We start from the raw sequence: 57,671 nt of genomic DNA on the forward strand, positions 1-57,671 counted from the left end.
AATCAGAAAGCCTCGGTTCATACCGGGGCTTTTTTATGGCTGCCAGACTCTCACCAGGGACTGTGTCCCAGGTTATTCGGCAAGCCTCACCCCTTCGGGGCCGCGTCGACAGCGCCTCAGGCTATCTCGCGCAACCAGACCAACAGATCGGCCTGCGGGCTGCCGGGCAGCAAGGGTTGCGGCGACAGCAGGCAGTAGCGCGAGCCGTCTTCGACGAACCCCAGCGGCGCGACCAATACGCCGCTGTCCAGATCGTCACGCACCAAGTGCCAGGGGCCGATAGCCACGCCCAGGCCGGCTACTGCCGCCTGCAGACTGAAGTAAAAATGATCGAAGATTTGCCCCGGCGCCTCGGGGACGCCCCGACCTGCCGCCAAGGCCCAGTCCTGCCAGGCGGACGGCCGTGTGCGGGAGTGGAGGCAAGGCGCACCGGCCGGCAACGCAGCGCCATCATGCTCCAGGCGAAGCCAGATCGCCGCCTTGTCCGGGCGACAGACCGGGCCAACCCGCTCTACGAACAATGGCTCGGCATGGTAACTGCCAGGCCAGAGGAAATCGTCACGACGGATCGCCAGGTCGATCCCGTCCGCGAAGGAGAACGGCCCGCCGCCAGCAACCAGATGCACCTCCATCGCCGGGTGTCTGGCCTGGAAATCGGGCCAGCGAGGAATCAGCCATCGCATTAACAACGTGGGTTCGCACGACACCACCCAGCGCCGCGCCTGGCGACCACTGGCGCGCAGTTCGCCGACAGCCTGCCGCATCAGGTCAAAGCCCCCGCTCACCGCCCGCGCCAGGGTACGCCCAGCCTCGGTCAGAAACACGCGACGGCCACGCCGCTCGAACAGCGCCACGCCCAGTTCATCTTCGAGCAGACGCACAGCGCGACTGACCGCCCCATGGGTCAGATGCAACTCATCGGCCGCGCGACTGAAATTCTCCAGACGAGCCGCGGCTTCGAAGCAACGCAGCGCCAGCAACGACGGCAAGCGCCGATCGACGGCTAGTGAGCCTGACTCACTATGACTGTCAGAAAACATCGTTATTCATCCGGAAAGCGCCTGGTTAGCATCCATTTTTCTGCCTACCGACAGGATACGCGATGACTGAATTGATAGCCGTAGTCACAATCACGGTGTTCGCGGTGATCAGCCCGGGACCGGACTTCGCAATGGTCACACGCAACAGCCTGACGCTGTCGCGCCGCGCCGGCGTGCTGACGGCCCTGGGTATCGGCCTGGGTGTGCTGGTCCACGTCACCTACACCCTTCTGGGTGTCGGCCTGCTGATTAAGCAGTCGCTTTGGCTATTCAATGCCATCAAGCTGGTCGGCGCCGCCTACCTGATCTATCTCGGCGTGACGATGCTGCGCGCGAAGCCGAGTGGCGCACCGGCCGACGGCGCCGCACCACCACCGTCAGACTGGGGTGCATTGCGCACCGGTTTTCTGACCAATGCGCTGAACCCGAAGACCACCGTGTTCATCGTCAGCCTGTTCATTCAGGTGGTGCGTCCCGATACGCCACTGGCGGTGCAGATCGGCTATGGCGCTTTCATCTCGATGGCGCACATGGCTTGGTTCGGATTGGTCGCGCTGTGCTTTTCAGCCGGCGTCGTGCGTGAGCGTCTTCTGGCCGTCCGCCATTGGATAGACCGTTTGTTCGGCGGGCTGCTGGTCGCTTTCGGGGTGCTGCTGGCAGCCGCTCGCGGGACGTACTGACCGCGCACGCCGCCCGCGTCGACGGTGTGTGCGAGACCAAGGCTGTCGGCCAGAAACAAAAACGCCCCGCATGAGCGGGGCGTTTCGATACTACAGAGCGATTACTGCTTGGCAGGCTCTTCGGCAGCTTCTTCAGCAGCCTCAGGCTCGGCTTCAGCAGCCGGAGCCGCTTCGTTTTCTTCGCCCTTGATGCCCAACAGCTCCAGGTCAAAGACCAGAACCGAGTTGGCGGGGATCAGCGGGCTTGGGCTCTGCTCGCCATAGGCCAGCTCACTCGGGATGTACAGCTTGTATTTCTCGCCGACGTGCATCAGCTGCAGGCCTTCGACCCAACCCGGAATCACACCGCCGACCGGCAGATCGATCGGGGTGCCGCGCTTGATCGAGCTATCGAAGACGGTGCCATCGGTCAGGCTGCCTTCATAGTGGACGGTAACGACATCGTCCGGACCCGGTTGCGGGCCGTCAGCCGACTTGACCACCTCATACTGCAGACCAGACTCGGTGGTCTTCACGCCGTCACGCTTGGCGTTGTCTTCGAGGAATTTCTTGCCCTTCGCCGCGGCTTCCTTATTCATCTCGACCAAGCGCTCTTCGGCGCGCGCCTGCAGAGCGGAGAAGGCCTCCATCAGCTGTTCGTCGGTCAGCTTCTGCTCTTTCTTGCCAATGGCATCGTCGATACCCTGCGCAACCGCATTCGAATCGAGATCAGCCATGCCTTCCTGAGCCAGGCTCTTGCCCATGTTCAGTCCGATACCGTAGGACGCTTTTTGAGCCGGAGTATCCAGCTTGACGCTGGTTTCTGAATCACAGCCCGCCAGGACCAGGCCAATCAGGGCTATCGCAGACGCCAAACGTTGATGTCTCATTCTGTTTCCTTAAATACGCTTGAAGGGGTGAAGCAAATCGATTGCCGGAGCTTAACAGTCACCCCCAGCAGTGGCTACCGAGCGGACCGAGGTAATAGGTAAAGACAATGCAAAGTACGGAAGTGCCGCACGAAACGTGCAAACAGGAAGAAACTCAAATTGAAGGCGAAAAAAAAAGCGACCTTAAGGTCGCTTTTTTCGAGCTATCAAGGCGTTCAGTGGTCCTTGATGGCGAATATGGCGCAGCGGACGGGACTCGAACCCGCGACCCCCGGCGTGACAGGCCGGTATTCTAACCGACTGAACTACCGCTGCGCTAAACCTCGAGTGGTGGGTGATGACGGGATCGAACCGCCGACCCTCTGCTTGTAAGGCAGATGCTCTCCCAGCTGAGCTAATCACCCGTTTGCTCTCGAAGTGGGGCGCATTCTAGAGAGGGTTCCTGACCTTGGCAAGCCCCTTTTGAAAAAAAAATTGAAGAACTTACAAAGACTTAGGAACCCCTCTGTTTATTGGCCGTTTTTGCGGTTTCCATCGGCATTGCGGCTCGGCAGGGTTGGCCTGGCTTGCCGGGACGGGAATAATGCGCCCTTTGCTTTTACCGGAGTTTCAAATCGCCATGTGGTTTCGTAATCTGCTCGTCTACCGTCTCACCCAGAACGTGCCTTTCGATGTCGAGACACTTGAAGCCGCATTGGCCGCCAAGCCCGCCCGCCCCTGCGCCAGTCAGGAACTGAGCACCTACGGATTCGTTGCGCCTTTCGGCAAGGGCGAAGATGCCCCGCTGGTGCATGCCAGCCAGGGCTTTCTGCTGATTTCCACGCGCAAGGAAGAGCGCATTCTGCCCGGCAGCGTGGTCAAGGACGCTCTGAAGGAAAAGGTCGACGAGATCGAAAACGAGCAGATGCGTAAGGTCTACAAGAAAGAACGTGACCAGCTCAAGGACGACATCATTCAGGCCTTCCTGCCCCGCGCCTTCATCCGTAAGTCCGGTACCTTCGCCGCCATCGCGCCCGAACAGGGGCTGATCCTGGTCGACTCGTCCAGTCCCAAGCGCGCCGAAGACTTGCTGTCGACGCTGCGTGAAGCCATCGGCTCGCTGCCAGTGCGTCCGCTGACGGTGAAAATCGCTCCATCGGCCACGATGACCGACTGGGTCAAGACGCAGAAAGCGGCAGATGACTTCTTCGTCCTCGACGAGTGCGAGCTGCGCGATACCCATGAAGATGGCGGTGTGGTGCGCTGCAAGCGCCAGGACCTGACCAGCGACGAGATCCAGCAGCATCTGGAAGTCGGCAAGCAGGTCACTCAGCTGTCGCTGGGCTGGCAGGACAAGCTGTCCTTCGTGCTCGACGACAAGCTGGTGATCAAGCGCCTGCGTTTCGAAGAGCTGCTGCAGGACCAGGCCGAGCAGGACGGCGGCGACGACGACCTCGGCCAGCAGGACGCCAGCTTCCTGCTGATGATGCTGACCTTCAAGGAGTTCCTGCCCGCGCTATTCGAAGCCCTGGGTGGTGAGGAGATCCCACAGGGCATCTAAACTGCCCTGGCCGTCAGCCCCGGCTGACGGCACCCACTCCATAACTACAAGGTAAGCCCGATGCGTGCCCTCGCCGCCCTCAGCCGCTTTGTCGGCAACACCTTCGCCCTCTGGGTCCTGCTGTTCGCCATTCTCGCCTTCTTCCAGCCCAGCTGGTTCCTTCCCGCCACCGCCTGGATCGTCCCGCTGCTGGGGCTGATCATGTTCGGCATGGGTCTGACGCTTAAAACGGCTGATTTCGCCGAGGTTGCGCGTCGGCCGCTGTGGGTGGCATTGGGTGTCGGGGCGCAATTTCTGATCATGCCCGCCCTCGCCTGGCTACTCTGCCAACTGCTGGGGTTGCCGGCGGAAATTGCGGTTGGCGTGATCCTGGTGGGCTGTTGCCCGGGCGGTACCGCGTCCAACGTGATCGCCTGGTTCTCGCGGGGTGACGTCGCGCTCTCGGTGGCGATCACCGCCGTCACCACCCTGCTCGCCCCGCTGGTCACGCCCGCATTGATCTGGCTGCTGGCTTCGGCCTGGCTACCGGTCAATTTCGGCGCCCTGTTCATGTCCATCGTACAGATCGTGCTGGTGCCGATCGCCCTCGGCCTGATCGCCCGCCGCCTACTGGGCAATCGGGTGCATCAGGTGGTCGATATCCTGCCGCTGGTTTCGGTGGTGAGCATCGTGATCATCGTGGCCGCCGTGGTCGCGGCCAGCCAGGCAAAGATCGCCGAATCCGGCTTGCTGATCATGGCCGTGGTGATATTGCATAACAGCCTGGGGCTCGGCATCGGCTACCTCGTCGGGCGCCTGTTCGGCCTACCGCTGGCGCAGCGCAAGACACTGTCGATCGAAGTCGGCATGCAGAACTCGGGGCTCGGCGCAGCCCTGGCCAGTGCGCATTTCTCGCCGTTGGCGGCCGTGCCAAGCGCGTTGTTCAGCGTCTGGCACAATCTGTCCGGTGCGCTGCTGGCGACGGTCTATCGGCGGATGAAGGATAAAGGCTCCGACGCGTCCTGATACGCGTCTACCGGTCCGGGCCTCTTGCCCGGACTGTCTCGTTGTGCAAAATAGCGCCTGCTGAGGACGACCTCAGGCGGCATCAACTCACCGGGGACGGCCCCACCCAATTTACCGTCCTATCGAGGTGCGCATGTCCTGGATCATCCTGTTTTTTGCCGGCCTGTTCGAAATCGGCTGGGCCGTCGGACTGAAGTTCACCGATGGCTTCAGTCGCCCGCTTCCCACCCTGCTTACCGTTGCTGCGATGGCTGCCAGCCTTGGCCTGCTAGGGCTGGCCATGAAGGAGTTGCCGCTGGGCACCGCCTACGCCGTCTGGACCGGGGTAGGTGCCGTGGGGACTGTGATCGCCGGAATCATATTGTTCGGCGAATCGATGAGCCTGTTTCGTCTGGGCAGTGTGCTGCTGATCTGCATCGGTTTGCTTGGTCTGAAGCTCAGCCACTGAAGTCGCCGCGGCAGCCGGTCGAGCGCCAGCTGCCGTGGTGCCGTCAGCCAAACAGCGCCGGCTCTCGATAACGCCGAGCACAGGCCTGACCATCTGCGCGGAACAGGTGGCACTTGTCGGCCAACAGGCCTGTCGCGTAGACCTGACCCACCGCAACACGACGATTGCCATCGCTGGCGACCGCGACCATTTCGTCCACGCCTTCGAAGTTCAGATGCAGGAGGTTGTGGTCACCGAGTCGCTCGGCGACCGCAATCTCGCCATTGAAGACGAAGTCAGCCCTATCGGCATCGACGAAATGCTCAGGACGAATGCCTAGGGTCACGGCATCGCCAGGGCTGACCTGGCTGCCATCCACCGGCAATCGCAACGCGCTGCCACCCGGCATCGTCACCTCCACCGAATCGGCGTCCGCTCGCAGCACGCTCACCGGCAGAAAATTCATTTGTGGCGAGCCGATGAAGCCGGCCACGAACTGGTTGCTCGGGTAGTGATACAGCTCCAGCGGCGGCCCGACCTGGGCGATGCGCCCAGCATTGAGCACGACGATCTTGTCGGCCAGAGTCATGGCCTCGACCTGATCATGGGTCACGTAGATCATGGTCGCCTTGAGGCGCTGATGCAGGCGCGAGATTTCGATGCGCATCTGCACGCGGAGAAAGGCATCGAGGTTCGACAATGGCTCGTCGAAGAGAAACACCTTGGGTTCGCGCACCATGGTCCGGCCGATCGCCACGCGCTGGCGCTGCCCACCGGAGAGATCCTTGGGCTTGCGGTCGAGCATTTGGTCGAGCTGCAGGATCTTCGCCACCGAGTCCACTCGGCGACGAATCTCGCCTTTGTCGATCTTCGCCAGTTTCAGGCCGAACGCCATGTTTTCCGCGACACTCATGTGCGGATAAAGCGCGTAGGACTGAAACACCATCCCCACCGAGCGATCCATCGGCGGCAGTTCGTTGACCCGTTCGCCGTCGATCTGCAGCTCGCCGTCAGTGATGTCCTCGAGGCCAGCAATCAGCCGCAGCAGGGTCGACTTGCCGCAGCCGGACGGGCCGACGAACACCACGAACTCACCATCAGCGATATCCAGATTGATACCGCAGGTGATGGGCACCTCGTCGTAGCTCTTGCAGATATTCCGCAGGGTTACGCTGGCCATTATTGTTGTTCTCCTTCAAAACAGTCGCTGCGATGCATCGCAGCGAGCGAAGCGGGCGACAGCCGGACAAAACGAAACCTTAGCCTCGTCTCGATCCGGACAGCTCAGCCGAGCCGGCGGGCAAATCCGAATCCGTGCGCAGGCAAGTGTACGCCGTGGCCGTCGAAGACTGCCGATGCCGAGGGCACGTCGAGCCCTTCGACCGGAGCCGACAGGTCAAAGTGCCGTCCACTGTCACCCATGTTGAACAGACACACCCATACCTCGTCACCCAGGCGGCGTTCGTACACCAGCAACGCGTCGTCGTGGTAAACGGTGCGCATGCTGCCTTCGATCAACAGACGCTGATCCTGGCGCCAGGCGAGGAAGCGGCGATAGATGTTGAGCATCGAGCTCGGCTCCGGCTCCTGAGCGGCCACCGACAGGGGCAGGTGCTTGTCGGCCAGCGGCAACCAGGGTTGCTCCCGGCTGAAACCACCGTGCGGGTCCTGATCATGCCAAGGCATCGGCGTACGGCAGCCGTCGCGGCCTTTGAACTCCGGCCAGAAGCGGATGCCGTAAGGGTCCACCAGTTGCTCGAACTGCAGCTCGGCTTCGTCCAGGCCCAACTCCTCGCCCTGATAAAGGCACACGCTACCGCGCATGCTCAACAGCATCGCCATGAACATCCGCCCGCGCGCATGATCCGGCTGGTTGGCCAGCGCCCAGCGACTCATCACGCGCACCACATCGTGGTTACCGATCGACCAGCAGGGCCAGCCATCGACCAGCTCGCGCTCCACACAATCGATGGTGTGCCGCAGGAAGCCTGGGCTGCACTGCTCGGTGAGCAGGTCGAAAGAATAGGCCATATGCAGCGTGTCGCTGCCGCCGGTGTAGGCGGCCATGGTCCGCAGCGAGTGATCGCAGCCGATCTCGGCCACCGTGGCGCTGCCCGGATAGCGCTCGAGCAGCTGGCGAATACGCCGCAGGAAGTCGAGGTTTTCCGGCTGAGTCTTGTCGTAGATGTGCTTCTGGAACGCGTAGGGGTTGTCGGCGCGCACGCCGATGCTGCCTTCGCGAATGTCGTGGTTTGGCGGATTGTCGCGCAGCTCGCGGTCGTGAAAATAGAAGTTCGCCGCGTCCAGGCGAAAGCCGTCGACGCCCAGTTTCAGCCAGAACTCCATGTCGTCGAGCAACTGCTGCTGCACCGCTTCGCAATGAAAGTTGAGGTCCGGCTGGCTGGAAAGAAAGTTGTGCAGGTAGTACTGCTTGCGGCGACTATCCCAGGTCCAGGCCGGACCACCGAACACCGAGAGCCAGTTGTTGGGCACGGTGCCGTCATCCTTCGGGTCAGCCCAGACGTACCAGTCGGCCTTGGCGTTGTCGCGGCTGGAGCGGCTTTCCATGAACCAGGCGTGCTGATCGGATGAATGATTGAGGACCTGATCGATGAGGATGCGAATGCCACGCGCATGGGCGACCTCGACGACCCGTTTGAAATCCTCCAGCGTGCCGAACAGCGGATCCACACCGCGATAGTCGGACACGTCATAACCGAAGTCCTTCATCGGCGAGGTGAAGAACGGCGATAGCCAGATGGCGTCGACATTGAGGCTGGCGATGTAGTCGATCTTCTCGACTACACCGAGCAGATCGCCAACCCCGTCGCCGTTGCTGTCATAGAAGCTGCGCGGGTAAACCTGATAAATGACGCCGCCGCGCCACCAGTCGTTGCGATTCATACAACCAACCTTCGATGTTTGGGGGAACACGCCGCCACTTTAGGTGCGGCAACCCGTCGCAACATCCTCCCGCCCCTGCATTAGCGAGGCGTATGAAGCGGGCGTAGAGACGGACCGATCAGGGGGCGTAGTGCATCTACCCAAGGCTGGGCCCGACGCCGCAGCGTCGCGATTGGCACACTCATGCGGATCGCCATAAAACCGTCAACCAGCAAGCGAGTCGACACTTATTTGTCACGAGCAACTTCTAGGATCGATGCAGTTCCGGGACTGACCCTGCAGTAGCAGCCGCGCCAGCAACTCCCCGCGCCGCCGCGCCAGCCAGGAGCGACACGCATCCACACATCCATGGAGAGATGACAATGTTCAAGTGCAAGCCCCTCGCAGCCGCCATCATCGCGATCCTCGCCACCCAGGCCTACGCCGACGACAACAGTGCAGAACAGAGCCAGTCCGGTGCCGACAACATTGTTGAAGTCACTCAGACGGGTGGCCAGGACAACCTGTCCTATCAATCACAGATAGGCACCAGCAACGATGCCATGGTCACTCAGAACCAGGCCATCTCATCGGATGCCGTGCAGACCCAGACCGGCGATCTGAACCGCGCGGACGTCGTGCAGAATTCGACCGAGCAGAGCGAAGCGATCCAGTTGCAGCAAGGCGACAACCACGATGCCAGCATCGTCCAGAGCGACTCCTTTGGTGCCAGCGCCCGTCAGTATCAGGACGGTAGCTACAACACCGCGATCACTGAGCAGACCGCGGCCGACCTGAGCACCGCCATCACCGAGCAGGACGGCACCGACAACTTCGCCGAGGCTATTCAAAGCAACACCGAATCGAGCCTTGCCGAGCAGCGTCAGGAGGGCAACGACAACGTCTCACTGGTGTGGCAGGAAGGCGGCGCACGCAACGACGGCCTGGTCAGTCAGAACGGCAATGGCAGCGACGCGACCATTTATCAAAAGGACGCCTCCGATTCCAGCGCCGAGATCGACCAGCAGGGTGATTCGCAGGTCGCATCCGTTACGCAGGAAGGCGCAGATCACAACGCCAGCATCCAATCGATGGGCCTGATGAACGAGGCGTACATCGACCAGAGCGGCAGCCTGCAGACCGCATCGATCTACCAGGACGGTACATCCAACAGCGCCGACATCTTTCAGGCTGGAGAGAGCAACACTGCCAGCACCGAGCAGACTGGCGACAGCAACTTCATCACCGTCGATCAACTGGACGGCAGTTTCCAGACCGCCTCGTTACAGCAGAACGGCGAGTACAACGAAGCCTATGTCACTCAGCAAGGCACGGATCACCAGGTCGACTACGCCCAGGACGGCACCAACAACCTGCTCACCGTGACCCAAACCGGAAATGGCAACGAGCTGACCGGTTCCAGCTACGGCGACAACAACCGTGTGGACGTGATGCAGGGCGGCGACCTCAACGTGGCTGACATTCAGCAAATCTACGGATCGGACAACGACGTCAGCCTGACGCAAGATGGCCAGGCCAACCTGGCGACCGTCATTCAAGGCGGTGTAGGTAACCAGGCAATGCTGATGCAGAGCGGCATGGGCGACTCGGCAATGGTGTCGCAGATGGGCTCGGGCAACGTGGCCACCGTAACTCAGCAGTAAGCGGTACCGGCAGCCGGTCCAGCGCCGGCTGCCATCCCAACATCCTTCAGCGTATACGGGCCGGGTTCCCCAATGCCGTCGTCCCGGCCGCCACATCTCGTGTCACGACACTGCCCGCACCGATCACCGCATCATCGCCGATGGTCACGCCCGGCAGGATGATCGCGCCACCGCCGATCCATACATTCGTACCAATTACCACCGGGCGACCGAATTCCAGACCGCTGCGGCGCTCTTCCGCGCCGCGTGGATGGTCCGCTGCATAGATCTGCACGGCCGGACCGATCTGCGTGCCGCTGCCGATGCGTACCTCGACGACATCCAGAATCACGCAGTTGAAGTTTAAGAACACGTCGTCGCCGAGATGGATGTTGTAGCCGTAATCGCAATGAAACGGCGGCCGCACCACGGCGCCTTCGCCCACGCTCCCCAACAACTCCCTCAGCAAGGCTCGACGTACCGCCGGCGTCTCGGCGAGCGCTGCGTTGTAGCGCACCATCCAGGCCTTGGCCAATGCGTGATCGGCCTGCAGCTCGGGATCGCCCGGTCGGTAAAGTTCGCCGGCGAGCATCTTCTGTTTTTCGGTCATCGACATGTCGGGCTCCACTGGGATGAAAAAACGCCTCCGTCCTTGGGCTGGTCGGAGGCGTAATCGCTCATGCAATCGCGCCCGCTATTCGCCCTGGATCTTGCTCAAAAGGCTGCGCGCCAATTGCACGGCCTCGTTGCGATGAGTGATGTTGAGCTTCTGGTACAGGCTGCGAATGTGCGTCTTGATGGTGGTCGGCGCGACGTTCAGATGTTCGGCGATCTGCTCGTTGGATTGCCCGGCGTGGATCAGGCTGAGCACCTGCCACTCGCGCCGGGTCAGCGGGGAATGGCGGATCAGCTCCGGTACGTCCGGACGGTTGATGATGTCCTGAATAACCGCCTCGTCCAGGGTGATGCGGATGGCCCGGCTGAAATCGCGCTGCTGCTGCGCCAGCTGAATGAGCCGATCGGCGCGCTGCGCTTCCAGCTCGTCGAGCCGGCGCTCGTGTTGCAGGGCCTTGAGCATGGCGATCAGCAACTTGCCGGTGCGCAGGAAGCTGCCAATGGCGCCCGTACTGCTGGCCAGGGTCAACGCCAGCTGTAGATGATCCAGCGCCTGTTGGCGTTCTTCGCGCAGCCAGTGCAGCTGTGCGAGCAGGATGTGGTTACGGTTCAGATCCATGACCAAACCGTGCTGCTCGGCATCGACCTGCAACTGCCGAAGAATCGGCAGCGCTTTTTCCGTCTGTTTCAGCGACAGGTAGGCACGCGCGTGGTTGCGAGCGTTGTACTGGGCGAAGTGATTGAGGCCGCGCTCGAGAGCCGGCGCGGTGAGCAGCCATTGCTGGATTGCGGTCTTGTCCTGGGTCGAATCCCAGTAGCTGAGCATTACCGCATGGGCATTGGCGAGCCAGTCGACGTGGTAGTTATCGTCAGCCAGCATGCTCTGCATCTTGCCGATGTAATCGGCGCAGGCGCTCTGCTGGCCCCGTGCGTGGGCGATGCCAGCGAGTAGCGCATAGCATTGCAGCAGCCAACGATCGCCGACATCCTCCAGAATCTGAATGCCCTGCAGCGCGCACTGCTCGGCGGCATCCAGATGATGCCACTCGAGCAACACTTGGCCGCGCACCCGATAGATGAACTCCATGATGGGCGTGGCCTGGAGATCGGCCTGCTCGACGTACTGAATAGCCCGCTCCTGCAGCGAATAGGCCTTCTGCAGGTAGCCTTGGGCAATGGCGATTTCCGACAGCTGCCCTAGGTTCCAGACCACCAAGTGCGAGGCGCGAATTTCGCGCGCGCGACGCTCGGCCTCCTCGTACTGCTTCTGCGCCTGAGGCAGCAGGCCTTGGACGAAATGCGCCTCGGCCAGGCCGGACAGCGCCGCCACCTTGGAGGTACGCATGATCAGCGGCTCACGCACCAGGGCTTCGCGGGCCAGGACGATCGCCTGTTGCTCGTCGCCGCGATTCATCGCCACCTGAGCGCGCACGGCGTTGAATTCGCCGACGATGCGCGCCCAGTCTTCGTCAGAACAGCTGTGTTGCAGGGCCAGCTCGCCGGCCTTGAACCAGCGCTCGACCTGATCGAACTGATAGGAGTTCTGCGACACCCAGGCCTGCAACAGGGTCAGCAGCGGCGAGCCGGCGATAACCGCTTCCGGCAGGGTTTCCAGACATTGCTGCAGTAAGCCGAGGCGGCCCTGACGGTAAAACTGCCGGCCATGACGCTCCAGCACCTCGCCGACCCGCGTCGGACAGCCGGCCAGCACCGCGTGGCGCGCCGCCTCTTCCGGCAGGCTTTCGGCCACCAGCGCTTCGGAGGCGCGCAGATGCAGTTCGGAGAGCCGCTGCGGCTGACGGGTGCGCAGCTCGCCCTGCATGAAGGTGGCGAACAGCGGATGGTAGGCATACCACTGGCGCAGGCTGTCCAAGGGCTGCAAAAAGAGCCCGCCGCGCTCCAACTGCTCCAGCATGTCACGGGCATTGCTGCCCTGGGTCAGGTGATCGGCCAGGGGGGCATTGAACCGTTCGAGCAGGCAGGTCGCCTGGAGAAAATCCAGCGTGGTTGCGCCCAGATTGGCGATCACCTGCTCGCGCATGTAATCCCGAACATAGGGATGGCCGAGCTGCAGGTTCTCCAGAAACAGGTCCATGCCGCGTCCGGTCTGCACTTCCTGCAATACCAGCTGCAATGCGCAGGGCCAGCCGCCGATACGCCGATTGAGGCGCTCGACCTGCTCGCGGTTGATCGACACCGGCAGTCCCAGATCCAGCAGCGCCTGCACCTCGTCAGTCTCGAAGGCCAGATGCTGGGTATCGACAGTGAGCAACTGATGTTTGACCCGCAAATCGGCGACGCCCAGCTCCGGCAGGCCTCGGCTGCACACCAGCAGCGTCATCCAGCTCGGCATGTTGCGCAGAAAAAATCGCAGTGCGGCGATCACTTCCGCGTTGTACAGGGTCTCGAAGTCATCCAGCACCAACAGCACCGGCTCATGTTCACCGGGCAACTCGGCCAGCAGGTGCGTGAGCAGGGTATCGAAGGCCTCCCGGCCCTGCCCGGCCAGCAACAGACTGCGCGGACAGCCGTGTTCCAACCGCGCATCGAGCACATGCAACAAGTAGCGGCCGAGCTGCAGCGGATCGTTGTCGCTTGGGTGCAGCTGCAGCCAGGAGACCTGACCGTCGAAGGCCCGTGCCCACTGACAGGCCAGGGTCGTCTTGCCGAAACCACTGGGCGCATGCAGCACTGCCAGCCGCACCTCGCCAAGGCGCTGCAACCATTCGTCCAGACGCGGCCGCGCCAGTAGACCGCGCGGCAACGGCGGCATGCTCATCTTCGCGGGTATCAGTGGCAGCGGTGCAGGCATTGCAGCATTCATGTCTGGCTCTCCATGGCGCACCCGTTCGGGCCGTCCTTAACCTTTAACGCCCCCGGCGGTCAGCCCGCCGACGATCCACTTCTGGCAATAGAGGAACACCGCAGTGATCGGCAGTCCGGACAGCACCGCCGCCGCGGCGAAATCGCCCCAGAGGTAGTTCTGGTCATACAGGTACTGCTGCGCCCCGACCGACAGCGTGAGCTTGTCGACGTCCATCAGCAGCACCGAGGCAATCGGATACTCGGTGATGCTGGTGATGAAGGCGAGGATGAACACCACCGCCAGGATCGGCACGCTCATCGGCAGCAGAATATGCACGAAGGCCTGCCAGGTGGTGGCGCCATCGACGATTGCCGCCTCTTCCAGCGAGCCGTCGATGCTCTCGAAATAACCCTTGATGGTCCAGATATGCAGCGCCATGCCGCCCAGCGAGGCGATGATCACCGCACCGTGGGTGTTCACCCCGAGCCAGCCGACGTGCTTGCCGAGCTGGTCGAACAGCGCATAGATGGCGACCAGCGTCAGCACCGGCGGGAACATCTGGAAGATCAGCATGCCCTTGAGGATCGGCCCCTTGCCGCTGAAGCGCAGGCGCGCAAAGGCATAGGCGCTGGTGGTCGAGAGCATGAGGATCAGCAGCGAGCTGATCAGCGCGATCTTCATCGAGTTCCACAGCCAGGTCAGCACCGGGAATGGCGGGTTGCTGACCTGGCCGTTGTCATGGACGTAAGGGATGCCCAGCGCCAGCGACCAATGTTCCAGCGTCGGGTTATCCGGCAGCAGGCTGCCCGTGGCGAAGTTCCCCTCCCGGAAGGAAATCGACACCACCATCAGCAGCGGGAACACGATCAGCGCGACAAAGCCGAGCAGCGCCGCATGGGTCATCCAGATGCGGTATTTGACGGATTTCGGTTGAACCATGGCCATACAAATATTCCTCAGACCTTCACTTTCGAGAGCTTCAGGTTCAGCCAGGCCATGGCGCCGACGACGATGAAGATCAGCGTGGCGATGGCGGCGGCCAGGGCAAAATTCTGCCCCGAATCCTGGAAGGCGATGCGGTAGGTGTAGCTGACCAGCAGATCCGTGGTGCCCGCTGGCGTGGTGGTGCCGAGGATGTCCGGACCGCCGCGGGTCAGCAGGGTGATCAGCACGAAGTTGTTGAAGTTGAAGGCGAAGCTTGCGATCAGCAGCGGCGCCAGCGGCTTGATCAGCAGCGGCAGGGTGATCTTCAGCAGGTTATCCAGCGGCGTGGCGCCATCCATCGCCGAGGCTTCATAGAGGTCACGCGGAATCGCCTGCAGCAGCCCCATGCAGAGCAACAGCATGTAGGGATAACCGAGCCAGGTGTTGACCAGCAGAATCATGCTGCGCGCCAGCGTCGGGTCGCTGAACCAGTCCGGGCGCACCCCGAACAGGCTGTCGAGCATCAGATTGATCTCACCGAAACTCTGGTTGAACAAGCCCTTGAACACCAGGATCGAGATAAACGCCGGCACCGCGTACGGCAGGATCAGCATCAGTCGGTAAAACGCCTTGCCGCGCACCATTTCCCACTGCAGCAGGCTGGCCAGCACCAGGCCGACTGCGAGCGTGAAGACCACCGTCAGCGCGGCGAAGCACACCGTCCAGACGAAGATCTGCAGGAAGGGCCCGCGGATCTTCGGATCGGTCAGCACCTTGGCAAAATTGCTCCAGCCGGCGTAGACCGTGTAACCCGGCGCCACCGCCTGCCCTTCGGCGTCGACGTAGAAGCCGATTTCATCGTTGGCGGTGAGGCGTTCACCGGTCTGGTTATTGATCAGCGAGCCGTCATCCCGCAACCGATACAGCGGCTCCACCGCAGCTACTTCACGCAGCCCGTAGAGACGCAGCAGCTGGCCTTCAGAGCCGCGCATGACCCACTGTTCCAACTGCTTGCGCTGGCGAATCACGTCACGCAGCGGCAGGGCCTCGCCCAGGTCGTCGACTTCAGCTTCGCGGGTCATGCCCAGCGGCTCGCCCTCGACCGGCTCACCCGCCAGCGGGGCGGAAACCCAAACGCCCTGCTCGCCACGATCGACGCGCAAGCGCATCTCGCCTTCATCGTTCTGGTGCAGGCTGAAGCCGAAACGCTCACCCGCCAGGTAGGTCTGGCTGAGGTGATAGCGCTGCGCCTGCTCGAAGCTCAACAGGTTGGTGCCGCTGTAGTTGGTGAAGCCGATCCCCACCGTGTACAGCAGCGGGAAGATGACAAACACCAGCATCCCGGCCACCGCCGGAAAGATGTAGCGATGGGCATAGGCACGGCGATTGATGAAGACGAAACTGGCGATCCCGGCGAGCACCAGCCCGAGCAGGGCGAACACGGTTTGCCCCTGAGCGTACAAGGCGACGATCAGGTACAGGGCGAAGGCGTTACACAGCAACCACAGGCCCCAGCGCATCGCGGCTGGCAGCTTGGGAAGCGACAGTTTCGGCACGGCGCGGCCGGGCATCTCGGCGGGAACATTCACAGCGGACATCGGAATCTGAGCCTCAGGGCGCGCAGCCGAAGACGCAGGCGTCTCCAGCGGCGGCTGCGGGTTGTCGTTACTTGACGATGCGTTTGGCGGCGTCATCCAGGGCGGCATCCACGGTTTGGCGACCGGAGGTAATGTTGGTCAGGGCAGGCTCCATGGCCGACCAGAACACACCCATCTGCGGAATGTTCGGCATCGGACGGCCTTGCTGCGCACTCTCGAAGGTCGCCTTGATCATAGGATCGTCGGACAGCTCGGCCATGAATTCCTTGTTCACCACCGCCCCCAGCGGCACGTCGGCATTCACGGTCTTCAGCCCTTCGACCTTGAGCAGGTAGTTTTCCAGGAACTCAATTGCCAGCGCCTGGTTCGGACTGGCGGCGTTGAGGGTCGCCGCCATCACGCCAGAGAACGGCTTGCTCGGACCGTCGCCCACCGCCGGGATCGGCGCCACACCGAAGTCGATGCCGCTCTTCTTGATGTTCGACCAGGCCCAGGGCCCGCTGATGAACATCGCCGATTCGCCCTTGTTGAATGCAGCTTCGGCGGCACTGTAGTCGGCGCCCTTGGGCATGACGCCCTCATCGATCAGCCGCTTGAGTACGGTTGCGCCCTGCTTGGCACCCTCGTTGTTGACGCCTGTTTTGCTGACGTCAAAACCCGCGTCATTCTTGGCAAAGACATAACCACCGTTGGCCGCCAGCAAGGCCCAGGTGAAATAGGTGTTGTTGTAATCCCAAAGAATCGCGCGCTTGCCATCGGCGGCGAGCGTTTTATTGAGGGCAAAGACCTCATCGAAGGTCTTTGGCGGGGTCGAAACGAGGGCTTTGTTGTAGATCAGCGCGGGCGCTTCCACCGCCATGGGGTATCCCCACAGCTTGCCCTGGTAGCTCACCGCGTCCCAGGCAAAATCGGCGATGTCGCTCTTGGTCTTGGCGCTCGGCGTGATGGGAGAAAGCAGCCCGCTCTGTGCCCACTCACCAAGCCGATCGTGCGCCCAGATGAAAATGTCCGGCCCGTTGCCGGTGGCCGCCGCCTGCTGGAACTTGTCGGTCGCCGCATCCGGATGAGCGACTTCGACGGTGATGCCGGTTTCCTCAGTAAATTTGTTGCCAACCTCAGCCAGGCCTTTATAGCCCTTGTCACCGTTTATCCAGACGACCAGCTTGCCTTCTTCGATGGCGGCCTGGACGGACAGCGGCAGGCTCAGGGTTGCGGAGAGACCGATTGCGGCCGCTGCAAACAGCTTTTTATTCATTTGGGTATTCCCTCGTGGCTTCTTATTGTTGATCCACAACGTTCTGCGTGCCGCCTGGCGGTCTCGCAGTGCATTCATAGTCGCCCTGCCGGGGCGCTAAAACATCCTCCTCCGGGGGAGGATGAGGGGCGTAGAAGCGGGGCGTAGTTTCGACCTCTGGCGATGCTTGCCAGCCGCATCAATGGCCCCATCTCAGCCTGCACAAGGCACCCGAAACCCGCTTGAATACAGGAACATTCTCGCCTAGCCGGAGCCGGACATGCACCCTCTGCCGCCCCTTAGTCCATTCATCCTAGCCCTTTGTTGCAATCTGCTCTCGCCCGCCGTGCAAGCAGAACCGCAAGTCGCTATTCGACTCAATGGTCAACCGCTGCAGCCGACCTGGGAATCGCTCACCGATGATCGTTTCGCGACGGAGCTGAACCTGTCGAAAGGCAGCTTGCAGCTGGGTCCCGGCGAGGCCAAGGCTCAATCGCTCAAGCCGTTCCAGCGTCATGAACTGAACGCCGATAGTCGCTTCGATTTCGACGTCACAACACCCGGCCGCTATCGCCTGCTGATAAAGACTGGCGATGATGCCAACCTGCGGTTGCTGCCGATTCGCCCGCCGAGCGAGCCCGTCGTGCAGGCCTGCCGGCCATGGGATGGCGAAGCCGTGCAGGTCCCGGTTGCCGGTGTATTCAGCAACGGCCAGCGGTTGCGCGATGCCTACAGCGGCAACACCGCCACCGTGCAGAACGGCAAGGTCGAGCTGACCCCGGCACCCGGCAGCGACGGCTTGCTGTTGATCGAAGCCGCGGAATCGCGTTCAGAGCAGGCGCGAGACTGGCGCAACGCGACCGTCTATTTCGCCCTCACCGACCGTTTCGCCAACGGCGACCCGAGCAACGACCGCAGCTATGGCCGCGAGCCGGACGGCGCGCAGGAGATTGGCACCTTCCACGGCGGCGATATCAAAGGGCTGACGGGCAAGCTCGATTACCTCGCCAAGCTGGGCATCGACGCACTGTGGATCAGCGCGCCGTACGAGCAGATCCACGGCTGGGTGGGCGGTGGCGAGAACGGCGACTTCCGCCACTACGCCTATCACGGTTATTACGCGCTGGATTACACCCAGCTGGATGCCAACATGGGCAGCGAAGACGACCTGCGCCAGCTGATCGAGCAGGCGCATGCGCGTGGCATCCGCGTACTGTTCGATGTGGTGCTCAACCACGCCGGCTATTCCACCCTGGCCGACATGCAGACCTTCGGCTTCGGCGGCCTGCGCGACGGCATGGCGCAATACCTGCCCGAACGCTGGACCGACTGGCAGCCGGAGCCGTACGAGAACCTGCACGCCTATCACAACCTGATCGACTACGATCACCCGGCCTGGTCCCGCTGGTGGGGCAAGGACTGGGTACGCGCCGGTATCGCCGACTACCCTGCTCCACCCAGCGTTCTGGTGGATCCGCTCAAGGGTTCGCTGGCGTTCCTGCCGGACTTTCGCACCGAGCGCGACACCCCGGTCGGCCTGCCGGAATTCCTTCGCCACAAACAGCCGACCCGAGCCGTGGAACGTGGCGGCTACGCTGTGCGCGACTACCTCACTGAGTGGCTGACCAACTGGGTGCGCGAGTTCGGCGTCGATGGCTTTCGCGCCGACACCGTCATGCACGTCGAACCAGCGGCCTGGGCACAGCTGCGCCAGCAGGCGGACCAGGCCCGCCGCGACTGGTCAGCGGCCAACCCGAACGACCCACTGGCCGGCGAGCCGTTCTGGATGGTCGGTGAAGCCTTCGGTCACGGCCCGGAAACCAGCGACTATCAGGCCAACGGATTCGACGCGCTGATCAATTTCGCCTTCCAGCAGGAAATCGCCGGCGCGGCCAGCGACTGCCTGCGTCGTGCCGACAAGGGCTACAGCCATTACGCCGAGTTGCTGACCAACCACCCCGGGCACAACTTCTTGAGCTACGCCTCGTCCCATGACACCTCGCTGTTCAGCGCCCAACACGACGGCGATCTGCAACGTCAACGCGGTCTCGCCAGCGCGCTCTTGCTGAGTCCCGGCGCGGTGCAGATCTACTACGGCGACGAGAGCGCACGTGCCTTCGGCCCTACCGGCTCCGATCCCTTCCAAGGCACCCGCTCGGACATGAACTGGGGCGATCACAGCAAACCGGACATCGCTGCGCTGATCGCGCACTGGCAGCGCATCGGCCAGTTCCGCGCCCGCCACCCGGCCGTCGGTGCCGGCAGCCATCGGCAACTGTCCGAGTCGCCCTATGCCTTCGCTCGCCAGCACGGCGCGGACAAGATCATCGTCGTGCAGGCTCGTTGAGCCGTACAGCTGCAGAGGAACCCTCATGACACCTGAACAACAACGCCATGCCGCCCAGCTCGAGTTCGTCGCCAGCGGGGCTGAGATGGAAATCGGCACGCCCGCCGATTGCCCGCTGCCGCTCGAGCAGCTGGTCGCCACACGGGGCGACGAGCCCTATGTACGCGAATGCTTCAGCGCCGGCCTCACGGCGCACGTCTATCGCATCCATGCCGGCGGCCAGGACTGGACGCTGAAACGCGCCCGCAGCCAATGCAAGGTGCAGAACATCGATGGGCAGACCAGCTTTCTCAACGAGATCCAGCGGCGCGCCGACTTGCGCCAGCTCAAGCGCGACCCGGCGCTCGGCGAGCGGCTCAACGCCATCGTCGATACCCGCTATGCCAGCTTCCGCCATGGCGTGCTGCTGTCGCCCTGGATCGACGGCGTCCCGGTCCGGGCCTGGAACGAGCGGCAGCTCACGCAGCTCTTCGACACGCTGGTGGCGCTGCTGCTCGGTGGGTTGTTCGAGTGGGACCTGTGCCCCGGCAATACCCTCGACGATGGCCAGGTGCGGCTGTTCGACTTCGGCTACATGTACCGCTTCGATCCGCTGCGCCAGTTCAACAGCAACGGCACCGCAATGCCGCAGTTCCACGCCGCCGAGCGATTCGAGACGCGTCAGTATTTCGCGCATCTGCTGGGGCTGGAGCAACAGGGCGAACAGCTCGCGCTCGCCGCCTACTTGATGGAAAAGCACATCGCCATCGATGCCTATCAGCGTCTGCGTGCGGGGCTCGCGTCCCGTGGCGCCGCATCGACAGTGCTCGACTGGCTGGACGGCATCATCACCGGCTGGCGGCAAGCGGTGTCAGGCGGTGCAGAGGCGCTGTATCTGCAGGAAGCCTGGCGTTCACACTGGCTCGATCTGCATGACGACCTCGGCGGCCAGACCTGCACGCCCTCTACCCTGGCGCGCATCGGCTGGCTGGAACAGGCCGTTCGCGAGCGTCACCGGGATCTGCAGCGCCTGACGGCCGCGGGGCCGGCCGAGCCTCTGCTGTCTGAGCTGCGCGAAGCTCGGCGCCTGGCGACGCAGTGGCAGGTGGCATGACCGCTGCTCAAATCGTTCGATTACCGCCCAGCTTCAGACATGCAAAGGAGGAAGCCCGGTTCGTCTTTGATATCGTGTATTAACCAGATGGTACATTTATCGAAGAGCCGCAATGACCCAGACCATTCTTGTTTTGAACGGCCCCAATCTGAACCTGTTGGGCACCCGCGAACCCGCCACTTACGGCTCTGAGACCCTTGCCGATATCGCCGAGCTGTGTCGCCGCACCGGTGAGGCCAATGGGCTGGACATCGAATTTTTCCAGACCAACCATGAGGGTGAGCTGCTGGATCGCATCCATTCCGCACGCGGCCGCTGCGCCGGCATCCTGATCAACCCGGCGGCCTGGACGCACACCTCGGTAGCCGTACGTGATGCATTGGCGGCAGTCGAGCTGCCGGTGATCGAGGTGCACCTGTCCAACGTGCACAAGCGCGAAGCCTTCCGCCATCACTCCTATGTCTCGCCGATTGCGGTCGGGGTGATCTGCGGGCTGGGAAGCCACGGCTACCGTCTTGGCCTGGAACATTTCGCTCACCTGCTCAAGGCTCGCCCATGACCGACTCGACGACGCGTTCGGTACTCGCCGGCCTGATCGGCGCAGGCATCCAGGCCTCACGCACGCCCGCGCTGCATGAGCACGAAGGCGATGCCCAAGGCATCCGCTACCTGTACCGGTTGATCGACCTGGACGCGCTCGGCCTCGACCTGGCCGCCCTGCCCGACTTGCTCAGCGCGGCGGAACGCATGGGCTTTACCGGGCTGAACATCACCTTCCCGGCGAAACAGGCGGTCATTCCCTTGCTCGACGAGCTGTCGGACGAAGCCCGAGGCATCGGCGCGGTCAATACGGTGGTGCTCAAGGACGGCAAACGCGTCGGCCATAACACCGATGCACTGGGTTTCGCCGAAGGGTTCCGCCGCGGCCTGCCTGGCGTCGCGCGTCGTCATGTCGTGCAGATGGGTGCCGGCGGTGCCGGGGCCGCGGTGGCCCATGCATTGCTGACCGAAGGGGTCGAACGGTTGAGCATTTTCGAGGTGGACCCAGCGCGCGCGCAGGGGCTGGTGGACAACCTCGGTGCCACCTTCGGCAAGGCGCGCGTCGAGGTCGGTCGCGATCTGCCCGCGGCGATGGCCCAGGCTGACGGCCTGGTCAACACCACGCCGGTGGGCATGGCCAAGCTGCCGGGCACGCCACTGCCGGTCGAGCTGCTGCGCGCCGATCTCTGGGTCGCCGAGATCATCTATTTCCCGCTGGAAACGGAGTTGCTGCGCCACGCCCGTGCCATCGGCTGCCCGACGCTCGATGGCGGCACCATGGCGGTGTTCCAGGCGGTCAAGGCATTCGAGCTGTTCGCTGGCGTGCACGCCGACGCCGAGCGGATGCAGGCGCATTTTCTTTCCATGTGACGTCCTCTCCATGTGACGTCGCGACGTGGCCGTGCAGGTCGGGCCGTTTCAGTCAGGCCTGCAGGTAGCGCAGCACCGACTCGCAGATCATTTCGCGATGCCGCGCCTGCACCTGCGGGTCATGCAGATCGATCTGAAAGATTTCGCCGAAGGTGTGCCGATTGGAGTTGCGATAAAAGCAGAACGAGCTGATCAGCAGGTGTACGTCCAGCGCGATCAAGCCCTTGCGGAACAACCCGGCCGCCTCGCCGCGCCGCAGGATCTCGTCCAGCAGCACCAGCACGTTGTTGCTCAATGAGCGAATCGCCTCGGAGCGCTTCACGAATTGGCCGTGGTGGATGTTCTCGACACTGACAATGCGGATGAACCCCGGATTGCTGTCGTGGTGGTCGAAGGTGAATTCGACCAGCCGACGAATCGCCTCGCGCGGTTCCAGCTCGGCCAGATGCAGCGAGCTTTCGGTGTTGCGGATATCGCCGTACAACCGCTCCAGCACCTGCAGGTAGAGCTGCTCCTTGCTGCCGAAATAGTAGTAGATCATCCGCTTCGAGGTACGGGTGCGCTCGGCGATGGCATCGACCCGCGCGCCGGACAACCCCTGCTGGACGAACTCCGCAATGGCGGCCTCGAGAATGTCCTGGCGAGTTTTTTCCGGGTTGTTCTTGCGTCCCGTGCGAGGCGCTTTCTCGGCTACTAAGGCATCGACTGCTTGCGTCATCGTGATATCTGTCAGGCTTTGGCGAGAGGCGATTATGGACCGCCTGACGCTGAAATAAAGTGCTGGCGATCCGCGCTTACAGCTTTGGCGTGGTGGTCGCGCCGCTACGGGCCTTGGCCATGGCCGCCAGCCGTACCGCGACGTTCGCCGCACCATAGCCTGCATAGCCATTCTTGCGCTGTAACACTTCGAAGAAGAATCGCCCCTCGAACGCCTCGGTGTAGACGTGGAACAGTTCGCCACCCTGGGCATCGCGATCGTAAAGCACGTTGTAGTACGCCAGCTCGCTCAGGAACTCATCGTCGAAATCGAAGCGCGCGGCCAGGTCGTCGTAGTAATTCAGCGGAATGTCGAGCAGCGGCACCCCGGCGTCCTTGGCCCGATTCACCTCGGTGAAGATGTCCTGGCAGTCGAAGGCAATGTGATGCACGCCGGAGCCGCGATAGCTCGATACCGCATGGGAAATCGCCGTGTTGCGGTTATCCGAGATGTTCAGCGGCAGCCGAATGCTGCTACAGCGGCTGCGGATGGCACGGCTTTTCACCAGTCCATAGGGGTCGGGCAGCACGACTTCGTCGTCGGCCTGGAAATCGAACAGGGTCTTGTAGAACAGCACCCAGGTATCCAGCCCGTCGGCCGGCAGCGCCATGGCCATGTGGTCGATGCGCCCCAGCTGGCCGCCCTGCTTGGCGTCCGGATCCAGGATGAAATCGCTGTCATAGATCGTGCGTCCGGGCTCGCCGTGCTCCACCAGATAGATCAGGCTGCCGTCCGGCGCGCGTACGGCGGGGATCTCCGTCTCGTTCGGCCCGACCAGGCCGCGATAGGGTTGCCCCTTGAACGCCCTCGCCCGTTCCAGTGCGGCGGCTCCGTCACGCACGCGCAGCGCCGTTGCGCATAGCGATGGACCATGGGCTTCGAAGAAGTTGTGGCCAAACGAATAGGGCTCGGCGTTGAGCACGATGTTGATGTCGCCTTGGCGCATCAGGCTGACCGCCTTCGAGCGGTGTTTGCCGGCACGGGCGAATCCCAGCCGTTCGAGCCAGTCGCTCAGCTTGGCGGCACAGGGCTCGTCCACCGCGAATTCGAGAAATTCGACGCCCTCATAACGGCTCGCCTCGGGCGGTGCGAACAGCGTGTCGAGCTGCGCAGCCGGCGCCGGGTTCTGCTCCAGCAGCTTGCGGGTCTTCTCTTCGAGATACAGCAGCGAACGCAGTCCATCGGCGGCATTGCTGCGCGGCGGCGCGGCGCGGAAACCATCGTTGAAGATTTCCAGCGACAGCGGGCCGCTGTAGCCGGTCCGCAGAATGGGCGCAAGAAACGCCGGTAGATCGAACTCGCCCTGACCGGGGAAACAGCGGAAGTGGCGGCTCCACTCCAGCACGTCCATGGCCAGCACCGGCGCATCGGCCATCTGTACGAAGAAGATCTTCTCGGCGGGAATCTCGCTGATTGCCGCCGGATCGCCCTTGAGCGAGAGGGTATGGAAACTGTCGAGAATCACGCCCAGCGCCGGATGATCAACCTGTTTGACCAGCTTCCAGACCTGCTGATAGGTATTGACGTGGCGACCCCAGGCCAGCGCCTCGTAGCCGATTCGCAACTGCCGGGCGCCTGCCCGTTCGGCCAGCAGCGCCAGATCGTCGGCCAGTATCTGCTCGTCGCCGAGGGAATCGGGCTGCACGTTACTGCATACCAGGACCAGATCGGTACCCAGCTCCTGCATCAGGTCGAATTTGCGTTCGGCACGGTCGATGTTGCGCTGGAGCCGCTCGCGGCGGCAGCCTTCGAAATCGCGAAACGGTTGGAACAAGGTAATCGCAATGCCTAGATCCTGGCACATGCGCTGGATGTCGCGCGGGCTGCCGGAGTAATACAACAGATCGTTTTCGAAGATTTCGACACCGTCGAAACCGGCCGAGGCGATGGCTTCAAGCTTTTCTGGAAGGGTCCCGCTCAGGGAGACAGTTGCGATCGAGCGATGCATGCGAAGGCTCCTGGTCGACGACGATGGCGACACGCCGGATTGGCGTCGTTACGTTGGATGGGCGCCAAGGATCACTCGGCTTTGATCGATCTTGGCGTGTGAGCGTCAGGCGCGCAAACAGAATGTACTAACCAGTGAGTTTTACTGTTCGATAATCGAACGCTCGATGATCGCTTCGCGTAAACCGCCGCATCTGGAATGCTTCTCCCGGCATCTCATGGCGCCAACGCCAGCACTCGACGGGTCGCCTCGAGCGCCATGCGCGCCCTGTCGAGCGCGCTCACGCCCTGCTCCATCAGGTTGCGCGTAGGGATTTCCAGGCTCAGCGGGATGTTCGCCGGCAAGGCGCGCAGCAGCGCGACCAGATCGCAATCGCCCTCACCCGGGAAGCGGCGCTCGTTGCGCGCCTGGCGGAGAATCTCGTCCATATCGTCCGGGCGCGGACCTGCCACGTCGCACAGTTGCATATAGCGCAGGCGTTTCGGCGCGACCTTGGCGAGGTCTTCAAGACTCGATCCAGAACGATCGAAGTGGAAGGCATCGACCAGCACGCCACCATTGTCGCGGCCCGCCGCCTCGACGATGCGCGCCGCCTGATTCAGATCACGCGCATCGGTCCAAGGCATGAACTCCAGGTGCGAATGCAGACCGAACGGTTCGGCCAGTTCGCACAGTTCGGCGAAATGCTCGGTCAGTCGGGCCTCGTCGGGATCGTTGCCTGCCACCAGCAACTCGCTGGCACCCAGCTCCGCGCTCACGGCCAGTACCGGTGCGAAGTCGCTGATGCGGGTTTCGGGCTTGAGGCGGAGAATCTCGGCGTCGAGCACCCGCACGCCCGTGTCCCGCATACGCGCCAGGGTCTGGTTTAGCAGCGCCCGGTCGGCAACCAACGAGAAATGCTGTTCGTCGGCCGTCGCCGGGATCAGCCGCAGCCCGACATGGCTATAACCGGCCCGAGCGGCCACTTCCACCATGTCGGGTGGAGAGAGCTCCAGGACGGTCAGCGTTGCCAGGGAAAGAATGCGTTGGGTCATCGAGGGTTCTCTCAGAAATCTTCAGGTTCGCAGGCGGTTCCGGTCTTCGCTGCGCGCTCGATGGCTTCCACCAGCGCCAGCGTTCGTCCCGCGTCGGCCGCATCGATCAGCGGTGCTGCTTCGCCGCGGACCACGGCCAGGAAGTGGTCGAACTGGCGAGTCAAGGCATCGCCCGCCGCCACCGGTTCACTGTGACGCAGCAAAGGCTGATGCCAACCCGCACCCGGTTGTGCGTACTGCCAGCGCTGCAATTGCGGCAGGCTGATCGCGCCGCGCGTACCGGCCAGCAGGTAACAGGGTTGATCGAACTGGCGTGGATAGACGGGGTTCTCGCCGGAATCGAGCTCCCAGCTCCACGGCGCCGCCACCGCATCGGAGGCGGTCAGAGTGCCGACCGCACCGCTTTCGAAACGCAGGATCGCCGCCGCGCTGTCTTCATTGCCGAAACCGCGCACGCCGTTGTCGAGAAACGCCTGGACCTGGCGCACCTCGCCGCACAGATGGCGCAGCAGATCGAGATCGTGAATGAGATTTGTCAGCAGCATCCCCGCGCCCGGCTCACGTCGCCACGGGATATCGAAATAGCTGTCCGGCTTCTGCAGTTGCCACAATGCGGTCACGGTGGTCAGGCGACCGAGCGCGCCTTCGTCGAGCAACTGGCGTGTCCGCGCAATCAGCGGATTGTGTCGGCGGTGGTGACCGACCAGCACCGGCACCCCGGTTTGCTCGCCGACCTCGACCAACCGGCGCGCCTGGGAAAGGCTCGTGCCGACCGGTTTTTCCACCAGCACCGGAACGCCGCGTTGCAGGCACTGCACGGCGGTATCGACATGCAATGGGTTGGGATTGGCAATGATCACCGCATCAGGCCTGGCCCCTTCGAGCATGGCGGCCGGGTCCGCAAACCAGCTGACGCCGTGCGTAGCGGCCAGTGCCTGCGCCTGTGGATCGGGATCGGCGATGGCACACAGCTGTGCCTCAGCCGAGCGGGCAATGATCTCGATGTGCTGCCGGCCCATGATGCCGGCGCCTACCAGCGCTATCTGCAAAGGCTGTTTCACTCCGCTCTTCCTCCAGACGATTTCAACTCACGAAACATCGATACGTTTTGAACCGTCTGGTTAATTTGGAGGATGGGCCTCGGACTTCGCAATGTGTTCGGCCTTTTTCAGCCGTCCAATCGAGCGATTCCGTGCGGTTATCGGCCAGTCTTCCCGAACTTGGGATGATTGTTCCGTTGGTAACGGATCCGCCCGCCAGCCCAAATTCCCGAGGTTTTTCCGGCCTGGAATTCCGTCCCACAAGTAGCGCGGCTATTCGGCTCCTGGCTCGCCTCGATCACGCGGCGCGCAAGCAGCGCCGGTGGCCGCAACGCCTGCGCGCTAAACGAAACCTGCGCTACGCCTGCCAGAGAGAGGCAATCGACAGCATGCGACCTCCCGCTCGTTGAAGGCGATATGCAGCGTCTTGTTCAATATGTTCTAACCGGTTAGTTTCTGTGCGGTAATCGGCCAGACCAAATTGATTTCACGGCCGTGCTGCTCGCACTATTCATCCCACATGAAGACGGGCCGGTGCCCTTCTTGATCAACCAATAACAAGAGTGCCCAGCTATGAATCACCCCGCATCGTTGATTCGTGCAACGAGCCAGCCTCTGCAGCCCGACCTGATCACGGGCCCCATGCACAGCATTTCTTCCACGCAGTCGACCCCGACTCGCTACGCTTCCGGCTCCACCCGCGCTGCGGCAGCCCGCCCGTCCACGCAGGAGCAAGACATGAAAGAACCCCAAACCCGACTGGTCGGCGAGCTCGTTTTCGGTGCAGTGCTGGTGTTGCTGAGCCTGGGCATCGCCTACCTGGCTTACAGCATTTCCGGCTTCTCCTCGCTCAACTCCGCTGGCGCCTTCCCGATCGGCATCAGCTTCATCATGGTGGTCTCGGCGCTCTGGTGCCTGTTCGAGGCCTTGATGAAGAAACCCGCAGCCGTACATGGAATGGCCGCCCTGCGCCAATTCTGCCGCGAACATTTCCCGGTCCGCCTGGTGGTGTTCCTGGCGATGGCAGTGGTCTATCTGGCCGTTATGGACTGGATCAGCTTCTACGCCAGCACCTTCATCTTCATCTCGGCCTGCATCTTCTACCTGCGCCGCGGCGGTCTCCTGCTGGCGCTGGGCGTCAGTGCGCTGGCCCTGACCGTCATCTACTTGATGTTCACGCTGGTCTTCAGCGTCTACCTGCCCTGAGGCCCACGACATGAGCGAAGCCCTTTCCTACTTCACCATGGCATGGTTCGACCTGAACCTGCTGATGCTCACCGCCCTCGGCACCTTCGCCGGCATTTATATCGGTGCGATCCCGGGGCTATCCGTGACCATGGCGGTCTCGATTCTGGTCTCCTTCACATTCGGCTGGGAGGTCAACCAGGCCCTCGCATTGATCGTCGGCATCTATATCGGCGGTGTCTATGGCGGCTCGCGCAGTGCCATTCTGCTGAACATTCCCGGCGCGCCCTCCTCCGTCGCCACCGCGTTCGACGGTTACCCGCTGGCCAAGCTGGGTGAAGCCGGCCAGGCGATTGGCCTGAGTACTGTCATGTCGGTCATCGGTGGTCTGGTCGGTACGCTATTGCTGGCCACCGCGGCACCCGTCATCGGCGATCTGGCACTGAAATTCGCCCCGCGTGATTACTTTCTGATCGCGGGCATCGGCCTTCTGCTGGTGGGCAGTCTGGCCAAGGGCTCACTGGCCAAGGGCATATTCGCCGCGGCCCTGGGCGCCATCATCGGCATGGTGGGCATGGACCCGGTCACCGCCGAGGGTCGCTTCACGCTCGGGCAGATCGAGCTGATGGGCGGCATTCATTACGTCGTGGTGATGATCGGCCTGTTCGGTGTCGCCGAAGCCTTCTCGATGATGCACAACCTGGACACCGCGCCGGTAAAGCAGAAGGTCGACAAGATCATCCCTTCGTTCGCCATGGTGTTGAAGTTCCTGCCGCTGTCGATCCGCACCTCAATCATCGGCGTCGTCGTCGGCGTGCTGCCAGGTGTCGGCGGTGACATCGCCGCGCTCATGGCTTACGACCACGCCAAACGCAGCGTGAAGAAGCCCACCCGCCCCTTTGGCGAAGGCGCTTACGAGGGTCTGGTCGCGCCGGAGACGGCCAACAGCGCCGCGGTGGGCGGTGCCTACGTCCCGATGCTGACGCTCGGCATGCCCGGTGATGCGGTGACCGCCGTGATCATCGGCGCGCTGGTCATCCACGGCCTGAACCCCGGCCCCATGCTGATGGTGGAGAACCCGCACATCTTCTGGTTCACGGTGGGCAACCTGGCGTTGGCCAACATATTCCTGCTGATTTTCGGTCTGGCCGGCATCAAGCTCTTCGCCAAGATGGTGGAGATTCCCAAGGCGATTCTGGTCCCGCTGATCCTGGTGCTCTGCGCGGTTGGCACCTATTCGATCAACAGCAGCATGACCGAGGTGTACTGGATGCTCGGCTTCGGCCTGGTGGGTTATTTCCTCAAGACCTTCGGCTTCCAGATGGGCCCGGTGATTCTCGGCGTGATCCTGGGGCCGCTGATGGACACCTCGTATCGCCAGGCGATGTCCTCGGTGGGTGACAACCCCACCGCCTTCATCACCGACCTGTTCGTCAACCCGCTGTCGCTGCTGCTGACCGCCGGGCTGATTCTGATTCTTCTCGGCAACTCACCTCTGAAAGGCCTGCTCAAGCGCCGCAAGGCGACCACGTCGGTCTGAGATAACCACGCAAAACAACAACAAACGGAGTCACAACGATGCTCAGGAAACTCATTGCAAGCGTCACCCTCACCGCCGCGGCGGTCACCATGACCGTGCCGGCGCAGGCCGCCTACCCCGAGCGCAACATTCAGGGTGTGGTGCCCTGGGGCGCAGGCGGTGCAACCGATATCGTCATGCGCAGCCTTACGCCCTACGTGGAGAAAGAGCTGGGCGGCAAGATCATCATCAACAACCGCACCGGCGGTACTGGTGTGATCGGCAGCAACCATGTCCTGCAAGCGCGTCCGGACGGCTACACCCTGCTGCTGGCAGCGGAAAACGCCCAGCTCTATCCGTTGCTGGGGCTCGCCGAGTTCGATTACAGCGCCTTCGAGACGATCAACATCATTGGCCAGAACATTGCCGTCATCGCCGCGCCGGCCGACAGCAAATTCAATTCGATGGCCGATCTGCTGGCCGAAGCCAAAGCCAATCCGGGCACTCTGCGAATGGGCGTGACCGGTGCTGGCGGCTTGCCGGGTTCGGTCCACGCCATGATCGAGGCGGTCGACGACCTGAAGGTTCGCGAAGTGACCTTCGCTGGCGACGGCCCGGGCATCACCGCCATGCTCGGCGACCACATCGACTTCATGCCACTGAGCCTGATCGCTGCGCGGGAGATGATCACCTCCGGCAAGATCAAGGGCCTGGCCGTCGTATCCACCGAAGAGCTGCCGCAGCTGCCGGGCGTGGAACCCATTACCAAAGCCTTGCCGAAGATGGAAAGCTTCCTGCCGTGGGGTCCGTTCTGGGGCGTGTGGGTCCGCAAGGACACGCCTGAAGACATCAAGCAGAAGCTCACCGATGCCTATGCCAAGGCCCTCGGGAACGAAGAATTCCAGACATTCATCAAGGGCCTCGGCGCCCAGCCGCTGAACCTGAGCGGTGAGAAGGCCAAAGAATTCCTCGATCGCTGGCAGTCGGTCACCACCTGGTCGCTCTACGAAGCCGGAGCAAGCAAGGTGTCTCCAGAAACGTTGAACATTCCCAAGCCCTGAGTCGTACCCCCGGCGCCACGCGCCGGGTTCTCCCTTATTTCCTCAGCACGGGACGGCTGCCAGCCGTCCCGACGCATTTTTGTGGACGTCTGCCGTGTCTGCCATGGCGCTCTCGGCCGGATGTCATCACTGCAACAGCGTCTCGGATTCAACCCAGGAGCGACTCATCATGGCCCCGTTCGACGAACCCCTCGACTGCGATCTGCTGGTCATCGGCTCCGGGGCCGCCGGCCTTTCGGCGGCGGTAACCGGCGCCTGGCATGGCCTCAAGGTAGTGGTCGTGGAGAAGGACGCGACGCTCGGCGGCGCCACCGCCTGGTCCGGTGGCTGGATGTGGGTGCCGGGCAACCCGCTGGCGCGCCGCGCCGGCATTCATGAAGACCCGCAACAGCCGCGCACTTACCTGCGCAACGAACTTGGCGACCGCTACGACGCCGAGCGCATCGACGCCTTCCTCGATAGCTGCGGGCCGATGGTGGCCTTCTTCGAACGCCACACACGGTTGCAGTTCGTCGATGGCAACGGCATTCCCGATATTCATGGCGACGTCCCCGGCGCCGCCACACAGGGCCATCAGGTCATCGCCGCGCCCTATGACGGCGGCGAACTCGGCCCGCTGCTTCAGCGGCTGCGGCCGACGATGCGCGAGACCTCGTTTCTGGGCATGCCGATCATGGCCGGGGCGGATCTGGCCGCCTTTCTCAGCCTGACCCGCTCACTACGTTCAACCTGGCACGTGACAAAGCGCTTCGGGAGACATCTGCTGGATCTGGCGCGCCACGGTCGTGCCCTGCAATTGGTCAACGGAGTCGCCCTGGTGGCGCGGCTGGTCCGCTCCGCTGACGAGATGGGTGTGCGGTTGCTGACCAGCGCCGCCGCCACGCAGCTGCTTTACGCCGACGGTCGCGTCAGTGGCGCTCAGATAAAGACCGAGCACGGCGAACAGCGCATCCACGCCAAAGCAGTGATCCTGGCGGCCGGCGGTTTTCCCAACGACATCGAGCGGCGAAAGGCACTGTTCCCGCGCCATCCCGGTGAGGATGAGCACTTGGCGCTGCCACCGGCCAGCTGCAATGGCGACGGCATTCGTCTGGGTGAAGCGGTCGGCGCCCAACTCGTCACCGATCTAGCCGCGCCGGTAGCTTGGGCACCGGTGTCCCGCGTACCGCACCGAGACGGCAGCGTCGGACACTTCCCGCACATCATCGACCGCGCCAAGCCAGGCGTCATCGGCGTGCTGGCCAACGGCAGGCGCTTCGTCAACGAGGCGGACGGCTATTACGATTACGTCGCCGCCATGCACCAGGCGATACCCGACGGCCAGCCCGTCGCTTCCTGGCTGATCTGCGACCACCCGACCCAGCGTCGATACGGCCTTGGTTACGCACGGCCCTTTCCGGTGCCACTCGGGCCGGTTCTGCGTTCGGGTTATCTCAAGCGCGGCCAGACCCTCGAAGCGCTGGCGCAGGCCTGTGGCATCGACCCGCAAGGCCTGGCCGCCACCGTTGCCGACTACAACCGGCACGCCCGCAACGGCGAAGATCCCGCCTTCGGCCGTGGCTCGACGCCCTATAACCGCAAGATGGGCGACCCGTTGCATCGGGGCGCCAACCCCTGCGTGGCCGCCATCGAACGAGGGCCGTTCTATGCGGTGAAGGTCGAGCCGGGCAGTTTCGGCACCTTCGCGGGGCTGCGCACCAACGGGCACACCCAGGTGCTGGATGCCGGCGGTGAGGCGATCCCGGGCCTGTATGCCGCCGGCACCGACATGGCCAGCATCATGGGCGGGCATTACCCTTCCGGCGGCATCAACCTCGGGCCGGCAATGACCTTCGGCTACATCGCGGCTCGGCATATCGCCGGCATCACCGACTTCGAATAGGCGAAGGCGCAGCCACGGTCGCCGCTTGGCGCTCCGTGGCCAGCGTCAGATCGCTATCGTTCCTGCAACGACTCCACACCCATCTCGTCGAAGACTTCCTCGGCGAGGTGAAAGGTCGCGTTGGCGGCGGGAATGCCGCAATAGATGGCGCTTTGCAGCAGCACTTCCTTGATCTCATCGCGGGTCACGCCGTTGTTCTTCGCCGCCCGCAGGTGCAGCTTCAGCTCCCCCTCGCGATTCATTCCGATCAGCATGGCGATGGTCACCAGGCTGCGGGTGTGCCGCGGCAGACCGGGACGCGTCCAGATATCGCCCCAGGCATGCCGGGTGATCATCTCCTGAAATTCTTCGTTGAACGGCGTGATGTTTTTCAGGCTGCGATCGACATGCGCCTCGCCCAGTACCGCGCGGCGCACCTGCATACCGGCTTCGTAACGTTCTTTCTCGTCCATCGTGTTCATTTCCGGGTTGGTGATTGATCAGGACCGCATTCATGCAGCCGTAAATAACATGCAACGTCAGATCGCCTGATGCTCGGCCACGGCGCGCTCGACCCAGCGCCGCGCCTGCCCCAGATAAAAAGCAGGATCGAGCAGACGATCGAGCTCGGCGTCGTTCAGCTCGTTGCGCACCTCCGCGGTCTCTCCCAGTATCCCGCGCAGGTGACGGCCTTCGGCGACGGCGCGCTTGCAGCACTGTTCGACCAGATGATGCGCGGCATCGCGGCCGATACGCTGCGCCAGGGCGATACTCACCGCCTCGGCGAGCAGCAGCCCGCGGGTCTGTTCGAGATTGCCGCGCATACGCTCGCCGTCGACTTCCAGCTCGGCAAGCGCGGTCAACGCCTGTTGCAGCGACCCGGACACCAGGCAGCACAGTTCTGGCAAGGTTTCCCATTCGGCATGCCAGAGGCCAAGGCTGCGCTCATGCTCCTGCGGCATGGCGCTGAGCAGCGTGGCGACCAGCCCGGGCGCACGGGTGGAGGCGCTGATCATCACCGCGCTGCCGACCGGATTGCGCTTGTGCGGCATGGTCGATGAGCCGCCCTTGCCCGGCGCGGACGGTTCGAACACTTCGCCGACGTCCGTCTGCATCAGCAACGACAAGTCGCGCCCGAGCTTGCCGAGACTGCCCGCGATCATGCCCAGCAGCGCGGCGAACTCCACCAACCGGTCGCGCTGGGTGTGCCAGGGCTGTTCCGGCAGCGTCAGCTGCAGCTCGTCCGCCAGTGCCTGGGACACCGGCCAGGCCTGCTCGCCCAGCGCCGCCAGCGAACCGGAGGCGCCGCCGAATTGCAGGCTGAGCAACCGAGGTTTGATCATGTGCAGCCGCTGACGATGGCGTGTCACCGCGCCCAGCCAGCCCGCAATCTTCATCCCAAGAGTCACCGGCGTCGCATGCTGCAACCAGGTACGACCGGCCATGGGCGTATCGGCGTGGCGCTCGGCCTGCTGCGCCAGCGTCGCGCCCAGACTCGCGAGATCCCGCTCCAGCAAGCCGATGGCCTGACGCAGTTGCAAGACCAGGCCGGTGTCCATCGCATCCTGGCTGGTGGCGCCGAGATGCAGGTACTTCTCCGCCTCGGCGTCGTCCTGAGCGATGCGCTTGCCCAGCGCCTTGACCAGCGGGATGGCCGAATTGCCGGCAATGGCGATCGCCTGCGCCAAGGCATCCGGATCGTAGAGTTCGGCCTTGCACGCCGCTGCGATGGGCCCTACCGCTGTTTGCGGGATCACCCCGCAACGCGCTTCGGCGCGGGCCAGCGCGGCCTCGAAATCGAGCATGCCCTGCAGCCGGCCGTCGTCGGAAAACACCGCGCGCATCTCGGCACCGGTGAAATAGGCATCGAAGAGTTGATTGCTGGGCCGATTCAAAACCTGTGCTCCTGCTCTGGTAAGGGTTTCAACATTGGCGTTTCGCACACCACTGCTGGTCGATCAGGTTAACGCGCGCCCTCAACAGGGCGGAATCGATAAACGAGCCACGGCGCGGTTATCGAACGGTTTTCGTTGCGCTCGTCAGGTCATCGCCCACACGAAAAAACTGATGCTCAAGAACGAAACGATGGTCGCCGCCACCAGCGCCGCAGCACAGCGCCCTTCCAATCCGTAACGCGCCCCGAGGATCGGGTAGATGCTCATCATCGGCGCCGAAGCCATCAGCACACCGGCCGATGCCAGCACCGGATCGGACACAGGGATCACGGCGAAACACAGCAGGATAATCAGCGGATGGACGATCAGCTTGCCAATCGCCATCTGCCCCACGTCCATTCCCAAGCCGCTGACTTTCATACCGTAGAGACTGGCACCGATCACGAACAGCGCCACGGGCGCGGAGGCCAGCGCCAGCATGTCGATCACCCGCATCAGCACCGCGGGCGGACGCAACTCGAACACCGCCAGCAGCAGCGCCAGCGTGATGGCTATCAGAATCGGATGGCGAACCAGGCTTGCCAGCGTGCCACGCAACGCGGGCCACAGACCGCTCGCGCTCTGCCGCCCCAGCTCGGCCAGGGTGAGCGCCAGGGGAATCATCAGCAGATTCTCGACCATCATCCCCAGCGCCAGCGCCACGGCGGCCGGCGAACCAATCGCCATGGCGACGATGGGATAACCGACGAAGCCGCTGTTGGATACCGACATGCCCAAGCCGACCAGCGCGCTAGCGCTGAGGCTGTCCTTGCGCACCCACCGGGCGAAGGCGTAACCCAGGCCAAACACCAACAGCGAGCCAAGACCGTAGCCAATCAGGTAATTCCAGTCGACCACCTGGGCCAGTGGCCGGGCCAACAGCGCCTTGATCACCAGCGCCGGCAGCGCGAAGGTGATGACGAAACGCCCCATGCCAGCCGTCTGGTCGCGACTGACCAAGCCCGAGCGGCAGGAGAAAAAACCGATCGCGATAAGGATGAAGATCGGCGCGGTGATACCAAGGATCGAGAGCATTCAGTCGCTCATCCTGTCGAAAAGAACCCCCTCAAGGGATCTGAGCTGCCGCAACCGGCTGCGAGTACGCGCGAAGTCCACATGCCCACCGACACTGAGCAAGTGCTCAGGGCTCGCCTCGGCGACAAGCAACAGCGCTACGCCACTGTCATACAGGATGTCGATCAGATTGAGGAAGCGCTGCTGGACGTCGATGCCTTCGCCGTCGAGCGCCGTCACGCCGGTCAGGGCCAGCCGCTCGAACTGACGGGTCAACCACAGGAAATCCGCACAGGAACGCGGCAGCCGGCAGAGTTCGTCGAAGTCCAGCCAGGCCTGAGCCCCCTCGCGAGCACGCAGGCGCAGCGGGCGGTGATTGACCTCGACGATCACCTCGCGCTCGGCTGCCACGGACAGCGGCAACTGCGTGGCAATCCATTCGGCCAGATCGCCATGCGGCATCGGCGCATATTCGCCCCAGACATAATCGCTCTCGACCCGCAGCCGATAATCTTCGCCGCCCTCCAGGTTGTAGACATCGAAGCGCCGCTCGATCAATTCGATGGCGGGTTTGAAGCGATCCCGATAGAGCGGGTTCGGGCATAGGCCGCCAGGCGGGTAATTGGAGGTCGCGACCAGCCCAACCCCCTGCTCCACCAGATGCTTGAGCAAGCGCCCCAGCAACATCGCATCGCCGATGTCGTGTACGTGAAATTCGTCGAAACAGAGCAAGCGCGTGCGCTCGGCGATTTCTCGGGCAACGATCTCCAGCGGATCGCGCTGGCCGCTGATCTGCTTCAGACGCAATTGCACTTCATGCAGAAAGGCATGGAAATGCACCCGCCGCTTGGCCTCCAGCGGTGCCGCAGCGAAGAACGCATCCATGACGAAACTCTTGCCGCGGCCGACTCCGCCCCACAGATAGACGCCGGCTTTTGGGGCGCGCAGCCAGCCACGCCGACCATGCAACCAGGCATCCAGCCAGCGAGCGAGATGCTCAATGGCCGATTGCTGGGCGAGGTCGGGGCTATAACCGCGCGCCGCGAGCGACGCCTGGAACCCCTGGCGAACCTGAGCCGCAACAGCCTGCGCAGCCGGCTCGCCGATCATGGGCAGCGAATCAGAAGTCAAAGAAAACGGTTTCCCCCTCGCCCTGCAGACGGATGTCGAAGCGGTAGGCCAGCTTCCCATCGATTTCGCAGCGCCGGGCAACCAGCGTTTCGCGCCGCTGGACCCATTCGATGGAATTGAGCACCGGATCCTTTGCATTGGCTTCGGCTTCGTCATCGAAGTAAATGCGCGTGTGCAAATGAATGTTGATCCCACGGGCGAATAGGGACAGGCCCACATGCGGGGCCATCATTACACCGGTTCGATCCATCACCGGGCCGGGTTTCACCGTGTGCACTGTCCACTGGCCGTCCTCGAACATCGTCGCCGTGCGGCCAAAGCTGTTGAACGATTGCGTCGGGTCGAAGCAGGTGTGGTACACGCCAGCATGATCGGCCTGCCAGAACTCCAGAAACGAGTCACGTACCAGCTGGCCCATGCCGTCGAACACCTGCCCGATCAGCAGAATGTGCTCACCGGAGGCGTCCGGCTTAGCCATCTCGTTCCAGATTTCCAGCTCGCGAACCGGGTTGCCGGCGGCAGCCAACGCCAGCCCGATATGAACGTAGGGGCCGGCCGTCTGGGAAGGGGTTTCCGGTAAAAGTGCTACGGGCATGATCGTCTCCTTCTCAGCGGTTTTCGAAATGGGTTTTGCGCTGGCCACGCAGCACGATATCGAAGCGGTAGGCCAGGCAGTCCATCGGATTGGCCATGCCCATGTCGAGCTTGGCGATCAGGCTCTGCACTGCCTCCGGATCACCGATGGTCTTGACGATCGGGCACAGCGGAATCAGCGGGTCGCCTTCGAAATACAGCTGCGTGATCAGCCGGGTGGAGATCGACGGGCCGCTGATGGAGACATGGATATGCGCCGGGCGCCATTCGTTCGGGCCATTGCGCCATGGATAAGGGCCCGGCTTGATGGTGCGGAAGACGTAGTTGCCTTCGCTGTCGCTCAGCGCACGACCAACGCCGCCGAAGTTGGGATCCAGCGGGGCGATGTAACGGTCGTTCTTATGGCGGTAGCGGCCACCGGCGTTGGCCTGCCACATTTCCACCAGGGTGTGCGGAATCGGTTTGCCGTATTGGTCCATGATCCGCCCGGAGACAATGATGCGCTCGCCGATCGGCAGCCCGCCGTTATCGAAGTTGAGCAGCAGGTCGTTGTCGTGTTTGCCGAATTTCAGGTGCGAGAAATCCGGTCCGGTGGTCTCGGAAATCGAAGGAGCCAGGGTGATCAGCGCCTGTTGCGGGGAGCGCGCCACCGACGTCTTGTAGTCGGGCGTCAGCGCCTTGGGATGCCAGTTGCGGTCTCGCGCGACGAACAGGCTGGTGTCCAGATCGGACATGGCTATCTCCTTTTCTTGGAATTGGAAGGCGTTTCGAGCAGGCAAGCCTCAGTGTGCGGCAGGCTGCCGCAGCCGAACACTGAAAAGCTGGCCCTCATCCATAACCGTACGGTTATGGATGGGCGCGCAAACCCGCCGCGGCCTCCCTCAGTGCCTCACGGCACCATTGCATCGCCAAGCTGGCCGGCAAGGTCGGGTTGGTGCAGATGCCGACCGAGCCCCCCGGCTCCTTCAGGCCGAGATCCAGCTCCTGAAGCTGCCCCGTCGACAGGTCTTCGCGCACCGCATCGAGCGGCGCCACCCAAACCGCGTCGCTGACCCGCACGTAATGCCTGCTGAGTGATACGGATAGCGTTTCGAGCCGCCGCGGCGGCGGGCTGATGCCGAGCTGGATGAACAGGCCATCGGCATGTCGTCGAATGGTGGTGCCGCTCTGCGGCAGGACCACCGGAAACTCGCCCAGACGACTGCGATCACCGTCGAGCAACGCGTGCCCCGGGCGAACCACCAGGGTCATGGATTCGCTATAGAGATGCTCGAAGCTGAGTCCCTCGATTTGCGGGGCATCGGTCATGCGCCCGACCACCAGATCCAGCTCACCGCCGCGCAGCTGGCCTAGCAGATACGCGCTGGGGCCGGTGATCACGCTCACCACCAGCGCCGCGTGCTGATCGTGAAGGCGCCGCACCACGTCCGGCAGCAGCGAGCTTTCCACGGTCGATAACGCGCCCAGACGTACCGCACCGGCCTCATGCTCACCGGCACGCAGGCTGCGCACGCCCTCGCGCAACGCCTGCACGCTCGGACCCGCGTAGCGCAAAAAAGCCTGCCCGGCCGCTGTAAGGGTCACGCCCTGCTTGCTGCGGTCGAACAGGCTCGCCTCGAGCAGCTCTTCCAATTCTTTTAGCGTCTTGGAGATTGCCGGCTGGCTGACCGACATGACCTCGGCCGCACGCGCCAGGCTGCCTTGTCGGGATACCTCGATGAAGCACAACAGATGACGAAACTTGATGCGGCTGTCGAGGTTCACTGTGATCGGCCTTTGGTTCGCGACGGAAACTACCGAAGGCCATTGTCCACAAAGCCCGGCCGAGTGCCAGGGCAAAACCGGCCGTCGGCTGCAACCTGACGCGTGAGCTAACAGGCCGTTGAAAATCTAGACAAGGCAGCCGAGCTTGTTTTCAACGCAGCGTCGGCGACGCAGGTGGTTTCTCAACGGCCTGCCGATCAGAAGCTGCCGCTAGTGATGCCCCCCGCCGCGGTCGTGGTCGTGTTGTTGCTGCCCGGCTGCCAGCGCTTCACCTCGGTCGCATTGGTTTCGCTGCGCACGATGCACTTCCATTCCAGTGCCTGCTGGGCCGGTAGAGCGATGCTGCCCTTCCAGGTCGGATAATCGCTGACATCGGTCAGTCGCACCGCGTTGGCCGGGGCCCAGCTACCAAGCTGAGTCAGGCTGCCGACGGCATACACGCTGTCGCCAGGTTGGGTGATACCGTTGTCACAGCGAAAATTGACGCTGACCAGGTTGCCGTCCTCGCCACCTCCAGTGTCGCCATCGTCGCCGCCGGTATTGCCAGTGGTCCAGATACGCAGCTGACCGTCGTCCTGATTCAGCGCCTGGTTGAAGCTACCAGCGCTGACCTGAGCGGGGTTGTCCAGGTTAGATCCGAGCGCGATCACCAGCGTTTGCGCGGTCCCGTGAACAGTCGCCACCAGGCCGGAATAACCATTGTGGAACTCGATCGCCGAATCAGCCCGCACACCTGCGGAGCGGCGGATCTGAATCAACTGACGAATCAGATCGCCGTAGCCCCAGTCGTACATATGTGACCAATACACCACTGGCGTGCCGGGGCTGGAAAGAATATAGGCGTAGGCTTGCCGCACCAGGTTATCGCGCAGTGCCCAGTGGTGTTGCCCACCGTTCTGCCCAGGCGAATAGCCGGTGTCGTGGTTGTCGACGAAGGTGACCGCCACCTCGCGCCAGCGCGGGTCCGGGTTGCCATTCAAGCCGTTCTTCCAATCGGCGATCGAGCCGTTCTGCATGCGTTCCTTGAGGGCGAAATCGAACACCGGACACTTGGCCCGATCGGACCAGTCCTTGATCACCTGCTGCCAGCTGGCCGTGTTGCGCCAATCCCAACTCGGATACTCGGCCGGCGCCTTCCACAACTCACCGACGCAGAAGGCGTTGTCGTGGGCGGCACCCATCCAGCTATCAACCCGTTCACCGGCGTAACCGCGGACGAAATCGAAACGAAAGCCGCCGGCACCGTAGTGGCTGCGCAGGTTGGCGAACTCGTCGCGAAACATCCCGTAGACCTGCGGATTGGCGGTGTTTAGATCGGCATCGCCGCCAATGAAGCGATCGCCATCGTCGCAATCGTTGGGGTAGTTGCCCGGGTCGGCGCAGTCGTTGCGCCAGAAGCCCTGGCCGGCCGGCAGATTGATTTCCTTGTCCGGGTAGCCCCGGTTCATGTGGTTGGGCACCACGTCATACAACACTTTCACCTGAGCGGTATTGAGTGCGGCGGCGGCCTGCTTGAGCTGGGCGTCGCTGCCATAACGGCCGTTCTTGTTGAAATCATGCCAGAAGTAACCTTCGCCACCGCCGAAAGAGGCGCCGTCGCTCCAGCTGGAAAAATCACGCCAGGGCACCGGCATCCAGATCGAGCTGAAGCCGTCGGCAGCGATCGTCGGCGCCATGCTGCGCAGGGTGTTGTACCAATTGTTGGGCGATTCGCGGACGACATTCCAGTGGAAACCCTGGAGGATGATTTCATCGCCTCCGTGGTAACGGACCCCTGCCGGGCTCTTGCCCGCGATATCGGCCGCCTGAGGGCTGCCCAGGGTCAGCAGCAGGGAAGAAACCGCCAGGGTAAGGCGGGCGGAAGACAGAACGTGTTTCATCGAAGTGGCTCCACTTTTGTAATTGTTGTGAGCACCCGACTGCGGGAATGAGCTCCCCGGATGACAGGGCGCAGATGGCGCTGCGGACACCACCTACCGGGCCAGACTGCCGCCCCAGACGGCCCTGCCATACCTCCCTGCCGGTTTTTTCCCGGGCTTAGTGGCCAGGCGTAGTGCGCCCGGCGATGCATGCCCATCTCCCTCCTCCCCCGCTACGCCCTGCCGCTCCGCCTCGAAAAAAAACGGTCGGGAGGATGCTGCGAACGTCGGCGATCCGCAGGCTTTCGTTCACCGCCAGCCCGATCCGGCAAACGACCGGGGCGATGTTGGCGCTGCGGCTGGCAGTCCTTCGCCGGCGGTACCAGACCAACAAAAAGAACAAAGGACTTTCGCGATGAACCGGCAACAATCCGTACGTCTTCTGCAACCCACCCTGCTCTGCGCGGCCCTGATGGCGGCCATGCCGAGCCATGCGGTGGATTTTCATGGCTATATGCGCTCCGGCGTCGGCGCCACCGCCGGTGGCGGCGATCAGGCCTGCTTTCAGGCTGCGGGCGCACCGGCCAAATATCGCCTCGGCAACGAGTGCGAAACCTATGCCGAAATCGGCCTGGGTCAGGAGGTCTGGAAGGAAGGCGAACAGAGCTTCTATGTCGACAGCATGATCGCCTACAACTCACGCCAGGCTAACGACTGGGAAGCGACCCGCACCGACACCAATGGCGATGCCAACAACCCCTTCGATGAAGGCGGGGACGTCGCGATCCGTCAGTTCAACGTGGTCGGCCACAACCTGATCGCGAGCCTACCGGGCGCCGACATCTGGGCGGGAAAGCGCTACTACAAGCGCCACGACGTGCACATCAACGATTACTACTACTGGGACGTATCCGGTCCGGGCGCCGGCATCGAGGATATCGACCTGGGCTTCGCCAAGGCCAGCATCGCCTGGATCCGCAACACCGACGGTGATTGGACCTACCAGGGTTCGGGTACCGGGACCAACATCGCCAACGATACCCTCGACTTCCGTCTGGCCGAGATCGACGTCAACCCCAACGGAAAGCTCGAGATCGGCTACGACTACGGGAAGGCCAACCTCACCGACGAGCAGGAAAGCGACCCGGGCTACACCGATCAGAAAGGTCACCTGGTCACCCTCGAACACACCCAGGCCAACTGGTTCGGCGGCTACAACAAGCTGGCGCTGCAATACGGCACCGACGGGATCATTGGCAGCAGCGGTCGCAACAGCACCGGCAACAGCGATGGGGACATGCTCCGCCTGGTCAACCAGGGCGTCGTCGGCATCACCGACAACATCGAGATGATGTACGTGCAGATCTATGAAGATCGCGATTTCGACAACGATTCCGGCCAGAAATGGCTCTCCTTCGGCGTGCGCCCGGTCTACAAGTGGACCGACACCATGAGCACCGCGCTGGAGTTCGGCTACGACCGCGTCGACCCGCAGGCCGACGGCGAGCGCAGCCGCGATCTGAAGAAGCTCACCCTTGCTCAGCAGTGGTCAGCCGGTCGCAGCTTCTGGGCACGCCCACAGATTCGCGTATTCGCCACCTACGCCCAGTGGGACGGTGGCCGCTACCAGGCTGCCAGCGAATCCATCGACGCCGGCGACGACGACGGCCTGACCTTCGGCGTGCAGGCCGAGGCCTGGTGGTAGCGCCTGAGACCGGCGTGGCGCGGTAATCCTCCGCTGCGCCCGTCGACTGCACTGCTCGACTTCCGCTCCCACCGTTCCGGCGGTGTTTTTACCCCGACCGTGGCTGGTCGGGGTCTTTTTCGATTGGCGACTGGAGTTGCCCTTATGAGCAATCTGAGACTTCCCCTGCTTGGCCTCGCCGTGCTGCTGACCGCCGGCTGCGGCAGTGATCCCCTGCGTCGGGTCGATGCCCTGGCGCATACGCCCGCGCCGCTGGAGCAATCGGTAACCAGCGCGCGTCAGGCATTGGCAGATGCATCGATCTGCTGCGACGCGATCGCTGACTTTCCGTTCCAGCCGATTCCCGTGACCTTCAGCGGTGACGTGACGCTGGATGCCACTGCCCCGGCCTACCGCTTCGACAGCGGCAAGAGCTTCTTCCGGGCCTTCGCCCTACCCAAGGACAGCAAGTCTTTCGAGATTCGCCTCTACAGCCAGGCCGGCAAGACCGTGCTGGCCCCCCGCGCCATGCTGCTCGACAGCCGCTTGCGCCCCACGCGCATCCTCGACGCAGACGACTTCATCTATGCTCCCGCCGCCGGCCTGAAGGGCGACAGCCTGGATGCGCGCCTGCGTGTCGATCGCACTTACCTGGATAACCCCGGCAACGAGTATTACCTGGTGCTTTACACCAGCGAAGACCAACTCTCGGGCCAGACCACCCTGGAGCACCCCGCCAAGGCCTATGCCAAGGCGCTGGGCAACGAGCCGCCGAGTCTGCCCGACCCGGTTGCGCAGCATTCACCCACCGGTGTGATCAAGATGGTGCTGATCGAAGACAAGGCCGCGGGGCAGCAGGCCAACATCTACGTACCCGCGTATAGCACCGGTCGCGAAATGGGTAACGATCTGCCTTCCGTACCCGCCCCCGCGGTGCTGCCGGAAACTCAAGCCTACTATCGCCAGGGAATCGATGCGGCGCTGGCCAGCAAGGACCTCGAGCGTGCGCTGCGACTGGCCGACGAGGCCGCGCGAATCGGCGATTCGCAGGCCAAGGCCTATCTACTCGAGCGCATCGAGATCAAGTAAAAGCAGCGTGGCGACCAGCATTCAGCGCCGATCGCCACGCAGCAGACTGACCTGCGCCTGTAGCTGCTGGCGAGTGGCCTCGCTCGCAGCGACAGGCGCGCTGGCGATCAGGTCGATTCGCGACCAGATCCGGCGGAAGAAGCCTTTGTTCGGATCGCGACTGAAAAAACTTCCCCATAATCCGCGCAGTGCCATGGGCACCACCGGCACCGGATTCGCCTCGAGAATGCGCTCGACCCCAGCCTTGAACTCGTTGATCTCGCCATCGCTGGTGAGCTTGCCTTCCGGAAAGATGCAAACCAGTTCGCCATTGCGCAGGTATTGGCTGATGCGCTCGAAGGCCTCGGTGTAGATGGTTTCATCCTCGTGCCGAGCCGCGATAGGCACCGCACCCGCGGTACGGAAGATGAAATTCAGCACCGGGATACGGAAGATCTGGTAGTACATGACGAAACGCACGGGCCGACGTACGGCTCCGGCGATCAGCAGTGCATCGACGAAGGACACATGGTTACAGACCAGCACCGCCGGGCCTTCCTCGGGAATCGCGTCGAGCCCCTGCTGACGCACCCGGTACATCGAGTGACCGAGCAGCCATACCAGAAAGCGCATGCTGAATTCCGGCACGATACTGAAGATATAGGCGCCGACGGCCACGTTCATCAGCGATACGACGAGGAACAGCTGGGGAATCGACAGCCCGGCGACGCTCAGCAGCAGGATGGCCACCAAGGCCGACGTGACCATGAATAGCGCATTGAGAATATTGTTCGCCGCAACCACCCGCGCCCGCTCCTGCTCGGCAGTGCGTGACTGAATCAAGGCATACAGCGGCACGATGTAGAACCCACCGAACACACCAATCCCCAGCACCGACCCGAGGATCCACCAGGCCTGACCGAACCCCAGCAATCCCAACCAGTCATGCGGCATCTCGCCCTGCGGGAAGCCACCGGAATGCCACCACAACAATAGGCCGAACAGCGTCAGGCCGAAGGAGCCGAACGGAACCAGCCCGATTTCCACCTTGTGCCCGGAGAGGCGTTCGCAGAGCAGCGAGCCGAGGGCGATACCCACCGAAAAGACGGTCAGAATCAGCGTGACGACGGTTTCATCGCCATGCAGCAGATCTTTCGAATAAGCCGGAATCTGGGTCAGGTAGGTCGCACCGAGAAACCAGAACCACGAGTTACCGATCAGCGAGCGCGACACCGAGAGGCGCTGCCCCAACCCCATGCGCAAGATCGCACCGGTCTGGCGAAACAGGTTCCAGTCCATCTGCAGGGAGGGTAACGAGGCGCCCGTCGCGGGCACTCCGCGGCTGGCGACATAGCCGGCGACGGCCACCAGCACCACGCTGGCAGCAATCAGCTGGGCATAGCCCTCGCTGGCCATCATCACTCCGGCAGTGATGGTCCCGGCGAGAATCGCCAGGAAGGTGCCCATTTCCACCAGTGCGTTGCCGCCGACCAGCTCATGGTCCTCGAGCAGCTTGGGCAGTACCGAATATTTGACCGGACCGAACAGCGCCGACTGGGTGCCCATGCAGAACAGCACGGCCAGCAGCAGTGGCAGGTTGCCCAACAACATTCCCGCCCCACCGGCAAGCATGATGAAGATCTCGCCGGCCTTGATCGCACGGATCAGCCGCTCTTTGGGATATTTCTCGCCCAACTGCCCGCCAAACGCGGAGAACAGAAAGAACGGCAGGATGAACAACAGCGCGCACAGATTGATCAGCAGACTGGCATCGGCATTCGAGCCGATCTTGTAAAGGATCGCCAGGATCAACGCTTGCTTGAACAGGTTGTCGTTGAAGGCGCCCGACAATTGAGTCAGGAAGAACGGCAGGAAACGCCGCTTGCCGAAAAGGGTGAACTGCGAATGTGGAGCGGTCATCGATCCGGTTCCGTGGAAAAGACGTCATCGATTGGAGCATGGCGAACGGCGCCAGGGAATATCAGGCCGCTGCCAGCACGGCAACCTGGGCGCCCGATCACAACGGCAACTGCCCAAGTCCCCAGCGCAACAGGAAGAAGCACAGCAAACCGCCGGCAATGGTTGCCAGCAGATTGCGCGTGAGCGCCGCAACCGCGATCGACAGCAAGCCCGCGAGCAGATAGGCGTTATTCCAGTTCAGCGCCCATTCGCCGGCAGGCATCAGCATGCCCGGCACCACGATGGCGGTCAGCACGGCTACCGGCACGTAATGCAACCCCTGCTCCACCAGCCGGGGAAAGCGCAAGTCGGGCCAGGCAAAAAAGCTGTAACGAATCACGAAGGTGATCGCCAGCATGCCCAGAATCAGCAGCCAGGTTTGCATGGGTTCGCCTCCTCTCGCCGACGCTCGTCCCGCTGTTCGAGCCAGACGCCAACGACGATTCCAGCCAGCGCCGCGGCGATCAGGCCGAGCTTGTAGGGCAACCCCCAGGTCAACAATGCCACGGCACCGGCCACCAGCGCCGACGCCACTTGCGGGCGGGTGCGCATCATCGGCACGGCGATGCCGACGAAGGTCGCGATCATGGCGAAATCCAGCCCCCAGCTGGCCACGTCCGGTACCGCCTGGCCGAAGGCGATGCCCGCCAGTGTCGCTAGCTGCCAGCTCAGGTACATGGTCAATGCTGCCCCGAGGAAGAACCAGTGTTTGTACGGCGAGGCGTCATCGCGCGCATAGCGATGCTGGATGACGGCGAAGGCCTCATCCGTCAGCCAGAAGGCCAGCGGCACCCGCCAGCGATTCGAAAGATGCCGCACGAACGGTTGCAATGCCGCGCTGTAGAGCGCGTGGCGCAGGTTGACCACGAAGGTCGTTAGCAACACCACGGCGGCGCCAACTCCGCCGGTGATTAAAGTGACGGCAATGAATTGAGCGGAGCCGGCGAACACCAGCGCCGACATGCCGATGGTCTGCCAGGTGGACAGCCCGGCGCCGATCGAGAGCGTGCCGAAGATGATGCCAAACGGGATCGCACCGACGATCAGTGGAAAGATATCGCGGCAACCGTGCAAGAACTCCTGCAAGCGGGACATCGGGGCTCCTTAGCTATGCACCGCAAACGATGAAACGCTACGCACCGCCATTGCGGTCGCAGCGTAGGGGAAGATGAAGACGAGCTGATGACTGAGGACGATCCGCCCGTGAAAACGACAGACATTACCTTATGTTGGCCCCGACGGCGACGGGGCCCGCCTGTGCAGAGGCGGCGCTCGTCGAAGCCGCACCGCCCCGACGCCCGAATCGTTACAGCTGCGCGCAGAGCCGCGCTCACGCACCCGGTGCAGCCCGATAGTCATGCGCTCGCTCGCGCCTCCAATGCGTCTTTGACCGTCGGCCACTCACGGTCGGTGATGCTGTAGAGGACGGTGTCGTCCAGCCGCCCGTCCGCGAGGCGGCGATGATTGCGCAGCAGTCCTTCGCGCTGGGCGCCGAGTTTTTCGATGGCACGTTGCGAGCGCAGATTGCTGGCAGCTGTCTTCAGTTGCAGGCGCACCAGTTGCCATTCCTCAAAGGCGTGCTTGAGCAACAGATACTTGATCGAGCTGTTCAGGCCGCTGCCGTGCTCGGCCTGGTCCAACCAGGTCCAGCCGAGCTCAGCGGCCGGTAGCGCGGGATTGAAATCGGCGAAGCGCGTGGTCCCGACGATGCGATCAGCCATGCGCAAGGTAAAAACCACCGCGCGACCATCGCGTTGCTCGTTGAGCGCAAAGCGATACCAGTCCGGGCGCAGGGGCCCGCTGAGGTAGATCAGCTCGTCGCGGTTGCGCTCGGCCAGCTCCACCAAGGCCGGGATGTCGGCTTCTGCAAGTGGCTCCAGACGCAAGGCGCCTCTGTGCAAAGTCACCGGACGCGGCGTGAACATCGAATATTCTCCTGATAGGGGCACGGACGCTGTTGTGATCGTTGCACAGGCGGGAAGTGCCCGGCGCCTGTCCCGCCTGCTGCTAATGGCCGATCCGAGCGAGCCTGACCTCAACCGTTCATACGATCGGCAGCGAATCCGCCATTCGGCATGAACGCTCAGCTCCGCCAGCCGGTTGTCTAGCACGGCATTTTCACCGATACCGGCCGCGACGACCCACCTCATGCGACCATGGTCGCAGCCGTAACACGCACAGCTCTTTTACTGCGAAACTTTGCAGATTCATCTATCAATAGGCGGCAGCCAGCCGCTGGTTATCGGATTATCGGAAACCCACCGAGCCTGAACAGCCATCCGTGCGGTATCCCGGTCGCACCGCATCGGCTGACTCCGGTCGGCGTCAACGGCACGATGAGTCGGTACCGGCTATGTGAGCTGCCTGGCCCGGCGCGCCCAGCCATTGCGCAGCAATGGCCAAAGCCGAAGCCGCATTTTATCTGTCGCATGGAGTTCTAATGTCGTTGTCTGGTGGGCTGATCGCGCTGGTCGCCTTTGCTTATATGGCCGTACTGTTTGCCATCGCCTTCTATGGCGATCGCAACAGCGCGCCGATGTCGCCGCGTGCGCGCGCCTGGGTCTACAGCCTGTCGCTGGCGGTCTATTGCACCAGCTGGACCTTCTTCGGCTCCGTCGGCCAGGCCGCCGAGCAGCTCTGGTCCTTCCTGCCGATCTACCTCGGGCCGATTCTGCTGATGATGCTGGCACCCCAGGTGATTCAGAAGACCATCATGATCAGCAAGCAGGAGAACATCACCTCGATTGCTGACTTCATTGCCGCCCGCTATGGCAAATCACAGTTGCTGGCGGTGATCATCACTTTGATCTGTCTGGTGGGCGTGTTGCCCTACATCGCGCTGCAGCTCAAGGGCATCGTGCTGGGCGTGAACCTGCTGATCGGCAATCACGGCGAGGCGGTCGCCGGCTCCGGCACGCGGGACACTGCCCTGATCGTCTCCATCGTGCTTGCGTTGTTCACCGTGCTGTTCGGCACGCGCAACCTGGATGTCACCGAGCATCACCGCGGCATGGTTCTGGCGATTGCCTTCGAGGCGCTGGTCAAGCTGCTCGCCTTTATTGCGGTGGGCGTCTTCGTCACGTTCGGCCTGTATGACGGCTTCGGCGACCTTTTCAACCAGGCCTACGCTTCCACGGAGCTGAAGGGCTACTGGGAAGAAACGGTGAACTGGCCCGCAATGCTGGTGCAGACCACCGTGGCGCTGATGGCTATTGTCTGCCTGCCGCGGCAGTTCCACGTGACCGTAGTGGAGAACATCGAGCCGCGCGACTTCCGGCTGGCGCGCTGGGTGTTCCCACTGTATCTGGTGCTGGCCGCCGTATTCGTCATCCCGATCGCACTGGCCGGGCAGATGCTGCTGCCGAGCGGTATCACGCCCGACTCTTTCGTGATCAGCCTGCCCTTGGCCGAAGCCCATCCGGCCCTGGCGATGCTAGCCTTCATTGGCGGCGCCTCGGCGGCCACCGGCATGGTCATCGTTGCCAGCGTAGCCCTGTCGACCATGGTCTCCAACGACATGCTGCTGCCCTGGCTGCTGCGCCGCAAGGAGGCCGAACAACCGTTCGAGGTGTTCCGCCACTGGATGCTCTCGGTGCGCCGCATCAGTATCGTCGCCATCCTGCTGCTGGCTTATGTGAGCTACCGCCTGCTCGGCTCCAGCGCCAGCCTGGCGACCATCGGCCAAATCGCCTTTGCCGCGCTGACCCAGTTGGCCCCGGCCATGGTCGGCGCACTGTACTGGAAGCAGGCCAACCGGCGCGGTGTGTTTGCCGGCCTCGCCGCTGGCGCGCTGATCTGGGTCTATACGCTGATCCTGCCGCTGCTCGGCTGGCCGCTGGAGATGTTCCCCGGCCTGCAGTGGATGTACACCACCGAACTGCCGTTCAACACCAGCGCGCTGACGCTCGGCGTGACGCTGTCGCTGGTGGGTAACGCGACGCTGTTCTTCTGGGTCTCGATCCTGTCGCAAACCCGCGTCGCCGAGCATTGGCAAGCCAGTCGTTTCATCGGCCAGGAGATACACGCCACACCCAACGCCCGCCGGCTGCTCGCCGTGCAGGTCGAGGATCTGCTGTCGCTGGCCTCGCGCTTCGTCGGCGCCGAGCGCGCGGCGCTCAGCTTCCAGCGCTTCGCCCGGCGTCACGGGCATGATTATTCGCCTAAGCAGCAAGCCGACGGCCAATGGATTGCCCACACCGAGCGCCTGCTCGCCGGTGTCCTGGGCGCCTCTTCGACCCGTGCGGTGGTCAAGGCCGCCCTGGAAGGTCGTGACATGCAGGTCGACGACGTGGTGCGCATCGTCGGCGAAGCATCCGAAGTGCTGCAGTTCAACCGCGCATTGCTGCAGGGCGCGATCGAAAACATCACCCAGGGCATCAGCGTGGTCGATCAGTCGCTGCAGCTGGTGGCGTGGAACCACCGCTATCTGGATCTGTTCGAGTACCCGGACGGGTTGGTCTACATCGGTCGACCGATCGCCGACATCATCCGCTACAACGCCGAGCGCGGCCTCTGTGGTCCTGGTGATCCGGACACCCATGTGGCCAAGCGGCTGTACTGGATGCGCCAGGGTCGTGCACACACCTCCGAACGGACGCTCCCCAACGGTCGCGTGGTCGAATTGATCGGCAACCCAATGCCTGGTGGCGGCTTCGTCATGAGCTTCAGCGACATCACCGCCTTCCGCGAGGCCGAACGCGCCCTCAAGGACGCCAACGAAGGCCTGGAGCAGCGCGTCAGCGAACGGACCCAGGAATTGTCGAAGCTGAACAAGGCATTGACCGCAGCCAAGAGCACCGCAGAGGCTGCCAACCAGTCGAAGACGCGCTTTCTGGCGGCGGTCAGTCATGATCTGATGCAACCGTTGAACGCCGCCAGGCTGTTCTCCGCCGCCTTGTCGCACCAGCATGACGCCCTGCCGAGCGAGGCGCGGGATCTGGTCCGTCATCTGGACAGTTCGCTGCGCTCGGCCGAGGACCTGATCTCCGATCTGCTGGACATTTCACGTCTGGAGAACGGGCGTATCACTCCCGATCGCAGCCCCTTCCCGTTGGAGACCCTGTTCGACACGCTGCGCACCGAGTTCACCATGCTGGCCGCTGAACAGGGCGTCGACTTCAAGGTGCATGGCAGCCGGCTGCGCGTCGACAGCGACATCCGCCTGCTGCGCCGTGTGCTGCAGAATTTCCTGACCAACGCCTTCCGCTACGCCAAAGGCCGCGTGGTTCTGGGCGCGCGCCGTCAGGGTGCCTTCTTGCGCCTTGAGGTCTGGGACCGGGGCCCCGGTATTGCCGAAGACAAGTTGCAGGTGATCTTCGAGGAGTTCAAACGCCTGGACAGCCATCAGACCCGAGCCGAGAAAGGCCTTGGACTGGGTCTCGCGATCGCCGACGGCTTCTGCCAGGTACTCAACCATCCGCTGTCGGTTCGCTCCTGGCCAGGAAAGGGCAGCGTGTTCAGCGTGACGGTGCCTATCGCCAGTCAGGCGGTCCGACCGATCAACGCCAGTGGCAGCGGCAACGGCAACGGCAACGGCGAAGCGCAACAGACCGCGCTAACCGGCGTCCAGGTGCTGTGCATCGACAACGAAGACAGCATTCTGGTCGGCATGCACAGTCTGCTGTCGCGCTGGGGCTGCCAGGTCTGGACCGCCAGCAACCGGGCCGAATGCGAGGCGCTGCTGAACGAAGACGTGCGGCCGCAGCTGGTGCTGGTCGACTACCACCTGGACCATGGCGAAACCGGTTCGCAGCTGATGGCCTGGCTGCGCACGCGTCTCGGTGAACCGGTGCCAGGTGTGGTGATCAGCGCCGACGGGCGGCCCGAGCTGATTGCCGCCATCCACGCGACGGGGCTGGATTTTCTGGCCAAACCGGTCAAGCCGGCGGCCTTGCGTGCGCTGATGAGCCGCCACGTACCGCTGCATTGAAGCAGGCTTGCGCCAGAGCAAGTCTGCGCTGCGGTGCGACAGCTAAACTGAAGTGGCCCGAAGCTGCTGGCGTATTGCCCTCATGGCCATCGAATTGCTGTTAAACCTGGCGACCGCTTTGGGCGCTGGCCTGCTGATCGGTACCGAGCGCAGCTGGAGCGGTCGCGGCAATGACGCGGACATGGTGGAACTGGCTGGCATCCGCACCTTCGGCCTCAGCGGGCTGTTCGGTGGGCTCGCGGCACTGAGCGCAAGCCATTTCGGCGCAATCGTCTGGGTCGCCGTGTTCGCCGCGCTGGCCCTGCTGACCATCACCGGATATCTGGTCGGATCCCGTTCCAACGCCGATTACGGCATGACCACCGAAGTCGCGTTGCTGCTGACGTTCCTGCTTGGCAGTCTGGCTGTCGTCGAAAGCCGCTTGCTGGCCGCGTCCCTTGCCGTCGTCGTGGCGCTGCTGTTGAGCCTGAAAGCCCGCCTGCATGGTGCGCTGCGCAGTCTCAACGAAGCCGAATTGAGCGGCGCACTGAAGCTGCTATTCATCTCGGTGGTTTTGCTGCCGGCACTGCCCAACGAGGGCTACGGCCCTTGGCAAGCCTTCAACCCCTATACCACTTGGTGGATGGTGGTGCTGATCGCCGGCATAGGCTTCGCCGCCTATGTCTCCATCCGTCTGTTGGGGACCCGCCACGGGCTGCTGGTCACCGCGCTGCTCGGCGGCATCGTTTCTTCGACAGCGATGACCATCACCCTTGCCCGCCTGGACGCCGAAAAGCTGCGTCCCGCCTTGGCCGCCGGCCTGCTGGCGACCTCAGCGCTGATGTTTCCGCGGGTGTTGCTGGAGGTCGGACTGATCAACCGCGAGCTGCTGCCGTCGCTGCTCGCCCCCATGCTGACGACCGGTTTGATCTATGCCGCTGGAGCCCTTTTCTACTACCTGCGCGCGGCGCAACAGCCGGAGAACGCGGCCGAGCCCCCACTGAAGAATCCTTTCGAGTTGGGCCCGGCACTGCGCTTCGCCGGCTTGTTGGTGATCATTCTGTTTCTTGTAGAGGGCGCACGGCGGCTGCTGGGCGATACCGGCATCTACCTGGTCTCGCTGCTGTCCGGCCTGACCGATGTGGATGCCATCACCCTGTCGCTGTCCAACAGCGCGCGCACCGATTTGAGCGAGCTGGTCGCGGTCCGCGGCATCTTTCTCGCCGCATTCAGCAATAGTCTGGTCAAGGCCGGCCTGATCCTTCTCATCGGTGGGCGCGCTATGGCAATGCTGACGTGGCCGTTCATGTTCGGCGGCCTGCTCGTCGGGCTCGCAGTGCTGTGGCTGGCATGAGGCGAAGCGTGGTCGCTACTCTTCAGCCTCCAGCGGCGTCTCGGCCCCGGCACGCTCCAGCCAGTCGGCTGGCAAGCGCTTGCTGGCGCGGGCACCCAGGAGTTTCAACTGTTCGGCGCGGCCGACCAGATTGCCGCGGCCGTCGGTGAGCTTGTTGCGCGCGCCGATATAGGCCTTGTCCAGCTGCTGCAGGCGATTGCCGATCTCGTCCAGATCCTGGATGAATGCAGCGAACTTGTCGTACAGCGCTCCGGCCCGTTCGGCGATTTCCCTGGCGTTCTGGCTTTGCCGCTCCTGCCGCCAGAGGCTGTCGATCACCCGCAAGGTGGCGAGCAAGGTGGTCGGACTGACGATCACGATGTGCTTGCCGTACGCTTCTTGAAACAGCTCCGGATCGGCCTGCAGCGCCGCGGCAAAAGCCGCTTCGATCGGGACGAACAGCAACACGAAATCCAGGCTCTGCAACCCATCGAGACGCTGATAGTCCTTTAGCGACAAGCCTTTCAGATGATTGCGCAGCGACAGAACATGCTGTTTGAGCGCCAGCGCGCGACCTGCATCGTCCTCCGCGCAGGTTAGCGCTTGATAAGCGGTAAGACTGACCTTGGCATCCACCACCACCTGCTTGTCGCCAGGTAGCTGGATCAACACGTCAGGCTGGAAGCGCTCGCCGTCGGCGCTCCTGAGGCTGACCTGGGTATGGTATTCGCGGCCCTTCTCGAGCCCGGCATGCTCCAGTACCCGCTCGAGGATAAGCTCGCCCCAGTTGCCTTGGGTCTTTTGCCCTTGCAAGGCGCGCGTCAGGTTGGTGGCCTCGTCGCCCAGACGTTGATTGAGCTGCTGCAGCCGCTCCAGCTCCTTGGCCAACGAAAAACGCTCGCGCGCCTCATGTTGGTAGCTTTCCTCGACGCGCTTCTCGAACGACTGGATGCGCTCCTTCAGCGGGTCGAGCAATTGTCCGAGTCGCTCATGACTGGCCTCGGCAAAGCGCTGCTCGCGCTCCTCGAAAATCTTTCCGGCCAATTCGGCAAATTGCGCACGCAGCTCGTCCCGAGCGCCCTGAAGATCTTCCAGGCGCTGCTCGTGGGTCTTTTGCTGTTCATTGAGTTCGGCCGTGACCGCAGCGTGAGCGGCGCTCAGTGCGCGCAGCTCGGATTGCTGCGCGTCGCGCTCGGCCTCGAGGTCGCTGAGAGCGTCGCGGTTTTCCAGGCGCTGAGCCTGGAGCCACTCGGTCTCGCGGCGCAGCGCAGCCAGCTCGGCCTGTAGCGCGGAGCGAGACTCGCTGAGATCGGCATGGGCAAGACGGCTGGTTTCCAACTGCGCGTTCAAGCCCTCCTGCGCCAATGTCGCCTGGCTGAGCCGCTCGTCGAGCAAGGCCAGTTCGGCTTGGCGCTTGGAAAGGCGCTGCGAAAGGATGACCGCAACGGCAGTCAGCAGCACACAGAGGGAACCAAGCCCGGCGAGCAGATAGATGGGGTCGAGCGGCATGGTGGGCTCCGGCTGAATTGCCGGGCAGTATAGCCAGCTGACGCATGTCGGTCAGGCCAAACGCTCTATTCAGGCCGCTCTAGCGCTTGGCAGGCAAGCGTTGCAGGACACGAGAGGCCTCGGCAGAGCCCTGCGCAGCGGCCTGCTCCAACCAGTGCCTGGCCTTGCCCAGCTCCCGGTACTGGGGCTGGCAATACAGCTGTCCCAGTTCCAGTTGCGCCTGGCAGTCGCCCGCGCGGGCGGCCTGACGCAGCAGCTCGAACCCGATGCGCCGATCGCGCTGGCTGTCGCAGTCGGTACAAAGCAACCGTCCAAGGCGGCTCTGTGCCTCGACCACGCCTTCGAGCGCTGGCTGCTTAAGCATCCGGCCGGCGATACGTTTGACACTCTTGGTCTGTCCTAGACGCTGGCTGTCCAGCAGCCACAGCGCCATGCGCAATGGCAGGCGCGGAGAAGTTGAAGTGCTGTCGACCGTAGTCGAAGCAAGAGGACGCGTTCTCATGGTCACCGAGAGCTTCGGGGGAACAAGGGCGCGCACTCTACTCCTTTTTTCACAGAGTTAAAGTCTTGCAAAAAACAAAAAAAAGCGAACTGACTCACATAAAAAATTAATCCACAGAACCTGTGGATAACTCAGTGGACAAGCCGGTAACAAATTTCGCTAACGCCTATGGTTAGCGGGCTGCGGTTAAACTGGCTTTTTTTTCACCAATGAAAAATTTCTTTATTTTTCAGGTAGTTATTATCGTTCTATGACGCGACGCGGTTTGCGACAGTTTGTCATAAGCGCTTGACAAGGCGCTCCGACGAATGTGCACAAGTTTGGCGCAGCTAGTGCTAGAACCCCATCTCAAGCGCCTCAGGGCACGCCAACCCTGCAAAACCAGGAACTTTATCCGCGACGGCGTGTCGTCGGTGCGCCAGTCGCAAGCGCGGGTCGACGCGCTTATGCTTAGCCGTCGATGGCAATGGGAAGAGGTATGGCAAAGCGGCGGAAAGTCCTGATCTTGGCGCTCGCAGGCCTGGCCCTGCTCGTCCTGGGCATCGGCGTCTACGGTGGCTTGCGCTGGCAGCAACTCAAGCGCGAGTTCGGCATCGTTACGTTCGATGTCAGCGGGGTACGCTTGACTGCCGACCACCTTGAAGTGCGACAACTTGTCCTGGTTCGGCACCCGGCAGACGACGAACGGCTCGCAGTGACAGCCGACACCTTGCGGCTCGGTATAGAAAGCGGATGGCCGCTACGCCTTCGATCGCTGGACATCGATCGCCTCGACGTTCAATGGCAGCCGGCAACCGTCACGGACGACAGCGTGGAGCCGCTGGCCTTGCCCGATCGCCAGCAACTGGAGCGATGGGCGGCCTGGGTGCCCCGTAACGGACATATTGCTTCGCTCGTCCTGGCTTTGCCCTGCGCCAGCGGCATCTGTCGAGAACAGGGGGAAATAAGCTGGCAGCATGCCGGCCAGGAGCCGTTGCCGGCCACGCTAAATCTTCAATTCACGCACCACTCCCACCGTTTGGCGGCGGCGCTGAATGCTTACGATCAGAACGACGAAGCCCACGTAGATCTGCAGCTGCTGCTGGATGGTGAACAGCGCCTTTCCATGCAAAACCAACTGACGTCGGACGAACACACAACGTTTTGGCGCGGAGCCCTGGCGATGAGCGAACTGCCGGAAGCACCCTGGCTACTGGAATGGCTCGGCGACTGGCTGGATTACGAGCCTCCGACGCTTCCAGAGTTACCCGAGCAAATGCGCGTCGGCGCCGGCTGGGCGCTGCATGTGGATAGCAGCGATCTGGCAGGAGGATGGGACACGCTGGACGGCGAGTTCCGTCTCTCAGCCAATCTGCCAGCGCCCTGGCCAGTGGTGGGCATTGGCCAGTTGCAAGGGCAGCTGGACGTGACCGCCAAAGTTGACCGCGGCGCCTGGATCCCCACCGAGCTGATCACCGACCTGCAACTGCGACCGGCGGCGACGCTGCTCTCCGAACTCCCGGCGCAGCTACGACCCGACGCCGTCACGCTGAAAATCACGCCGACAGCCAACGGACAATCGGTATCGCAGCTGCCGTTGCAGGTGCACCTCGCTGCCAGCGGACCCACACCGCTTACGCTCGACGGTCGGTTGATCCTCGAGACCAGCGCGCCCTACGCGTTGTCGTTGGAACAGATCGGTCTTCGCCTGCAAAACCCTGAACTCTCGTTTCCAGGGACTAATCTGAAAGGCCTCGCCGCTGACCTTCGACTGCATGGCCGCGCCTCCGCGGAAGCCGCCACCATCCGGCTCGACAAGGATTCGTGGATCACGTTGGCCCGCTTGAGCAGCGGTACCGATCTGCTGGCCAATACGCTGCGACTGGACCTGTCCGGTCTGGGTATCGAGGCGAACTTCGCCGATCGCCAGTTACAGGGGCTTCAGGTGAATGGTCAAGCCGCGGTGACGATTGCCGAACTCAGGCACTCAGCCCTGCGACCACAGGGCTGGCGCTGGAGCGGAAAGCTCGACACCGGTCGCGAACGGATCGTACTCGATGGGCCACTGCAAAACGACGCCGGGCTCACCTTGCCCCTTAAGCTCGATCACAACTGGTCCAGCGGCACGACCCGCCTGAGCGCGAGCCTCCCCGAAGTGTTTCTGCGTGCGGGCAATCCCGTGTCCGCCACCCTCGCCGACTGGCCAAAATTGCTGGAGCTGAGCACCGGACGGCTGCAGGGCCAGGGGCAGCTCGCCCTACCGGCGAACGGCGCTCCCGAGGTGACCGCGACGCTCAGCGCGAAGGGACTCGGCGGCATCTACGACCGCACCGAGCTAAGCGGGCTGGACGCGAACCTGTCAGCCACGCTGCGCAAAAACCAGCTGCACCTGGAGATAGCGGAACTGACGCTGCGACAGGCCAACCCCGGTTTCACCTTCGGCCCGTTGCTGTTCAACGGCCACTACACGGGTGACATCGACCGTCTCGACCAGGGCCGCCTCAGCTGGGAAACCGCAGAAGTGCGCCTGCTGGGTGGTCGACTCTGGCTAGACCCAGGAGACGCCGATCTGGCGGCCAGCACCCAACGACTGAACGCTCATCTGCGCGGACTGCAGCTCCCGTTGTTGCTCGAGGCCTACCCCACCGAAGGGTTATCGGGTACCGGGGTGATCGACGGCGAGCTGCAGGTGCAACGCAGCGCGGCCGGGATCAGCATCGAGCAGGGATCGCTGAAGGCGCGAGAGCCGGGCGGCGCCTTGCAGTTCCGTTCAGCGAAAATCCAGGCATTGGGTCAGGCCAATCCAGCCATGCGCCTGGTAACCGAAGCGTTGGATGACTTTCACTACGACCTGCTCGCCAGTGATGTGCACTACGCCGCCGACGGCAAGCTCGACCTGGGCCTCAGGCTACAA

General features: G+C 63.0%; 45 protein-coding genes and 2 tRNA genes (1 of these 47 running past the window's edge). 18 read left to right on the forward strand and 29 right to left on the reverse strand.

Annotated features, from left to right (window positions below; translation table 11 throughout):
* Positions 1–116: 116 nt before the first annotated feature.
* Entirely contained in the window at positions 117–1,040 is a 924-nt protein-coding gene (locus tag UF78_RS18255) for a LysR family transcriptional regulator (RefSeq protein WP_045163649.1), read from the reverse strand.
* A 62-nt stretch (positions 1,041–1,102) separates the two neighbouring features.
* Here UF78_RS18255 and UF78_RS18260 point away from each other — a divergent pair, with 62 nt between their 5' ends.
* Entirely contained in the window at positions 1,103–1,720 is a 618-nt protein-coding gene (locus UF78_RS18260; RefSeq protein WP_045163650.1) for a LysE family translocator, read from the forward strand.
* A 101-nt stretch (positions 1,721–1,821) separates the two neighbouring features.
* On the opposite strand, the gene UF78_RS18265 is transcribed toward UF78_RS18260, so the two are convergent.
* The 3 genes from UF78_RS18265 to UF78_RS18275 form a co-directional block, all read right to left on the reverse strand.
* Entirely contained in the window at positions 1,822–2,589 is a 768-nt protein-coding gene (locus tag UF78_RS18265) for an FKBP-type peptidyl-prolyl cis-trans isomerase (protein ID WP_080890657.1), read from the reverse strand.
* Positions 2,590–2,827: 238 nt separating this feature from the next.
* A tRNA-Asp gene (locus tag UF78_RS18270) sits at positions 2,828–2,904 on the reverse strand.
* A 13-nt stretch (positions 2,905–2,917) separates the two neighbouring features.
* Positions 2,918–2,993: transfer RNA gene (locus UF78_RS18275), tRNA-Val, on the reverse strand.
* A 215-nt stretch (positions 2,994–3,208) separates the two neighbouring features.
* Here UF78_RS18275 and rdgC point away from each other — a divergent pair.
* The 3 genes from rdgC (at position 3,209) to sugE (ending at position 5,582) form a co-directional block, all read left to right on the forward strand.
* Entirely contained in the window at positions 3,209–4,129 is a 921-nt protein-coding gene (gene rdgC, locus UF78_RS18280) for a recombination-associated protein RdgC (protein ID WP_045163651.1), read from the forward strand.
* Between the two features lie 60 nt (positions 4,130–4,189).
* Complete coding sequence (locus UF78_RS18285; protein ID WP_045163652.1) at positions 4,190–5,134, forward strand: bile acid:sodium symporter family protein; 945 nt, start codon at positions 4,190–4,192, stop codon at positions 5,132–5,134.
* Between the two features lie 133 nt (positions 5,135–5,267).
* Positions 5,268–5,582, forward strand: coding sequence for a quaternary ammonium compound efflux SMR transporter SugE (sugE, locus tag UF78_RS18290; RefSeq protein WP_045163653.1), 315 nt, complete (start codon positions 5,268–5,270; stop codon positions 5,580–5,582).
* A gap of 43 nt (positions 5,583–5,625) precedes the next feature.
* Here sugE and malK read toward each other — a convergent pair whose 3' ends face one another.
* Positions 5,626–6,741: a maltose/maltodextrin ABC transporter ATP-binding protein MalK gene (gene malK / locus UF78_RS18295; RefSeq protein WP_045163654.1), complete on the reverse strand. Its 1,116-nt coding sequence runs from the start codon at positions 6,739–6,741 to the stop codon at positions 5,626–5,628.
* 104 nt (positions 6,742–6,845) lie between these two features.
* Positions 6,846–8,465: an alpha-glucosidase gene (locus tag UF78_RS18300; RefSeq protein WP_045163655.1), complete on the reverse strand. Its 1,620-nt coding sequence runs from the start codon at positions 8,463–8,465 to the stop codon at positions 6,846–6,848.
* Positions 8,466–8,827: 362 nt separating this feature from the next.
* On the opposite strand from UF78_RS18300, the gene UF78_RS18305 reads away from it, so the two are divergent.
* Positions 8,828–10,108, forward strand: a complete 1,281-nt coding sequence (locus tag UF78_RS18305) for a hypothetical protein (protein ID WP_045163656.1) — start codon at positions 8,828–8,830, stop codon at positions 10,106–10,108.
* Positions 10,109–10,154: 46 nt separating this feature from the next.
* Here UF78_RS18305 and UF78_RS18310 read toward each other — a convergent pair whose 3' ends face one another.
* The 5 genes from UF78_RS18310 to malE all read right to left on the reverse strand — a co-directional run bounded on the left by UF78_RS18310 (position 10,155) and on the right by malE (position 17,285).
* Positions 10,155–10,703 (reverse strand): sugar O-acetyltransferase, encoded by a 549-nt coding sequence (locus UF78_RS18310; RefSeq protein ID WP_045163657.1) that lies wholly within the window; start codon positions 10,701–10,703, stop codon positions 10,155–10,157.
* Positions 10,704–10,781: 78 nt separating this feature from the next.
* On the reverse strand, positions 10,782–13,526 hold the full coding sequence (gene malT / locus UF78_RS18315) for an HTH-type transcriptional regulator MalT (RefSeq protein ID WP_045163658.1): 2,745 nt from the start codon (positions 13,524–13,526) through the stop codon (positions 10,782–10,784).
* Positions 13,527–13,562: 36 nt separating this feature from the next.
* Complete coding sequence (gene malG / locus UF78_RS18320; protein ID WP_045163659.1) at positions 13,563–14,453, reverse strand: maltose ABC transporter permease MalG; 891 nt, start codon at positions 14,451–14,453, stop codon at positions 13,563–13,565.
* Positions 14,454–14,464: 11 nt separating this feature from the next.
* Entirely contained in the window at positions 14,465–16,030 is a 1,566-nt protein-coding gene (gene malF / locus UF78_RS18325; protein WP_045163660.1) for a maltose ABC transporter permease MalF, read from the reverse strand.
* 67 nt (positions 16,031–16,097) lie between these two features.
* Entirely contained in the window at positions 16,098–17,285 is a 1,188-nt protein-coding gene (malE, locus tag UF78_RS18330) for a maltose/maltodextrin ABC transporter substrate-binding protein MalE (protein WP_045163661.1), read from the reverse strand.
* Positions 17,286–17,544: 259 nt separating this feature from the next.
* Between malE and UF78_RS18335 the strand changes: the two genes are divergently transcribed.
* The 4 genes from UF78_RS18335 to UF78_RS18350 all read left to right on the forward strand — a co-directional run bounded on the left by UF78_RS18335 (position 17,545) and on the right by UF78_RS18350 (position 22,114).
* Positions 17,545–19,611, forward strand: coding sequence for an alpha-amylase (locus UF78_RS18335; RefSeq protein WP_045163662.1), 2,067 nt, complete (start codon positions 17,545–17,547; stop codon positions 19,609–19,611).
* A gap of 25 nt (positions 19,612–19,636) precedes the next feature.
* On the forward strand, positions 19,637–20,704 hold the full coding sequence (locus tag UF78_RS18340) for a hypothetical protein (RefSeq protein WP_045163663.1): 1,068 nt from the start codon (positions 19,637–19,639) through the stop codon (positions 20,702–20,704).
* Between the two features lie 112 nt (positions 20,705–20,816).
* Entirely contained in the window at positions 20,817–21,263 is a 447-nt protein-coding gene (aroQ, locus tag UF78_RS18345) for a type II 3-dehydroquinate dehydratase (protein ID WP_045163664.1), read from the forward strand.
* The gene (locus tag UF78_RS18350) at positions 21,260–22,114 is read left to right on the forward strand and encodes a shikimate dehydrogenase (protein WP_045163665.1); all 855 of its coding nucleotides are present in this window, start codon (positions 21,260–21,262) and stop codon (positions 22,112–22,114) included. The genes aroQ and UF78_RS18350 overlap by 4 nt, the downstream gene beginning before the upstream one ends.
* A 52-nt stretch (positions 22,115–22,166) precedes the next feature.
* Here UF78_RS18350 and UF78_RS18355 read toward each other — a convergent pair whose 3' ends face one another.
* The 4 genes from UF78_RS18355 to UF78_RS18370 all read right to left on the reverse strand — a co-directional run bounded on the left by UF78_RS18355 (position 22,167) and on the right by UF78_RS18370 (position 26,914).
* Positions 22,167–22,832, reverse strand: coding sequence for a TetR/AcrR family transcriptional regulator (locus tag UF78_RS18355; protein WP_155397670.1), 666 nt, complete (start codon positions 22,830–22,832; stop codon positions 22,167–22,169).
* Positions 22,833–22,908: 76 nt separating this feature from the next.
* The gene (gene quiC, locus UF78_RS18360; RefSeq protein WP_045163666.1) at positions 22,909–24,819 is read right to left on the reverse strand and encodes a 3-dehydroshikimate dehydratase QuiC; all 1,911 of its coding nucleotides are present in this window, start codon (positions 24,817–24,819) and stop codon (positions 22,909–22,911) included.
* Positions 24,820–25,034: 215 nt separating this feature from the next.
* A complete protein-coding gene (locus UF78_RS18365; protein ID WP_045163667.1) occupies positions 25,035–25,853 on the reverse strand; it encodes a sugar phosphate isomerase/epimerase family protein in 819 nt (272 codons plus the stop codon).
* A gap of 11 nt (positions 25,854–25,864) precedes the next feature.
* Complete coding sequence (locus UF78_RS18370) at positions 25,865–26,914, reverse strand: Gfo/Idh/MocA family protein (RefSeq protein WP_045163668.1); 1,050 nt, start codon at positions 26,912–26,914, stop codon at positions 25,865–25,867.
* Between the two features lie 717 nt (positions 26,915–27,631).
* On the opposite strand from UF78_RS18370, the gene UF78_RS18375 reads away from it, so the two are divergent.
* The 4 genes from UF78_RS18375 to UF78_RS18390 all read left to right on the forward strand — a co-directional run bounded on the left by UF78_RS18375 (position 27,632) and on the right by UF78_RS18390 (position 32,540).
* Positions 27,632–28,099 carry a tripartite tricarboxylate transporter TctB family protein gene (locus UF78_RS18375; RefSeq protein WP_045163669.1) on the forward strand — a complete coding sequence of 156 codons (468 nt, stop codon included), beginning with the start codon at positions 27,632–27,634 and terminating at the stop codon, positions 28,097–28,099.
* A gap of 10 nt (positions 28,100–28,109) precedes the next feature.
* Positions 28,110–29,618, forward strand: coding sequence for a tripartite tricarboxylate transporter permease (locus tag UF78_RS18380; protein WP_045163670.1), 1,509 nt, complete (start codon positions 28,110–28,112; stop codon positions 29,616–29,618).
* 38 nt (positions 29,619–29,656) lie between these two features.
* A complete protein-coding gene (locus UF78_RS18385; protein WP_045163671.1) occupies positions 29,657–30,658 on the forward strand; it encodes a tripartite tricarboxylate transporter substrate binding protein in 1,002 nt (333 codons plus the stop codon).
* 169 nt (positions 30,659–30,827) lie between these two features.
* Positions 30,828–32,540: an FAD-dependent oxidoreductase gene (locus UF78_RS18390; protein ID WP_045163672.1), complete on the forward strand. Its 1,713-nt coding sequence runs from the start codon at positions 30,828–30,830 to the stop codon at positions 32,538–32,540.
* A 53-nt stretch (positions 32,541–32,593) separates the two neighbouring features.
* On the opposite strand, the gene pcaC is transcribed toward UF78_RS18390, so the two are convergent.
* The 8 genes from pcaC to UF78_RS18430 form a co-directional block, all read right to left on the reverse strand.
* Complete coding sequence (gene pcaC, locus UF78_RS18395; RefSeq protein ID WP_045163673.1) at positions 32,594–32,992, reverse strand: 4-carboxymuconolactone decarboxylase; 399 nt, start codon at positions 32,990–32,992, stop codon at positions 32,594–32,596.
* Between the two features lie 66 nt (positions 32,993–33,058).
* Positions 33,059–34,414 carry a 3-carboxy-cis,cis-muconate cycloisomerase gene (locus UF78_RS18400; protein WP_045163674.1) on the reverse strand — a complete coding sequence of 452 codons (1,356 nt, stop codon included), beginning with the start codon at positions 34,412–34,414 and terminating at the stop codon, positions 33,059–33,061.
* 144 nt (positions 34,415–34,558) lie between these two features.
* The gene (locus UF78_RS18405; RefSeq protein ID WP_045163675.1) at positions 34,559–35,488 is read right to left on the reverse strand and encodes an AEC family transporter; all 930 of its coding nucleotides are present in this window, start codon (positions 35,486–35,488) and stop codon (positions 34,559–34,561) included.
* A complete protein-coding gene (gene zapE / locus UF78_RS18410) occupies positions 35,489–36,577 on the reverse strand; it encodes a cell division protein ZapE (protein WP_155397672.1) in 1,089 nt (362 codons plus the stop codon). It lies immediately after the preceding gene.
* A 10-nt stretch (positions 36,578–36,587) separates the two neighbouring features.
* Positions 36,588–37,193: a protocatechuate 3,4-dioxygenase subunit alpha gene (pcaG, locus tag UF78_RS18415; RefSeq protein WP_045163677.1), complete on the reverse strand. Its 606-nt coding sequence runs from the start codon at positions 37,191–37,193 to the stop codon at positions 36,588–36,590.
* Positions 37,194–37,206: 13 nt separating this feature from the next.
* Positions 37,207–37,926 carry a protocatechuate 3,4-dioxygenase subunit beta gene (gene pcaH, locus UF78_RS18420; protein WP_045163678.1) on the reverse strand — a complete coding sequence of 240 codons (720 nt, stop codon included), beginning with the start codon at positions 37,924–37,926 and terminating at the stop codon, positions 37,207–37,209.
* Between the two features lie 112 nt (positions 37,927–38,038).
* Entirely contained in the window at positions 38,039–38,956 is a 918-nt protein-coding gene (gene pcaQ / locus UF78_RS18425; protein WP_045163679.1) for a pca operon transcription factor PcaQ, read from the reverse strand.
* A gap of 197 nt (positions 38,957–39,153) precedes the next feature.
* Positions 39,154–40,836 (reverse strand): glucan 1,4-alpha-maltotetraohydrolase domain-containing protein, encoded by a 1,683-nt coding sequence (locus UF78_RS18430; RefSeq protein WP_045163680.1) that lies wholly within the window; start codon positions 40,834–40,836, stop codon positions 39,154–39,156.
* 394 nt (positions 40,837–41,230) lie between these two features.
* Between UF78_RS18430 and UF78_RS18435 the strand changes: the two genes are divergently transcribed.
* Together UF78_RS18435 and UF78_RS18440 are read left to right on the forward strand one after the other, a co-directional pair.
* Positions 41,231–42,520, forward strand: coding sequence for a maltoporin (locus UF78_RS18435; protein WP_045163681.1), 1,290 nt, complete (start codon positions 41,231–41,233; stop codon positions 42,518–42,520).
* 144 nt (positions 42,521–42,664) lie between these two features.
* Positions 42,665–43,588 (forward strand): MalM family protein, encoded by a 924-nt coding sequence (locus UF78_RS18440; RefSeq protein WP_045163682.1) that lies wholly within the window; start codon positions 42,665–42,667, stop codon positions 43,586–43,588.
* Between the two features lie 21 nt (positions 43,589–43,609).
* Here UF78_RS18440 and UF78_RS18445 read toward each other — a convergent pair whose 3' ends face one another.
* The 4 genes from UF78_RS18445 to UF78_RS18460 form a co-directional block, all read right to left on the reverse strand.
* The gene (locus tag UF78_RS18445; RefSeq protein ID WP_045163683.1) at positions 43,610–45,487 is read right to left on the reverse strand and encodes an MFS transporter; all 1,878 of its coding nucleotides are present in this window, start codon (positions 45,485–45,487) and stop codon (positions 43,610–43,612) included.
* 97 nt (positions 45,488–45,584) lie between these two features.
* Complete coding sequence (locus tag UF78_RS18450) at positions 45,585–45,911, reverse strand: AzlD domain-containing protein (protein WP_045163684.1); 327 nt, start codon at positions 45,909–45,911, stop codon at positions 45,585–45,587.
* Positions 45,893–46,621 carry an AzlC family ABC transporter permease gene (locus tag UF78_RS18455; RefSeq protein WP_045163685.1) on the reverse strand — a complete coding sequence of 243 codons (729 nt, stop codon included), beginning with the start codon at positions 46,619–46,621 and terminating at the stop codon, positions 45,893–45,895. The genes UF78_RS18450 and UF78_RS18455 overlap by 19 nt, the downstream gene beginning before the upstream one ends.
* A 260-nt stretch (positions 46,622–46,881) precedes the next feature.
* The gene (locus tag UF78_RS18460) at positions 46,882–47,451 is read right to left on the reverse strand and encodes a GNAT family N-acetyltransferase (protein WP_045163686.1); all 570 of its coding nucleotides are present in this window, start codon (positions 47,449–47,451) and stop codon (positions 46,882–46,884) included.
* 515 nt (positions 47,452–47,966) lie between these two features.
* Here UF78_RS18460 and UF78_RS18465 point away from each other — a divergent pair.
* A complete protein-coding gene (locus UF78_RS18465) occupies positions 47,967–51,455 on the forward strand; it encodes a hybrid sensor histidine kinase/response regulator (protein ID WP_045163687.1) in 3,489 nt (1,162 codons plus the stop codon).
* A gap of 82 nt (positions 51,456–51,537) precedes the next feature.
* On the forward strand, positions 51,538–52,788 hold the full coding sequence (locus UF78_RS18470; protein WP_045163688.1) for an MgtC/SapB family protein: 1,251 nt from the start codon (positions 51,538–51,540) through the stop codon (positions 52,786–52,788).
* 15 nt (positions 52,789–52,803) lie between these two features.
* Here the strand turns inward: UF78_RS18470 and rmuC are convergent, their stop codons facing one another.
* Positions 52,804–54,276, reverse strand: a complete 1,473-nt coding sequence (gene rmuC / locus UF78_RS18475; RefSeq protein ID WP_045163689.1) for a DNA recombination protein RmuC — start codon at positions 54,274–54,276, stop codon at positions 52,804–52,806.
* 79 nt (positions 54,277–54,355) lie between these two features.
* Positions 54,356–54,709: a tetratricopeptide repeat protein gene (locus UF78_RS18480; RefSeq protein WP_045163690.1), complete on the reverse strand. Its 354-nt coding sequence runs from the start codon at positions 54,707–54,709 to the stop codon at positions 54,356–54,358.
* Between the two features lie 547 nt (positions 54,710–55,256).
* Between UF78_RS18480 and UF78_RS18485 the strand changes: the two genes are divergently transcribed.
* On the forward strand, positions 55,257–57,671 hold the 5' portion of the coding sequence (locus tag UF78_RS18485) for a YdbH domain-containing protein (protein WP_045163691.1). It continues 147 nt past the right edge of the window; only the first 2,415 of its 2,562 coding nucleotides appear in the window; the start codon lies at positions 55,257–55,259; the stop codon falls past the right edge of the window.

This window comes from Stutzerimonas stutzeri (genome assembly GCF_000952685.1).
In the GTDB taxonomy this organism is placed as follows: domain Bacteria; phylum Pseudomonadota; class Gammaproteobacteria; order Pseudomonadales; family Pseudomonadaceae; genus Stutzerimonas; species Stutzerimonas stutzeri_E.

Bases quoted from the DNA above. Each gene is read 5' to 3' on its own strand.
- UF78_RS18340 (WP_045163663.1), top strand. From the start codon at position 19,637: ATGACACCTGAACAACAACGCCATGCCGCCCAGCTCGAGTTCGTCGCC.
- UF78_RS18480 (WP_045163690.1), bottom strand. From the start codon at position 54,709: ATGGCGCTGTGGCTGCTGGACAGCCAGCGTCTAGGACAGACCAAGAGT.
- pcaC (WP_045163673.1), bottom strand. From the start codon at position 32,992: ATGGACGAGAAAGAACGTTACGAAGCCGGTATGCAGGTGCGCCGCGCG.
- zapE (WP_155397672.1), bottom strand. From the start codon at position 36,577: ATGATCGGCGAGCCGGCTGCGCAGGCTGTTGCGGCTCAGGTTCGCCAG.
- UF78_RS18380 (WP_045163670.1), top strand. From the start codon at position 28,110: ATGAGCGAAGCCCTTTCCTACTTCACCATGGCATGGTTCGACCTGAAC.
- sugE (WP_045163653.1), top strand. From the start codon at position 5,268: ATGTCCTGGATCATCCTGTTTTTTGCCGGCCTGTTCGAAATCGGCTGG.
- pcaG (WP_045163677.1), bottom strand. From the start codon at position 37,193: ATGCCCGTAGCACTTTTACCGGAAACCCCTTCCCAGACGGCCGGCCCC.
- UF78_RS18260 (WP_045163650.1), top strand. From the start codon at position 1,103: ATGACTGAATTGATAGCCGTAGTCACAATCACGGTGTTCGCGGTGATC.
- UF78_RS18430 (WP_045163680.1), bottom strand. From the start codon at position 40,836: ATGAAACACGTTCTGTCTTCCGCCCGCCTTACCCTGGCGGTTTCTTCC.
- malE (WP_045163661.1), bottom strand. From the start codon at position 17,285: ATGAATAAAAAGCTGTTTGCAGCGGCCGCAATCGGTCTCTCCGCAACC.
- malG (WP_045163659.1), bottom strand. From the start codon at position 14,453: ATGGCCATGGTTCAACCGAAATCCGTCAAATACCGCATCTGGATGACC.
- UF78_RS18385 (WP_045163671.1), top strand. From the start codon at position 29,657: ATGCTCAGGAAACTCATTGCAAGCGTCACCCTCACCGCCGCGGCGGTC.
- UF78_RS18405 (WP_045163675.1), bottom strand. From the start codon at position 35,488: ATGCTCTCGATCCTTGGTATCACCGCGCCGATCTTCATCCTTATCGCG.
- UF78_RS18470 (WP_045163688.1), top strand. From the start codon at position 51,538: ATGGCCATCGAATTGCTGTTAAACCTGGCGACCGCTTTGGGCGCTGGC.
- UF78_RS18265 (WP_080890657.1), bottom strand. From the start codon at position 2,589: ATGAGACATCAACGTTTGGCGTCTGCGATAGCCCTGATTGGCCTGGTC.
- UF78_RS18350 (WP_045163665.1), top strand. From the start codon at position 21,260: ATGACCGACTCGACGACGCGTTCGGTACTCGCCGGCCTGATCGGCGCA.
- UF78_RS18375 (WP_045163669.1), top strand. From the start codon at position 27,632: ATGAAAGAACCCCAAACCCGACTGGTCGGCGAGCTCGTTTTCGGTGCA.
- aroQ (WP_045163664.1), top strand. From the start codon at position 20,817: ATGACCCAGACCATTCTTGTTTTGAACGGCCCCAATCTGAACCTGTTG.
- quiC (WP_045163666.1), bottom strand. From the start codon at position 24,819: ATGCATCGCTCGATCGCAACTGTCTCCCTGAGCGGGACCCTTCCAGAA.
- UF78_RS18335 (WP_045163662.1), top strand. From the start codon at position 17,545: ATGCACCCTCTGCCGCCCCTTAGTCCATTCATCCTAGCCCTTTGTTGC.
- rmuC (WP_045163689.1), bottom strand. From the start codon at position 54,276: ATGCCGCTCGACCCCATCTATCTGCTCGCCGGGCTTGGTTCCCTCTGT.
- UF78_RS18310 (WP_045163657.1), bottom strand. From the start codon at position 10,703: ATGTCGATGACCGAAAAACAGAAGATGCTCGCCGGCGAACTTTACCGA.
- malF (WP_045163660.1), bottom strand. From the start codon at position 16,030: ATGTCCGCTGTGAATGTTCCCGCCGAGATGCCCGGCCGCGCCGTGCCG.
- UF78_RS18300 (WP_045163655.1), bottom strand. From the start codon at position 8,465: ATGAATCGCAACGACTGGTGGCGCGGCGGCGTCATTTATCAGGTTTAC.
- UF78_RS18355 (WP_155397670.1), bottom strand. From the start codon at position 22,832: ATGACGCAAGCAGTCGATGCCTTAGTAGCCGAGAAAGCGCCTCGCACG.
- UF78_RS18435 (WP_045163681.1), top strand. From the start codon at position 41,231: ATGAACCGGCAACAATCCGTACGTCTTCTGCAACCCACCCTGCTCTGC.
- UF78_RS18460 (WP_045163686.1), bottom strand. From the start codon at position 47,451: ATGTTCACGCCGCGTCCGGTGACTTTGCACAGAGGCGCCTTGCGTCTG.
- UF78_RS18255 (WP_045163649.1), bottom strand. From the start codon at position 1,040: ATGTTTTCTGACAGTCATAGTGAGTCAGGCTCACTAGCCGTCGATCGG.
- UF78_RS18445 (WP_045163683.1), bottom strand. From the start codon at position 45,487: ATGACCGCTCCACATTCGCAGTTCACCCTTTTCGGCAAGCGGCGTTTC.
- UF78_RS18305 (WP_045163656.1), top strand. From the start codon at position 8,828: ATGTTCAAGTGCAAGCCCCTCGCAGCCGCCATCATCGCGATCCTCGCC.
- UF78_RS18465 (WP_045163687.1), top strand. From the start codon at position 47,967: ATGTCGTTGTCTGGTGGGCTGATCGCGCTGGTCGCCTTTGCTTATATG.
- rdgC (WP_045163651.1), top strand. From the start codon at position 3,209: ATGTGGTTTCGTAATCTGCTCGTCTACCGTCTCACCCAGAACGTGCCT.
- UF78_RS18285 (WP_045163652.1), top strand. From the start codon at position 4,190: ATGCGTGCCCTCGCCGCCCTCAGCCGCTTTGTCGGCAACACCTTCGCC.
- pcaH (WP_045163678.1), bottom strand. From the start codon at position 37,926: ATGTCCGATCTGGACACCAGCCTGTTCGTCGCGCGAGACCGCAACTGG.
- malK (WP_045163654.1), bottom strand. From the start codon at position 6,741: ATGGCCAGCGTAACCCTGCGGAATATCTGCAAGAGCTACGACGAGGTG.
- UF78_RS18440 (WP_045163682.1), top strand. From the start codon at position 42,665: ATGAGCAATCTGAGACTTCCCCTGCTTGGCCTCGCCGTGCTGCTGACC.
- UF78_RS18390 (WP_045163672.1), top strand. From the start codon at position 30,828: ATGGCCCCGTTCGACGAACCCCTCGACTGCGATCTGCTGGTCATCGGC.
- malT (WP_045163658.1), bottom strand. From the start codon at position 13,526: ATGAATGCTGCAATGCCTGCACCGCTGCCACTGATACCCGCGAAGATG.
- UF78_RS18455 (WP_045163685.1), bottom strand. From the start codon at position 46,621: ATGTCCCGCTTGCAGGAGTTCTTGCACGGTTGCCGCGATATCTTTCCA.
- UF78_RS18450 (WP_045163684.1), bottom strand. From the start codon at position 45,911: ATGCAAACCTGGCTGCTGATTCTGGGCATGCTGGCGATCACCTTCGTG.
- UF78_RS18365 (WP_045163667.1), bottom strand. From the start codon at position 25,853: ATGACCCAACGCATTCTTTCCCTGGCAACGCTGACCGTCCTGGAGCTC.